Genomic DNA, 57,671 nt, shown 5'->3' on the forward strand with positions numbered 1-57,671 from the left:
GTCGAACACCACCGCGCCGTGGCGCAGCGCGACGATGCGGTCGGCGAATTCGCAGGCCAGCTCGATCTGGTGCAGGCTGCACAGCACCGTGGTGCCGCGCTCGCGCGCCTGCTGCCGCAGCAGCGACAGCACGTCGTGGCTGGTCTGCGGGTCGAGGCTCGCGACCGGCTCGTCGGCCAGCACCAGCGGCGGGTCCAGCATGAAGGCGCGCGCGATGCCCACGCGCTGTTGCTGGCCGCCCGACAGTTCGCTCACGCGGCGCAGAAGATGCTGCTCCTGCAGGCCGACCGATTCGACCAGCGCGCAGGCCTTGGCACGTTGCGCCTCGGAGAAAAGGCCGAGCAGCGCGCGCCAGGTCGGCAGTGCGGGCAGCGCGCCCGACAGCACGTTCTCGGCGACGGTCGAACGCAGCACGAGGTTGAATTGCTGGTGGATCATGCCGATGCGCGGCCGGATGCGGGCCAGCGAAGCGGCGGCGATGGCAACGCCCTCGACCCGCACCGCGCCCTGCGTGGGCTTGACCAGCCCGTTGGCCATGCGCAGCAACGTGGACTTGCCCGCGCCCGAGGCGCCCAGCACCACGCAGAACTGCCCCGCAGGCACCTGCAGCGAGACGCCATCGACGGCGCGCGTGCCGTCGGCGTAGCGCATCGCGACCGAATCGAAACTCAGCATGGCGTGCGGGCTCAGCGCTGCGCGGCCTTGGCCAGGATGCGGCCCTTGAGCTCGTCGGTCAGCAGGCCGAGCTTCTCGGCTGCCACGTTGAACTCGTCTTCCGAGAACTTGGTGTCGTAGCCATCGATCTTGCTGCCGCCATAGCCGCGGATCATGTCGGGGGTGATGCCGGGCGCCTTGTTCACCGTCTGGAAGGCCTCTTTCAGCTTCGCCTTCAGCGGCTCGGGCAGCTTCGAGTTGAGCGCCAGCGGCGGGTACGGAATGGGCATGCTGCGGGCGATGACCTTCACCGTCTTCGGATCGACCACGCCCTGCTTCACGGCCTTCTCGTACGAGTCGAACGAGAGCGAGGCCACGTCGACCTGGTCCTGCACCAGCGCGGCCAGGCTGCTGGCATGGCTGCCGGTCATGCGGATGGCCCCGAGGTCCTTCGCCGGGTCCATGCCCGCGTCCAGCAGCATCGCGACCTGGAACGTGAAGCTCGAGGCCGAGTTGACGTCGCCGAAGGCCACGCGCTTGCCCTTCAGGTCCTGGACCGAGGCGATCGGCGCGGCGGCCTTGGCGAACATGCCTGCGTAGTACACCGAGGCGCCCTTCTCCACGCCCACGGCCAGCAGCTGTGCGCAGCCGCGCTTGTGGGCCTGCACGTACGACACGGGGCCGAAGAAGGCGATGTCGGCAAGCTGGTTGCACATGCCCTCGACCACCGCGCCGTACGACTGCCCGACCTTCAGGTCGAAGTTCAGGCCGGTGGTGCGCGTGATGGCGTTGAACACCGGCGCATAGTCGGCCTTGGTGCCCGACTCCGTGCCGCCATCGGCGGGGATCAGCAGCACGCGAAGCGGACGCTCGCGCGAGCCGTCGGCCACCGTTTGTGCGTGCGACGGGAGCGACAAGAGCGCTGCGGACAGCGAGAGTGCGGCGGCAGCGGCGAAGGCCAGGCGCTTTTTCATGATTGGTTTCCTCGGGTTCGGATCTGTGGGCAAAAGCGGGCTTTCCCGCTTGGATGCCGTTGAGCTTAAAAACCGAAGATGACAGGCAAATGAAAATAGCTCATTTTAAATTGGCATATTGACTGAGCAATGTTCAATACAATCCGGCGCCATGGCCGCGCCACCCGGCGGCATCACCGGAGATCCATGAGCATCCAACCCCCGACGACAGCGCATCGCAGCAGCGAAAACGACAACGACCACGGCAGCAACGCCCCGCCGGACGGCTGGCTCGCGCAGGCCCGCCACCTGCTGGTCGACCTCGACGGCACGCTGGTGCGGCAGAACGAAGCGATCGCGGGCGCGGCCGAGCTGCTCGCACATTTCCACGACCGCTACGCCATCGTCTCGAACAATTCCACCCACACGGCCCAGGGCCTTGCCGAGCGGCTGCGCCGGCTGGGGCTGCGCGTGCCGGCCGCGCGCATCGTGCTGGCCGGCGAACTTGCGGTGCGGCAGATGGTGCAGCAGCACCCCGGCGCGCGCGTGCTGCTGGTCGCGAGCCCGGCGCTCCAGCGCTTCGCACAGGCCGAGGGCTGCACGCTGGTGCGCACCGACGCCGACTTCGTACTGCTCGCGCTCGACATGCACTTCAGCCATGCAAGGCTCGCCACCGTCGCCAACGAACTGCTGCGCGGCGCGAGGCTGGTCGCGACCAATGCCGATGCCACGCACCCCGGTCCGCAGGGGCGCGTGGTGCCCGAGACCGGCGCGCTGCTCGCGGCCGTGGTCGCGGCCAGCGGCGTGCAGCCCTGGCGCGTGATCGGCAAGCCCGCGCCGCTGCTGTTCGAGGAAGGCCTGCGCCGCCTCGGTGCGGAGCCGCAGCGCACCGTGGTCGTCGGTGACAACCCGCTGACCGATGCCGCGGGCGCCGAACGGCTCGGCATGCGCTGCCTGCTGGTGGGCCATGCGCCCGGGGCGGTGGCGGCCAATGTGGCGGGTTTGCTGGCGTCCGAAGCCGGCGCGCCTCAGTACCGCTTGAGCGAGAGCACGTCGAAGGTCTGGCGCAGCGTGCGCACCGAGGTGTCGTAGTCCGAGAGCGCAAGGCAGGCGATCAGCACGTCGATGATCGCCAGCTGCGCAAGCCGGCTGGTCATGGCCTCGGTGCGAAAGCTGGTCTCGCGCGCCATGGTGAAGAGCAGTACGTCGGCAAAGGCCTGGATCGGCGACTTGCCGAAGTTGGTTATGCACACGGTGCCGGCGCCCGCCTCCTTCGCGAGCCGCGTGGCCGTGACCGTCTCGTGCGTGCTGCCCGAATGCGAGATGGTCAGCACCGCCACCTTGGGTCCGGTGAGCGAGGCGCTGATGGCCTGCACGTGCGAATCGACCACCACCTTCGCGTTGAGCCCGATGCGCAGCATGCGGTAGTGCGCATCCTCCGCGATGGTGGCCGAACTGCCGATGCCGTAGATCTCGATGCGCTCAGCCTCGCGCATCAGCCTGACGGCGCGCTCCATCGCCCGGGCGTCGAGCGTGGCCTCCGTGTCGTGCAGCGTCTGCACGTTGCTCTGGAAGATCTTGCGGATCACCGCATCGGCCTTGTCCTGCGGGTCGAGGTCTTCGTGGATGAACTGCACCGGCCGCACGATCTCCTGCGCGAGCGCGATCTTGATCTGCTGGAAGCCCGTGGCGCCGAGGTTCTTGCACAGGCCCACGATGCTGCCTTCGCTCGAGCCGGTGCGCTCGGCCACCTCGCTCACCGACATGTGGACGACCTCGCGGGGGTTCTTCACGATGAAGTCGGCGATGCGCTGGCCCACCGGGCCGAGCGAGGACCACAGCGTCTCGATGCGCGCGAGCACCGCCGAGACGGGCACATCGGACACCGCGGGCGGCGGCGGCGCGGGCGCCTTGGTGCCGGAGGATCGGGGCGTGCTGTGGCTGCTGCTGTTGCGCTTCATGGGGCGCGAGCTTAACTGGGCCTCGTGGCGCGGGTGCGTCCTACGCGCTGCCTTCGCGCAGCCAGCGCCACAGCGTGGAGCGGCTCACGCCGAGTTCGCGTGCGGCATTGCGCCGATGGCCGCCGTGCGCGGCCATCACCTCGGCAAGCCGTGCCCGTGGCGAGACGTCCGCGGCCCCGGCTGCTGCCGCGGGCAGCGGGTCGGCCGCGAAGATCTCGGGGCATTCTTGCGGCAGCTCGTCCCAGCGCACCACCTCGAGGCGCTCGAACTGCGAGAGGAAGACCGCGAGGCGCTCGCAGAGGTTCTCCAGCTCGCGCACGTTGCCGGGCCAGGGGTGGGCTTCGAGCCGCGCCCGCAGCGGCGCGAGCGCGCGCCGCGCATCGAAGGCCACGCCTAGGCGCCGCAGGCAGCCGCCGAGCAGCGCTTCGGCCAGCAGCGACACGTCTTCGGGGCGTTCGCGCAGCGCCGGCAGCGCGAGCCGCAGCGTGTTTATGCGGTAGTACAGGTCTTGCCGGAAGCTGCGGTCGCGGATCATCTGGTCCAGCGGCTGGTGGGTGGCGGCGATCACGCGCACGTCGACCGGAATCGGCGCGGTGGCGCCCAGGCGCGTGATCTCGCGCTCCTGCAGCACGCGCAGCAGCCGCGTCTGCAGGTGCAGCGGCATATCGCCGATCTCGTCGAGGAACAGCGTGCCCGTGTGCGCGGTCTCGAACAGCCCGCGCTTGCCGCCGCGGCGCGAGCCCGTGAAGGCGCCCTCCTCGTAGCCGAACAGCTCGCTCTCGAGCAACGCCTCGGGAAAGGCCGCGCAGTTGATCGCGACGAACGGCCGCCCCGCCCGCGCGCTGCCGTTGTGGATCGCCTGCGCGAACAGCTCCTTGCCGGCGCCGCTCTCGCCCGCGATCAGCACCGTGAGGTCGTTGCCCGCGAAGCGCTGCGCGGTCCGCACCGCGCGCAGGAACGCAGGGCTCTGCCCGATCAGGCTGTCGAAGCGGTGGCGCGCCGCGCTCTGGCGCCGGCCGTGCTGCATGCGCAGGCTGGTGTCGGCCTGCTGGATCGCGCGCGCGTCGTACGCCGTGAGCGCCGCACCGACGATCTCGCCATGTTCGCGGATCGGCGTGCGGTTGACGACCCAGTCGCGCTGCGCGAAGCGCTGCACCAGCGCGCGCTCCTCGAGGCCGGTTTCGAGCGTGGCCTGCAACGAGAGCTCGGGCTGCGCAGCGTCGAGCGAGCGGCCCAGGAGCCGCGCCGAACCGCGCCCGAGCAGCTGCTGCATCGGCGGGTTGGCCGCGATGATGCGGTTGTCGCGATCCACCGCGAGCACGGCTTCCTGCAGGTTGTGCAGCACGCCGTTCAGCTGCTCGTAGCGCCCGGCCTCGAGCCGCGCCACGCGCGCGAGCTCGAGCGCATCCTCAAAGCCGTTGCGGATGCTCGCGAGCGAATAGGCCAGCAGGCCGTGCAGCCCGGCCTGCTCGGCAAGCTCGACCACGAGGCTCGAACCCACGATCACGTCGAAGCCGGCGCGCCGCAACATCTCGAAGCGCTGGCGCGCATCGTCGGGGGTCTGGTAGGCGTACTGGCTGACCTCGATGTTCAGCAGGTCCTTCACCTCGTCGAGTTCGGGGATGGTCTGGCCGTACATCACCACGCCGACGCGGCTCGAGATGCGCCGCGCCTTGATGAGCGCCTGCATCAGGTCGAAGCCGCCGAGCTGAATCGTCGCGACCGGCGCCTCGAGCCCCGCGCGCAGGATGCTCGCATTCGAGCCGGCGCTCACGAAGGCATCGACGAGCCCGCGCTCGATGCGGTCGCGCGCGGTGGCGAGCGCATCGCCGAAGGTGCCGTCGACCACCTCGATGTCGGCCCGGCCGACGAACTCCGCCACCACGGGCAGCGCGAACTCGCGGATCTGCCGGTAGCTCATGAAGCACAGCCGCGGAAGGCCGCGGCGGGCGGTGGAAACGGAGGTCGTTGCATGTTCCATGGTCAGTCGCATTGCAACACACGACCGTCTCTTTCGTGTCTCGCGAAACTCAGGGAAATTACCCAATTCGCGAGCGCTTTTCGTTTTGAATCAATGACTTACGCACCCCCCGACCGTGCTGGCACGTTGCGTGCGACATCTGCTGCTTTCAGGAGACACACGACTTGGCACTCGAACACATCACCGTGCTCGACCTGACGCACATGCTCTCGGGTCCGTACGGCACCATGCTGCTGGCCGACCTGGGTGCGCGCACCATCAAGGTTGAGCCGCCGGGCAGCGGCGAAGGCACGCGCCGGCTGCTGGAGCACGACCCCGACTACGCGCGCGGCGGCATGGGCGCCTACTACCTCACGCTCAACCGCAACAAGCAGAGCGTCTGCATCGACCTCAAGAGCGCCGACGGCAAGGCGGTGTTCCTCGACCTGGTGCGCACCGCCGATGTGGTGTTCGACAACTTCAGCGTCGGCGTCACCGAACGGCTCGGCATCGACCATGCCGCGCTCGCGCGCATCAATCCGCGCATCGTGACCTGCTCGGTCACCGGTTTCGGCCAGACCGGCCCCGAGACGCAGCGCCCCGCGTTCGACCAGGTGGTGCAGGCGATGGGCGGCGGCATGTCGATCACCGGCACGCCCGAAAGCGGACCGACGCGCAGCGGCATCCCGATCGGCGACCTTGGCGGCGGCATGTTCGGCGCCATGGGCGTGCTCGCGGCGCTCGCCGAGCGCGAGCGCACCGGGCGCGGCCAGCATGTCGACATCTCGATGCTCGACGCGCAGATCTCGCTGCTCAACTACATGGCGACCATGCACCTGATGTCGGGCCACGTCCCGGCAGGCATCGGCAACGGCCACTTCGTGCATGTGCCCTACAACAGCTACCCGACCGCCGACGGCCACATCATCGTCGCGTGCATCGGCGATGCGTTCTTCGAGCGCTTCGTCGAGTTCATCGACCTGCCCGCGCTGCGCGACCCGGCCTACCGCCAGCAGCCAGTGCGCTTCGCGGCCAAGGCCGAGATCGACGCGCTGATCGCCGGCGAACTGAAGAAGCAGCCCACCGCCCACTGGCTCGAGCGCCTGCAGGCGGCGCGCATTCCGTGCGGGCCGGTCAACAACTTTGCGCAGGCGCTCGGCGATGCGCAGGTGGTGGCGCGCGACATGGTGGTCGAGGTCCTTCTGGCCAACGGCGAGCGCGTGCGCATGCCGGGCAACCCGATCAAGCTCTCGGCGGCCGCGCCGATGGCCTACGGCAGTCCGCCGCGGCTCGGCGAGCACACGCAGCAGGTGCTCGGCGCGCTGGCGGGCTACCCGGCCGAGAAGCTCGAAGCGCTGCGCCGCGCCGGCACGATCGCCTGACGGCACCGGAGACACACGATGGAACAGATCCACATCACCGACGTCGCGCCGCGCGACGGGCTGCAGAACCAGCCGGTGCACCTGGCCGCGGCCGACAAGCTCGAACTGGTGCGCCGGCTTGCCGCGGCCGGCGTGCAGAGCGTCGAGGCCACGAGCTTCGTCTCGCCCAAGGCCGTGCCGCAGATGGCCGACGCGGGCACGCTACTGCCGATGCTGCGCGACGCGCTGCCGACACTGCGCACCTCCGTGCTGGTGCCCAACCTCAAGGGCCTCGAGCGTGCGCATGCGGCCGGCGCGACCGAGATCGCGGTCGTGCTCTCGGCCACCGAGACGATGAACCGCAAGAACATCAACATGGGCCTGGGCCAGGCGACCGAGATCAGCGAGCAGACGCTCGCCGCCGCGCAGGCGCTCGGCCTGCGCACGCGCGCCTACGTGGCGGTGGCCTTCGATTGCCCGTTCGAGGGCGAGACGCCGCTCGCCGAACTGCTGCGCCTGGCTGCGCGCATGCACGCGGCCGGTGCCGGCGAGATCGTGATCGCCGACACCATCGGCTCGGCCTCGCCGGGCATGGTGAAGGCGCGCTTCGCCGCGCTGGCCGACACGCTGCCGATCGACCGCCTCGCGGTGCACCTGCACGACACGCGCGGCATGGCCGTGGCCAATGCCTGGGCCGCGCTCGAGGCCGGCGTGCGACGCTTCGATGCGAGCGTGGGCGGCATCGGCGGCTGCCCGTTCGCGCCCGGCGCGGCTGGCAACGTGGCGACCGAGGACCTGGTGCTGATGGCCGAACGCAGCGGCTTCGCCACCGGCATTGCGCCCGACGGCCTGCTCGATGCGATCGATTTCGCCGAGGCCCGTTTGCAGCGCCCGCTCGGTGGCCGTTCGATCGCCTGGCTGCGCCGGCAGCGCGACAAGGCGAATGCCTGAAGAAGACACCACGGAGACACACGACGACATGACAAGCCAACGATCCAAGTCCTTCTGCACCACCCGGCGCGCCGCGCTGACCGCGCTCGCCGCCATGGCCGCGGCCCCCGGCGCCTGGGCCCAGGCGCCCGCGTTTCCCACCAAGGCCGTCACGCTCGTGGTGCCCTACTCGGCCGGCGGCGGCACCGACATCGTCGGCCGGGTCATGGCGCAGCGCCTCTCGGCGCTCTGGGGCCAGTCGGTGATGGTCGACAACCGCACCGGCGCCAACGGCGTGATCGGCTCGGCCACCGTCGCACGGGCGCCCGCCGACGGCCACACGCTGCTGCTGGTGGTCGGCTCGCATGCCGTGAACCCGGTGCTGATGAAGAACCTGCCCTACGACACCGATCGCGCGTTCACGCCGATCACCAACATCGCGAGTTCGCCCTCGGTGCTTGTGGTGCGTGCCAACGGGCCCTACAAGACGCTGCGCGACGTGCTCGACGCCGCACGCAAAGAGCCGCTCGGCGTGGGCTACTCCGAAGGCCAGACCCGGCTCACCGGCGAGCTGATCCGCCAGGCCGGCAAGCTGCAGACCACGGGCGTGCCGTACAAGGGCGGCGCGCCGATCATGGTCGACATCATCGGCGGCCACCTGCCAATGGGCGTGACGAGCGTGCTCACCGCCTTGCCGCACGTGCGCTCGGGCGCGCTGCGCGTGGTGGCGGTGGCCGACAACAAGCGCATGGCGCTCTTTCCCGACGCGATGACCTTCAAGGAAGCCGGCCTCGAGGGCGTCGAATCGCTGAGCTGGTACGGCCTCTTCGGTCCGGCCGGGCTGCCCGATCCGGTCGTGGCGCAGATCAACCGCGACCTGAAGAAGGTCGCGGCCGATCCGGCCGTGATGAAGCAGATGGAAGACCAGGGCGCGCACATGACGCTGACGCCGCCCGCCGAGTTCCGCAGCTTCCTTGCCGCCGAGACGCGCAAATGGACCGCGGTCGCGCAGCGCGGCGGCATCACGGCGGAGTGACCGGCAGCATGGCCAACCCCCTCCTCCGAGAGAAGCTCGATCGCGGCGAGTTCGTCGTCGCCCCGGGGCTGCAGGACATGATCGCCGCGACCATGGCGACCAAGGTCGGCTTCGACGTGGTCTACGGCTCGGGCTTCTGGCTCACGGCCTCGCACCTCGGGCTGCCCGACGCCGGCATCGCCACCTACACGCAGATGCTCGACCGCATGGCCACGCTGGTGCGCAGCAGCGGCGGCGCGGCGGTCATCGCCGACGCCGACACCGGCTACGGCGGCCTGCTCAACGTGCACCACACGGTGCGCGGCTACGAAGCCGCCGGCGTCACCGCAATCCAGCTCGAGGACCAGGTGTTTCCAAAGAAGTGCGGTCACACGCCCAACAAGCGCTGCGTGCCGGTGCAGGAGATGGTCGACAAGATCCGCGTGGCGGTCGAAGCGCGTGAGGACAAGAAGAACTTCCTCATCGTCGCGCGCACCGACGCGCGGGCCGAACTCGGCGTGGACGAAGCGCTGCGCCGGCTCGAGGCCTATGCGCGCGCGGGCGCCGACATCCTGTTCTTCGAGGCGCCGCAGTCGGAAGACGAGATGCGCCGCGCCTGCGAGGCCTTCGACACGCCGATGCTCGCCAACATGGCCGATGGCGGCAAGACGCCCGTGCTGCCCGCCGAAACGCTGCGCCAGATCGGGTTCGCGCTCGCGATCTACCCTTCGATGACCAGCCTGGCGGCCGCCGCCGCGATGGCGCGCGCGCTGCAGCACCTGAAGGCCCACGGCACGAGCCAGGCGCCGGACACCGCGCTGTTCGACTTCGACGAGTTCTGCCGCCGCATCGGCTTCGAGGACGTGTGGGAATTCGACAGGCGGTGGGCGCGCTGAGCCGGCCGATCGCGCGAAGACAAAGAAGCAAGCGGACAGACCAACAAACAAGGAGACAGACAGATGACCATCCCGCAGAACCACACGGGCTCCACCCGCCGCCGATCGCTGGCACGGCTTTGCGCCGTTGCGCTCACCGCCGCGGTCGCGGCCACGGGCGCCGCCGCGCAACAGGACTATCCGAGCAAGCCGATCCGGCTCGTCGTGCCCTTCACGCCCGGCGGCGTGACCGACACCGGTGCGCGCGTGGTGGCCGAGAAGCTCGGTGCGCGCCTGGGCCAGACCGTGGTGGTCGACAACCGCCCCGGCGCGTCGGGCAACATCGGCACCCAGATGGTCGCCGAGGCCGCGCCCGACGGCTACACGCTGCTGCTCGGCTTCGACGGCACGCTGGTCATCAATCCGCATGTGTTCTCGAAGATCCCCTTCGACACCGTGCGCGACTTCGCGCCGGTCAGCAAGATCGGCGACGCCGTGCTGATCATCGTCGTGCACCCGTCGGTGCCGCCCAAGACCTTCGGCGAGCTCGTGGCCTATTCGAAGACCCATCCGGGCGGCGTCTCGTACGGCAGCGCCGGCACCGGCAGCACGCCGCACCTCGCGGGCGAACTGTTGAAGCTGCGCACCGGCGCGAACTTCGTGCACGTGCCCTACAAGGGCGGCGGCCAGTCGCTGACCGACGTGGTGGGCGGCACGCTGCCGATGCTCTACACGGCTGTGGCCGGCGCCTACCCGTTCGTGCAGCGCGGGCAGGTCCGCGCGATCGCGGTGTCGAGCAAGGAACGCCTCGCCTCCCTGCCCGATGTGCCCACGGTGGCCGAGTCGGGCGTGCCGGGCTTCGAATCGAGTTCGTGGATCGGCGTGCTCGCGCCGAAGAAGACGCCCCAGGCCATCGTCGACCGGCTGCAGCGCGAACTTCATGCGGTGGTCCATTCGCCCGAGGTGAAGGAGCGGCTCGCGTCGCTCGGCATCACCGCCTCGGGCAACACGCCCGCTGTGTTCACGCAAGAGATCCAGGCCGACCTCAAGAAGTACGCCGAGATCGTGAAGAACGCCCAGGTCAAGGTCGACTGAACGACAAACGCCCTCCGGCCGGAGGGCTGGAGGGCGTTGTTCGCGGGCGACCGCGCGAGTGGCTTACAGGCCGGCCTGGCGCGTCAACGACACGCTGGGCTTCTTGTACGCTTGCGGCACTTCGTCGCGGAAGAACGCGCGGCGGTCGAGGCTCGCGAGCGGGTCGTGCGCTTTGGCGACGGCTTCGGCCTGGACCACCGAACGGTCGGCGGTCGAGTTGAAGCGCTGCGCACCGGCGCTGGCGGCTTCACCGTATTCGTTGCCGGCACGCGCCGCGGCCACGGCCTGCGATGCGACTTCGGCACGCGACAGGGTGGAGTTCACGGTGTGCACGCCGTCATAGGTTTCTGCATGTGCACCGGCAGCAGCCAGGAGCGAGAGGGCAGCAGCGGCGAGGACTTTCGAGGCATTCATTCAATCTCCTTCAATGGGTTGGTCGATGGAATGAAGTTTGAACCTGAAGGCCTCCAAAAAACCTCGGCGAAAAGAATCGCGGCGTTCACGGGATCGAAACAATCGCGCGCTGCGGCCGCTGCTGCTTCAGCAGCAGCTCAGTGCGAAATCATCCAGGGCCGCTTGGCCGGCGCCGACTTGGCGCCGTTCGGTGCGACCACCGTCGCGCTGCGCCGGGAGGCCCCGGAACAGCAGCCGCAGCCCGCCGGGTGCTTGAAGCGCGCGTAGTCGCGCGAGCTGCCCGGCTCGTGCCGCGCGCGCTCGTTGGTGGCCATTGCATGGCGCGCGTCGGCCCCCATCAGCGCCAGCCGCGGCGCGGCGGAGAGCACGCGCGGCGAGGCGTCGCCGCAGGCGGGACAGCAGGCCGGGTCGTCGCGCAGCGCCGAGGGGCGCAGCGCCTCGAAGCCACCGCACTGCGCGCAGGCGTAGTCGTAGGTCGGCATGGTCGCGTCGTCCTCAGCGCAGGTCGTGCGAGAGCGGCATCTGGATGCTGCCGTCGATCGCCTTCATTGGCCCGGCGGCGCTCGGGTTGATGTCGAAGTCGAAGATGCCCGTGGGCAGCCAGAGCGTGGCGCACGAGTTGGGCACGTCGACCACGCCGCTGATGTGGCCCTGCACCGGCGCGGTGCCGAGGATCGAGTAGGCCTGTGCGCCCGAGTAGCCGAACTTCTTCAGGTACTCGATGGCGTTGAGGCAGGCCTGCCGGTAGGCCACGTTCACGTCGAGGTAGTGCTGCTTGCCGCTCTCGTCGACCGAGATGCCCTCGAAGATCAGGTAGTCGTTGTACTGCGGCGTGATCGGGCTCGGCTTGAAGATCGGGTTCTTGATGCCGTACTTCGCCATGCCGCCCTTGATGAGCGTGACCTTCATGTGCACCCAGCCCGCCATCTCGATCGCGCCGCAGAAAGTTATCTCGCCGTCGCCCTGGCTGAAGTGAAGGTCGCCCACGCTGAGGCCTGCACCGTCAACGTAGACGGGAAAGAACACCTTCGCGCCCCGCGAGAGGTCCTTGATGTCGCAGTTGCCGCCATGCTCGCGCGGCGGCACGGTGCGCGCGCCTTCGGCCGCGGCCTTGGCGCGCGCTTCACCGGTCATCTTCCCCATGTGCGCGGTGCCCGCGAACGGCGGGTTCGCAAGGCCGGGCACGCGGTCCGGATCGGTGGCGATGAGCGCGTTCTCGCGCTCGTTCCACATGTCGAGCATGGGCTTGTCGGGCAGGCAGCCGATGAGGCCGGGGTGGATCAGGCCCGCGAAGTTCACGCCCGGGATGTGGCGCGAACTCGTGAACATGCCCTTGAAATCCCAGATCGATTTCTGCGCTTCGGGAAAGTGATCGGTCAGGAAGCCGCCGCCGTTCTTCTTCGAGAAGAAGCCGTTGAAGCCCCAGAGGCTGTCGGGCTTGGCGCCGATGTCGAGCAGGTCGACCACCAGCAGGTCGCCGGGCTCGGCGCCCTTCACGCCCACCGGGCCCGAGAGGTAGTGCACCGTGCTCAGGTCGATGTCGCGCACGTCGTCGGCGCTGTCGTTGTTCTTGATGAAGCCGCCGGTCCAGTCGAAGGTCTCCAGGATGAAGTCATCGCCCGGATTCACCCAGCATGCCATCGGGATGTCGGGATGCCAGCGGTTGTGGATCATCTCGTTTTCGGTGGGCGGCTTGGTCAGGTCGACCTTGATCAGCGTGTCCGTCATGTGCAGTGGCTCCTGGTTGGTGGTGGTTAAACGGAGAGATAGGCCTTGATGCGGTCGACGTCGGTCTTGTCGCGCGCGGTCTCGTGCACGAGGCGGCCGCCCTCGATGACGAACAGGCGGTCGGCCACGTCCATGGCAAAGCTCAGCACCTGCTCGGAGACGACGATCGTGATGCCGCGCAGCTTGCGGATCTCGTTGAGCGCCTTCGCGATGTCCTTGATGATCGAAGGCTGGATGCCTTCGGTGGGCTCGTCGAGCAGCAGCACCTTGGGATCGGTGACCAGCGCGCGCGCAATGGCAAGCTGCTGCTGCTGGCCGCCGGAAAGGTTGCCACCCTTGCGGCGCTTCATGTCCCACAGCACGGGGAACAGCGCGTAGATTTCATCGGGGATGCGCCGGGTCTTCGAGTTCTCCAGACCGGTCTGGATGTTCTCTTCGACCGTCAGCGTCGGGAAGATCATCCGCCCCTGCGGCACGTAGGCGATGCCCTTGGCCACGCGCCTGAAGCTCTCGTCGCGCGACACGTCCTGCCCCGCCACTTCGATGCGCCCGCTCTTCAGCGGCAGGATGCCCATGAGGCTCTTGAACAACGTGGTCTTGCCCATTCCGTTGCGGCCCATGATGGCGATGGTTTCGTTCGCATGGCCTTCGAACGAGAGGCCGTGCAGCGCCTCGCTCTGCCCGTAGGCGACGTGCAGGTCTTCGACCTTCAGCATGATGGTGCTCATGGTTCAGTGCCCCAGGTAGACGTCGATGACTTTCGGGTCGGCCTGCACCTTCTCCATCGGCCCTTCGGCGAGGATCTTTCCCTGGTGCATGACGGTGACCTTGTGCGCGATCTGCTTCACGAAGGCCATGTCGTGCTCGATGACGATCACGGCGCGGTTCTGGCAGATGCGCTTGAGCAGGTCGGCCGTGAGCTCGCGCTCCCGCGCGCTCATGCCGGCGATCGGCTCGTCGAGCATCAGCAGTTCGGGCTCCTGCATCAGCAGCATGCCGATCTCGAGCCACTGCTTCTGACCATGGCTCAAGAGGCCCGCCTCGGTGCGCAGCTTGTCGGCCAGACCGATGTCTTCGGCCACCGCCTGCACCTTCGACTTCACCTCGTCGTCGCACTTGAAAGCCAGTGCGCCGAACACCGAGCGGCCTTTCGGAAACGACACCTCCAGGTTCTGGAACACGCTGAGGTTCTCGTAGATCGAAGGCGTCTGGAACTTGCGCCCGATGCCCAGCCGCACTCGCTTGTGCTCCGCCATCCTGGTGAGCTCGGTGTTCTTGAACTTGATGCTGCCCGCGCTCGCGCGCGTCTTGCCACAGATCAGGTCGAGCAGCGTCGTCTTGCCGGCGCCGTTCGGGCCGATGATCACGCGCAGCTCGTTGCGATCTATGTAGAGCGTCAGGTCGTCGATGGCCTTGAAGCCGTCGAAGGACACGCTCAGGTCTTCCACCGCGAGGGCGAAGTCGGTATTGCTCATGGTGCGGTGCTCCGGGGTTCAGGCGCGCTGGCTGCCGACGCCGTCGGGCAGCTGCGGGTCGGGCGTGGCGGTCGGCGTGGTGGCGGCAGGCACGGCGGCAGGCGGCTTCACCGCAGCATCGCGCAGCGCCTGGCGGCGCTCCTTCCACCACGGCCGGATCTTCTCGTCCCACAGCCCCGCAAGCCCCATCGGGAACGCCATGGTCACGCCGATGAAGAGCCCCGCCATCAGGAAGAGCCAAAGGTCCGGGAAACTTTCGGAGAACAGCGTCTTGCCGGCATTCACCAGCAGCGCGCCGTATACCGCGCCCACCAGGCTCATGCGGCCGCCCACGGCGCAGAAGATCACCATCTCGATCGAGGGCACGATGCCCACGAAACTCGGCGACATGAAGCCTACCTGCAGCGCGAACAGCGCGCCGCCGATGCCCGACAACCCCGCCGCCAGGCAGAAGGTGAAGACCTTGAAGTTCGACACGTCGTAGCCCGAGAAACGCACGCGGTCTTCCTTGTCGCGCATCGCGAGCAGCAGCGTGCCAAGCTTGCTGGTCTGGATCCAGCGGCACAGCACGATGCTCGCCACCAGCAGCCCGACGCAGACGTAGTAGAGGATGTATTTCGCGCTGTCGGTGCGCGTGTCCCACCCCAGCAGCGTCTTCAGGTCCGTCATGCCGTTCACGCCGCCGGTGTAGCCCTGCTGGCCGATGATGAGCACGGTGAGGATCAGCGCCACCGCCTGCGTGATGATCGCGAAGTACACGCCGCCCACGCGCCGCTTGAACATCGCGAAGCTCACGAGCCAGGCCAGCGCCATCGGCGCCAGCACCACCAGCGCCAGGCTCAGCGGCAGACTCTTGAATGGCAGCCACAGCAAAGGCAGCTCGGTGATCTGGTTCCAGTCCATGAAGTCGGGAATGCCCGGCGTCGACTGGATCTTGGTCGTGACGGGGTCGGAGGCTTCGAGCTTGAGGAACATCGCCATCGCATAGCCGCCGATGCCGAAGAACACGCCCTGCCCCAGGCTCAGCACGCCGCCGTAGCCCCACACCATCACCAGGCCAACCGCGACGAAGGCGTAGGTCAGGTACTTGCCCACGAGGTTGAGCCGGAAGATGTCGAGCGTGAGCGGCAGCACCACCGCGAGCAGCAGCACCAGCAGCAGGAGGCTGCCGAGCTGGTAGCGCCGGACCGAGGCCTTGAGGATATTCATCGAGAGGTTCTCCGGGAAGAAGCGGGGATCAGCGACGGACCTTGACGGCGAAGAGCCCTTGCGGCCGCATCATCAGGATGAGCACGATCAGCGACAGCGTCAGCACCTTGGCCATCGAGCCGGTCATGAAGAACTCCGAGATCGACTGCGTCTGCGCAATGCCGAAGGCCGAGACGACCGTGCCCAGCAAGCTGGCGGCACCGCCGAAGGTGACGACCAGGAAGGCATCGACGATGTAGAGCGACCCCGAGGTCGGCCCGGTCGAGCCGATGGTGGTGAAGGCCGCGCCGGCCACGCCGGCCACGCCGCAGCCGATCGCGAAGGTCAGGCGGTCGGTCCGGCGGGTGTCGATGCCGGTGGCGTTGGCCATCGTGCGGTTGGCCACCGTCGCGCGCACGCGCAGGCCCCAGCGGCTCCGGTGCAGCGCGAGCAGCACGCCGCCCGTGACCAGCCCGGTGAGCGCCAGCACGAACAGGCCGTTGATCGGAATGTCGAGCCCCTCGTGCGGCGTCCACGAACCCATCAGCCAGTCGGGCAGCGTCGGGCTCACCTCCTTCGGCCCGATGAAGGTGCGGAAGATCTGCTGCAGCCCCAGGCTCACGCCCCAGGTGGCCAGCAGCGTGTCGAGCGGCCGCTTGTACAGGTGCCGGATCAGCGCCCACTCCACCAGCCATCCGGCGATGAAGGCGAACACGAAGGCCAGCCCGATCGCGATCGGGAAGTAGTACGGCATGAAGGCCGGCGAGAGCCGCTCGGTCAGCTGCGCGGCCAAAAAGACCGAATAGGCGCCGATGGTCATGAACTCGCCATGCGCCATGTTGATGACGCCCATCTGGCCGAAGATGATCGCGAGCCCGAGACCCATGAGCAGCAGCACCGCGAAGAGGCTCAGCCCCGCGAAGCCCTGCATCAGGCCGATGTTCCACATGTCCGACAGCGTCATGGCACGGTGTTCCGGTGTTGAGGTATTGGCTCCTTCCCCCTCTGGGGGAAGGTTGGGATGGGGGCAGACAGAGCGTGACCAGTGGTGGCGCCGCTTGCCCCCACCCCTGCCCTCCCCCCAAGGGGAAGGGAGAAAGGCAAAGACTTACTGGTAGCCCTTCGGGAACGGATCGGGCCTGATCAGCTCGGCCGACTCGGCAACCACCTTGAACGAGCCGTCCGGCAGCCCTTGCCCGATGCGCGCCTTGCTCCACAGGTGGTGGTTCGCGTCGAGCTTCACGTAGCCCTCGGGCGCGGATTTCAGCTCGATGCCCGGCGAACCCGCGACCACCTTGTCGACGTCGAAGCTGCCGGCCTTCTCGACCGCCGCCTTCCACAGCCACGGGCCGAGGTAGCCCGCCTGGGTGACGTCGCCGATCACCGCGTCCTTTCCATACTTGGCCTTGAAGGCCGCGACGAACTTCTTGTTGTTCTCGTTGTCGAGCGACTGAAAGTACTTCATCGACGAATAGAAGCCCGCGAAGTTCTCGCCACCCACGCCGGTCATTTCGTCCTCGGTCACGGCCAGCGTCAACAGGAACTGCTTGTCGCCCGTGATGCCCGCGGCCTTGAGCTGCTTGTAGAACGCGACGTTCGAGCCGCCCACCACCGCCGCGAAGATGCAGTCGGGCTTGGCGACCTTGATCTTGTTGATCAGCGAGTTGAAGTTGGTGTGACCCAGCGGGTAGTACTCCTCGCCCTTGACGGAGCCCTTCTGGAAGTTCTCGATGTGCTTGCGCGCGATCTTCATCGAGGTGCGCGGCCAGATGTAGTCGGAGCCGACCAGGAAGAAGGTCTTGGCCTTCTTCTCCTTGGCGCCCCAGTCCAGGCCCCAGATGATCTGCTGCGTGGCTTCCTGGCCCGTGTAGATCACGTTCTTGCTCTGCTCCAGGCCCTCGTAGAAGGTCGGGTAGTACAAGAGGCCGTTCTCCTTCTCGAACACCGGCAGCACCGCCTTGCGCGAGGCGCTGGTCCAGCAGCCGAACACGGCCGCGACCTTGTCGTTGACCAGCAGCTTCTTCGACTTCTCGGCGAAGGTGGGCCAGTCGGAGGCACCGTCTTCCTTGATGACCTTGATCTTGCGGCCCAGGATGCCGCCCATCGCGTTGATCTGGTCGATCGCAAGCTGCTCGGCCTGGATCGATCCGGTTTCGGAGATCGCCATCGTGCCGGTGGACGAATGCAGCTGGCCCACCGTCACTTCCGTGTCGGTCACCGCGAGCTTGGTGGTGTTGACCTTGGCCGTGGGGAACTGCCCCTGGCCGAAGCTCAGGCCGCTCAGGCCCATCACGGGCAGCGCGGCGGCGCCCTGCAACAAGCGACGGCGGCGCAGTGCCATGGCATCGAGAGAGGAAGGGTCGGAATCACGCGACATCAGGAACTCCAGGCAGGTTGAAAGAAGGGAGAGCCGCGCACCATCGAAGTGCATCGGACGGTGCCGCTAGCACCATGGCTGGTACTTTAGAAATCACTTGCCTCTGCGCGAATACGTCATTCAACGTAGCGGCGGTGCCCCGCCCCACCCGCAGACTCCCGAGCCAGACAACGCAGGAGACCGCAGGGAGCGCTTCTTGCTGTACCTGCCGCATGCCACCGTTGCCGCCGCCGCGAGAACCCGCCATGACATCCGTCTCCGGACAGAAGATCTTCCGCATCCGCCGCGACTACAACGCCTGGGTCGCGAACGAAACGCTGGAGGACTACGCGCTGCGCTACACGCCGCGCAGCTTCCGCAAGTGGTCGGAGTTCCGCGTCGCCAATGCGGCCTTCGGCGCCACCTCGTTCCTGGCGCTGGAGGCCATCGGCGGCGCCATCGCGTTGAGCTACGGTTTTTCGAACGCACTGTGGGCGATCCTGGTGGTGGGGCTCATCACCTTTCTCACGGGTCTGCCCATCTCCTACTACGCCGCACGCCATGGCGTCGACATGGACCTGCTCACACGCGGCGCGGGCTTCGGCTACCTGGGCTCCACGCTCACCTCGCTGATCTACGCGAGCTTCACCTTCATCTTCTTCGCGCTCGAGGCCGCCATCCTCTCGCTGGCGCTGCAGATGTACCTCGACTGGCCGCTGTGGCTGCTGTACCTCGTTTCCTCGATCGTGATCATTCCGCTGGTGGCGCGCGGCATCACGCTCATCTCGGGACTGCAGCTGTGGACGCAGCCGATCTGGATCGTTCTGTTCGTCTGCCCCTTCATCGCGGTGTTGGTGAAGAAGCCCGAGCTGTATGCCGACTTCACCGGGCTCGTAGGCCGCACCTCCGACAGCAGCGACTTCGATCCGCTGATGTTCGGCGCGGCGGCCACGGTGGCTTTCTCGCTCGTGGTGCAGATCGGCGAGCAGGTCGACTACCTGCGCTTTCTGCCCGAGAAGACCGCCGCCAACCGCGGGCGCTGGTGGGCCGCGGTGCTGATCGCCGGGCCGGGCTGGATCGTGCCGGGCATGCTGAAGATGATGGGCGGCGCGTTCCTGGCGTTCCTCGCGCTGCAGCACGAGATTGCGGCCAAGCATGCGATCGAGCCGACGCAGATGTACCTCACGGGCTTTTCGTACGTGCTGCGCGACCCGGCCTGGGTGCTGGGCATCACGGTGCTGTTCGTCGTCGTCTCGCAGATGAAGATCAACCTCACCAATGCCTATGCGGGCTCGCTGGCGTGGTCGAACTTCTTCGCGCGCCTCACGCACAGCCATCCGGGGCGCGTGGTGTGGCTGGTGTTCAACGTGGCCATCGCGATCCTGCTGATGGCGCTGGGCGTGTTCGCCGCGCTGGAGCACGTGCTGGGCTTCTACAGCAACATCGCCATCGCCTGGGTCGGCGCACTGGTGGCCGACCTGGTCATCAACAAGCCGCTGGGCTGGAGCCCGAAGACCATCGAGTTCAAGCGCGCGCACCTGTACGACATCAACCCAGTCGGCCTCGTCGCGATGCTGGTGGCTGCGGCGCTGGCGATGCTGGCCTACTCGGGCGCGCTCGGCCAGTGGGCGCGGGCCTTCTCGCCGTTCATCGCACTCGCCACGGCGATGGCCGTGTCGCCGCTGCTGGCCTGGAAGACACGCGGGCGCTACTACCTGGCGCGTACCGACATCGATCGCTGGACGCCGGGCCAGAGCGTGAAGTGCTCGGTGTGCGACAACAGCTTCGAGTCGGAAGACATGGCCCATTGCCCGGCCTACAGCGCGCCGATCTGCTCGCTGTGCTGCACCTTGGAGTCGCGCTGCCACGATCGCTGCAAGACCGACTCGCGCGCGGCCGAGCAGATGAGCGGCTGGCTGCAGGCGCTGCTGCCGCCGGCGCTGTCGGCGCGGCTCAACTTTCGCGTCGCGCACTACCTGCTGGTCGCCACCTCGCTGGTTGCGCTGCTCGCCACGGTGGTGGGCGTGGTCTACGCACAGGAGGCCATCGCCGGCACCGTCGATCCGGCGATGGCGACGGCCTTTCTCAAGGTCTTCGCGCTGCTCTCGGTGATCGCCGCCGTGGCCGCGTGGTGGGTGGTGCTGGGCAGCGAGAGCCGGCAGATGGCGCAAGAGGAATCGAACCGCCACAACAACCTGCTCGCGCTCGAAATCGAAGCGCACCGCCGCACCGATGCGGCGCTGCAGACCGCCAAGGAAGCCGCCGAGGCCGCCAACCAGGCCAAGACGCGCTACGTGGCGGGCATGACGCACGAGCTGCGCACGCCGCTCAACAGCATCCTGGGTTACTCGCAGATCCTGCTCAAGGGCGGCGAGGCGGCCTTGCCGCCGCGCGAGGCGGTGCAGACCATCCACCGCAGCGGCGAGCACATGCTGGGCCTCATCGACGGCCTGCTCGATCTGGCACGCATCGAGGCAGGGCGGCTGCAACTGGAGCCCTCGGCGCTCGCGCTGCCGGCCTTTCTCGACCAGGTGGTGCAGATGGTGCGGCCGCAGGCCGAGGCCAAGGGCCTCGCGTTCGTCTACACGCATTCCGGGCGGCTGCCGCCGTGGGTGCATGCCGACGTGAAGTGGTTGAGGCAGATTCTCATCAACCTGCTGACCAACGCCGTTCGCTTCACCGACAGCGGCACCGTCACGCTGCATGTCGATGCGCGGCGCGAGGTGCTGCGCTTCGACGTGGTCGACACCGGCATCGGCGTGGCGCCGCAAGACCACCAGCGCATCTTCCTGCCCTTCGAGCGCGGCGCCGCGGGGCGCCGGCGGGGCGAGCCGGGTACCGGGCTGGGCCTGACGATCACCGGGCTGCTCACTTCGCTCATGGGCGGCGAGCTCAAGCTGGCGGCCACCTCGTCGGCGGGCAGCACCTTCAGCGTGCGCGTGTACCTGCGTGAGGTTTCTGACCCCGGCCCGCAGGCCGGCTCGCGCCTGCCGGTGTCGGGCTACCTGGGCGAGCGCCGCACGCTGCTGGTGGTGGACGACCAGCCGGTGCAGCGCCAGATGCTCGCCGGCATGCTCGCGCCGCTGGGCTTCACGGTGCGCGAGGCGGCCAGCGGCACCGAGTGCCTCGACAGCCTGCGCGAAGAGCTGCCCTCGGCCATCCTGCTCGACCTGACGATGGACGACATGGACGGCTGGCAGACCGCGCGCTCGGTGCGAGCCTCGGGCTTCACCGAGCTGCCGATCATCATCGTCTCGGCGAACATGTTCGAGAACCAGGCCGACCGGCTGCGCGCCGCGGGCTGCCAGGCTTTCGTGGGCAAGCCGGTGATCGAGTCGGAACTCATCGCCACGCTGGAGCGGCACCTCGGCCTCGAATGGCTGGCGACGGGCGATGCCATGCCGCCGTCGGCCGACCCCGACACGGCGCCGGCACGCCCGCCCCTGCTCGTGTTCGGCGAAGACGACCGCGCCGATTTGATGCGCCTGGTGCAGATGGGCCATGTGCGCGGCCTGCACACCGCGCTCGATCGGCTGGCCGCGGCCTCGCCCGATGCGGCCGCCACCTGCACCTGGCTGCGCGGCATGGTCACGCGCTTTGAACTCGACACGCTCCGCAACGCACTGGCAGAAGATGCAGACACCCTCGCCTCCTCCTGACACCTTGTCCGAACGCCCCGTCGTGCTGGTGGTCGACGACGCCCCCAGCAGCCTGGGCATGCTGTGCGACACGTTCGAGGCCAGCGGCTACACCGTGCTGGTGGCCGCCGACGGCGAGTCCGCCCTGCAGCGGCTCGAGCTGGTGGTTCCCGACGCGATCTTGCTCGACGGCCTCATGCCCGGCCTCTCGGGTTTCGAGACCTGCCGGCGCATCAAGGCCAATGCGGCGCTCGCGCACATTCCGGTGCTGTTCATGACGGGGCTGTCGGAAACCGCGCACGTCGTCGAAGGCTTCGAGTGCGGCGGCGTCGACTACGTGGTGAAGCCGATCCGCGCGCAGGAAGTGCTGGCGCGCCTGCACACACACACGCGCAACGCCCGCATCACGCGCATGGCGCGCGACGCGGTCGACGTGGCGGGCATGGGCGTGGTGTTCGTCGACACGCGCGGGCGCATCGCCTGGCGCTCGCCGCAGGCCGCGCTGTGGCTGCATGCGCTCGAAGACCCGGTGGCGCCGGGCCGCCTGCCTGCGTCGGTCGAGCCCGCGTTGGCGCCGGGAGCCTCGATCGCCATCGGTACCGCCACGGCCATGCGCCTGTCGGTGCGCAACCTGGGCGCGGCGGCGCTCGGCGAGACCATGCTGCTGTTCGCCATCCAGCGCGAAGGCCCGGCCACGCGCCTGGCCGAAGCAGCCCTCACGCCACGCGAGACCGAGGTGCTGTCGTGGCTCGCCAAGGGCAAGACCAACCGCGACATCGGCGAGATCCTCGGCACCAGCCCGAGAACGGTCAACAAGCACCTCGAGCACATCTTCGAGAAGCTCGGGGTGGAAACCCGCGCGGCCGCCGCGGCGCTTGCAAGCGGACACCTCGCCTGACCGATTGGCAACAACCTCGGTGAATACCCCGAGGCCGGTGAGGGGTGATTGACAGCCTCGCTTCCTAAGATGGGCCGAGCACAACACCTTGGAGACATACGCCATGACGTTTCGCACCCGCCCCGACCCGGCCCCCGTCACCGGGATCAATCGCCTCACCCGCCGCGCCGCCCTGTTTGCCGCGGCCGCCGTGCTGGCCGGCTGCGGCAGCTTCGGCAGCGCGCCGCCGACGGCCGGCGCCGACCTGCACGTGATGACCTCGGGCGGCTTCACGGCGGCCTACAACGAACTGCGCCCGGGCTTCGAACGTGCAAGCGGCCGCACGGTGAAGACGGCCTACGGCGCCTCCATGGGCAATGCCAGCGATTCGATCCCGAGCCGGCTCGCGCGCAACGAGCCCGCCGACGTGGTGATCCTCGCGCGGCCCGCGCTCGACGCGCTGGTGGCGGCGGGCAAGGTGGTGCCCGGCAGCCAGGTCGACCTGGTGCGCTCGTCGATCGGCTTCGCGGTGCGCAAGGGTGCGCCCAAGCCCGACATCGGCTCGGTCGAGGCGCTCAAGCGCACGCTGCTGGCCGCGCCGTCGATCGCCTATTCGGCAAGCGCGAGCGGCACCTACTACGAGACCGAGCTGCTCAAGAAGCTCGGCATCGAGGCCGAGGTCAAGCCCAAGAGCAAGCGCATCCTCAGCGAGCGCGTGGGCACGGTGGTGGCGCGCGGCGATGCGGTGCTCGGGCTGCAGCAGGTGAGCGAGCTGCTGCCGATCGCCGGCATCGACTACATCGGGCCGCTGCCCGCGGAAGTGCAACGCGTCACGGTGTTCTCGGCCGGCATCGCCACGGCCGCGGCGCAACCCGAGGCCGCGCGCCAGCTGATCCGCTACCTGCAGGCGCCCGCGGCGGCGCCCGTCATCGCGAAGACCGGGCTCGAGCCGATCGCCGCGCAGCGATAAGCCCTAACCCGCCTCGATCAGCGCCTTCACGCGGCGTGCGAGCACGTCCATCTCGAAGGGCTTGGTCATCACGTGCATGCCGCGTTCGAGGTGGCCGTGGCTCAGCACCGCGTTCTCGGCATAGCCGGTGATGAACAGCACCTTGAGGCCGGGCCGTGCGCTGCGTGCCGCGTCGGCCACCTGCCGCCCGTTCATGCCGCCGGGCAGGCCCACGTCGGTCACGAGCAGGTCGATGCGCTGGCGCGGCGTCTGCAGGATGCGCAGCGCGCCCGCGCCGTCGCCGGCCTCGAGCGTGGCGTAGCCCAGGCCGCGCATCACCTCGACGATGATCATCCGCAGCGCGGGCTCGTCGTCGACCACGAGCACGGTGTCGCCCTGGTCGGCACGCGGCGCGAGCGTGGCCTCGGCCGGTTCGCTGGCGGCTTCTTCCTGCGCATCGTGGCGCGGCAGGTAGAGGCTCACCGAGGTGCCCTTGCCGACCTCGGAATAGATGCGCACCTGGCCGCCCGACTGCTTCGCGAAGCCATAGATCATCGACAGCCCGAGCCCGGTGCCCATGCCGATCGGCTTGGTCGTGAAGAAAGGGTCGAAGGCCCGCGCCACCACTTCGGGCGCCATGCCCACGCCGTTGTCGCTGACGGTGAGCGACACGTACTGCCCCATCGGCATGTCGCGCTCCTGCGCCGTGCGCAGGTCGACCCAGCGGTTGGCCGTCTCGATCACGAGCTTGCCGCCCTCGGGCATGGCGTCGCGCGCGTTGATGCACAGGTTGAGCAGCGCGTTCTCGAGCTGGCTCGGGTCGGCATGCACGTTCCACAGGCCCACGGCCGCCACCACTTCGAGCGCGATCTGCGGGCCGAGCGTGCGGCGCAGCAGCTCCTCCATGTCGGACACCAGCCGGTTGGCGTTGAGCGGCTTCGGCTCCAGCGTCTGGCGCCGCGAAAACGCGAGCAGCCGGTGCGTGAGCGCGGCCGCGCGCTTGACGGCGCCCTGCGCCACCCCGATGTAGCGCTCCATCTCGGCGCGCTGGCCGTCGAGCCCGCGCCGGCGCATCAGTTCGAGGCTGCCGCTGATGGCTGCGAGCAGGTTGTTGAAGTCGTGCGCGAGCCCGCCCGTGAGCTGGCCCACGGCCTCGAGCTTCTGGCTCTGGCGCAGCTGCTCGCGCGCGGTCTCGAGCTCGGCTGCACGTTCCTCGACCTGCCGCTCGAGCGACTCGGCAAAGGCTTTCAGCTCCATCTGCGCCTCGCGCCGCGCGATGGCCGAACGCACGCGGTCGCCGGTCTCGCGCATGAAGTCGAGCTCGTCGGGCGTCCATTCGCGCACCTGGCCGTGGTTGAGGTACAGCAGCCCGACCAGCCCGCCGCGCTCGGTGAGCGGCATATTGACCACGGCGCGCGCGGTGATCGCGTCGAGTGCGTCGGCGTTGTCGCACGTGCGCGGGTCGGTGCGCGCGTCGGCGAAGGCCACCGTCACGCCGCGCAGCAGGTCCTCGATGTAGGAGCCGTAGTCGCGAAAGCGCAGCAGTCCCGCGAGACTGGCCACGCCGGGGGCGGTCCAGTCGCGGTCGATCTGGATCGTCTCGGCCGCCTTGTCGACCAGGCCGTAGCCGGCACGGTCCACGCCCAGGCGCTGGCCCAGCATGGCCGATGCGAGGTAGGCGATCTCGCCCGGGTCGTCGATGTCGCGGATGCGGTCGCCGAGCTCCATGAGCGCGAGCCTTCGCGACTCGGCCTCGCGGAAGGCCTGGTTCGCCACCTGCAGCCGGAACTCGGCCAGGCGCTTGGCACGGCGGTCGGCCGCTTCCTTCAGTGCGCGGTCGAGCACCAGCGGCAGGCGCGCGAGCCGCCCCTTGCTTACGTAGTCGACCGCGCCGCGGCGCAGCAGTTCGACCGCGTTGTCCTCGCCGATCACGCCCGAGACGAAGATCACCGGCGTCTCGGGCGCCAGGCGGCGCGCGATGTCCAGCGCCTCCTCGCCCGAGAAGCCCGGCAGTTCGTAGTCGGACAGGATGAGCGCGTAGCGGCCCTCGGACAGCGCCGCGGCCAGCCCCTGCTCGTCGCGCACGACATGCGTGCGCGCGGCGGGCAGCGCCTGGGCGAGCGCCTCGGTCAGCAGCTCGACGTCGAAGCGCGAATCCTCGACGATGAGCACGTCGATCGGCCCGCCCTCGCCGCTTGCGACCTCGCGCTCATTCATGTCGGCGCGCGGCCTTCAGCGAGCCGGGCGGCGGCTCGTTGAGCACGGCCCAGAAGATGCCGAGTTCGGCGATCGCCGAGACGAACTGATCGAAGGCCACGGGCTTGACCACATAGGCATTCACGCCGAGTTCGTAGCTGCGCAGCACGTCGGTCTCCTCTTGCGAGGAGGTGAGCATCACCACCGGGATGCTGCGCAGCGCCGCGTCGGCGCGCACCGCCTGCAGCACTTCGAGCCCGGTCACCTTGGGCAGCTTGAGGTCGAGCAGGATCACCGCCGGGTTGCCCTCGCTGCGCTCGGCGTGGTCGCCTTCGCGGCGCAGGTAGTCGAGCGCCTGCGCGCCGTCGCGCAGCACCACCACGTCGTTCGCGAGCTGGCTGCGATCGAGCGCGATGAGGGTGAGTTCCAGGTCTCGCTTGTCGTCCTCGACGAGCAGGATCGGCTTAAGCATGTCCTTCTCCGTTGTCAGGCGGCGTGCCGGCCGCGTTGTCGTTGCCTGGCTCCGCATCGGACAGGACGAAGCCGAAGGTCGCGCCTTCGTTCAACGTTCCCTTGGCCCAGACCCTGCCCCCGTGGCGTTCGACGATTCGCTTCACATTGGCCAGGCCGATGCCCGTGCCCTCGAAATCCTCGGCCTGGTGCAGCCGCTGGAACACGCCGAACAGCTTGTCGACGTATTTCATCTGGAAGCCCACGCCGTTGTCCTCGACCTCGAGGCCGCTGCCCAGATCGCCGCGGATCGCGCGCACCGCGATGCGCTGCGGATCGCGCGTGCGCGAGTACTTGACGGCATTGGCGAGCAAGTTGCGCACCGCCACCTGCAGCAGCAGCGGGTCGGCATGCAGCACGGGCAGCGCGGGGTCGACATTCCATTCGATGCGCCGTGCCGGCTCCAGGCGCGCCAGCTCGCGCACCAGCCCCTCGACCAGCGAGCCGGTGTCGACCGTTCGCCGCTTGAGCGCCGCGCGGCCCATGCGCGAGAAGTCGAGCAGCGCATCGACCATCTGCCCCGCGAACGCGGCCGCGTCCTTGACGTGCCCGAGATAGCGGTGGGCGCGCTCGCTGAGCTGCTTGCCCTCGGTCTGCGCAACCAGGTCGACATAGCCCGCGATGTGCCGCATGGGCGCACGCAGGTCGTGCGACACGGTGTATGAGAAGGCCTCGAGTTCCTTGTTGACGCGCCCCAGCTCGGTGGCCACGGCGGCCAGCTCCTCGGCCCGGCGCAGCACCACGCCGATCAGCGCCTGCCGCAGCTCGACCGCGGCGCCCACCTCGGCCGGCGACCAGGGCGCCGAGCGGCCGCGCACCTCCTCGATCCAGCTCGAGAAGCTCAGCCGGGGGTGGATGCGGCCGCTGCCGGCGCGCTGCTGCGGCTTCTTCGGATCGCCGGCCCACTGGACCGTCTGCACCAGCTCGGGCCGGAACCACAGGATCAGGTGCCGATGCACCTGCGAGATCGAGATCGCGAGCACGCCCGCCGCGAACTCGCGGAACTCGGCTGCCGGCGCAAAGTGCGCCGACAGCGCGCTGTTGTCGTAGACCTCCACGCCGAGCCCCGCGACCCAATCGGCCAGCGCCAGCACCTGCGCGCGCGCCGGCACGTCGCCCACGCTCCAGACCTCGTCGTCCAGCACCACGGCCGCGCCAGTGGCACGCGCCAGGCGAAGCATGAGCGACGACTCGGCGACCAGCCGCTGCAGCGTGGCATCGCTGTCGGCCAGGTGCGAGACGATCTGCAGCGTGGTCTGGCGCAGTTCGAGCCGCTCCGCCACTGCGATGTTGCTTTCCTTCGACTGGATCTGCAGCGATAGCAGCTGGCCCAGGTGTTCGCATGCCAGCCGCGTCCCGGTGTCGAGAAAGCGCGGCTGGTGGTCGTGGCACGAGATCAGGCCCCAGAGCCGGCCGTCGATCACGATCGACACCGACATGGACGCCAGCGTGCCCATGTTGCGCATGTACTCGAGGTGGATCGGCGACACGCTGCGCAGCTGCGCCTGCGACATGTCGAGGTCGGCCGCGGTGAGCGTGGGGTCGGCGGCGCGCAGCGGCACCGGTGTGTAGTTCGCATCCGCGATCAGCCGGAAGCGGTTGACGAGATAGAGCGCGCGCGCCTGCTGCGGAATGTCGGTGGCCGGAAAGCGGTGGCCGGCATAGCTGTCGTAGCCCGGCTCGGCCTCCTCGGCCAGCACCTCGCCGTGGCCCTCGGCATCGAAGCGGTAGATCAGGCAGCGTCCGAAGCTGGTCAGCCGCTTCATCTCGGCCGCGGCCAGCTGCGTGAGCTGCTCCAGCGTCGCGGCCTCTTGCAGCTTCGGCAGGAACACGCGGCCGAGCGTGTAGATCGGCGCATCGTTGCCGGCCGCGGGGCGCGCGGCTTCGAACTCGACGAAGACATGGCGCTCGCTGCAGTGCACTGCCACGTCGAAACGCCCGCCCGCCAGCGTCAGCGCGCCGAGCGACACCGGCATGGCGCCCGGCTCCAGCGCGGGCAATGCGAGGGCGCGCACGGTGTCGCAGGCTGCCTCGGCCTGGCCTTCGGGCCAGTTGTCGCTCCAGGCGAGCAGGCGCAAGTCGCCGGGCGCCAGCACCAGCATGCGGCCGTGCGGCTGGACCGAACCGGGCACCCGGATCGGCTCGAGCTCGCAGGACGAGAGATCGACCTCGGGAGGCCGCAAGGCATGGGAAGGAACGGATGCGGATGCGAGAGGCTGGGGCACGATGGGTGTCAATGGGCGCGAGCCGCGCCGCACGAGGTCTGAGGGGAAATGGGAGCCGCTGGGATCATGCCTTGGCGTTCTCGTCGGGCTCGTCGGCCGTTTCCTACAGGCCGAAGCGCGGCATGAGGCTTCGGAAGCCGGCCACGGCGCCACGGCGCGCGGCATCGGCCGCGGACTGATCGACCAACGCGGCACCGAGCTGGGCCACGAAGTCCTTCCATTGCGCCGCCAGGCCGCAGGCTGCATCGACCGGCTGGAAGTAGCGCATCGGATGCGGCGCGAACCGCGGTGCGAGCCGCTTGTGCATGGCCGCGCCGCCGAGCTGCGAGCCTTCGAGCACATAGGCCAGGCCCCAGGCGAAGGCGGGTTCGCGTGCGGCCTCCTGCGCCAGCGCGGCGCGGTCATCGGGCCCGCCGTGCGTAACATACGTGCCGCCGATGTCGTCGAGATCGAGCGCCAGGACCGCGAGCCGCTGGTCGGTGCGCGCGGCCACGCGGTCGAGGCCTGCGATGCCGGGCGCTGCGAGCGCCTCGCGCACCGCCTGCAGCCAGGGACGCAGCGCGCGCAGATGCGCCGCATAGTCGGCGAGCGTGGCCTCCTCGCGTGCGATCGGCAGCTGGCTGTCGAGCGTCTCGTGCAGTTCGTGGGTGGCGTCGCGCAGCGGGCGCAGCACGTCGGCAAGGGCGGGCGGGTTGGTCGTCATGAGGCGAAGGCAACGGAGGTGGTGCCGAGCCTACGCGAATCAATGTTGAGCAGAGTGGGCACGCTTCCTCTGCATTAGTAGGAAATCTGGCCAACACGCGGAGAGCCTACAAACCCAGTGCGTCCTGCAACTGGCGCGCGCTCCAGCGTTTCGGCTGCTGCGGCCAGGCTTCGAGCAGCGCGACCATGCGCGCATTGCGCGGCGCGCTCAGGCCCTGCGCCAGTGCGAGCCGCACCACCTCGCCGCTGAGCGCATCGATCTCGGTGCGGCGGCCCAGCGCGAGGTCGTCGGCCATGCTCGAGCGCGCCTTGGCGTCGATGCGCAGCATGCGGGCCGCAACGATGCGGAACACCCAGTCGGGCAGGCGCAGCAACATCGGCAGCCGCTCGGCCGGCACGGCCGCCACCTGCGCGGGCGCGATGCCCGCGGCGCCGAGCACGCCGAGCGCCTCGTCGATCAGCGACGCGAAGCAGCGGCGGTAGCCGCGCAGCATCAGCTCCTCGCGCAGCGGCAGTCCCGAGAGTGCATTGACCGGGTTGTTGAGGTTGAGCATGAGCTTGCCCCACTGCACCGGCAGCAGGTCGGCCACCAGATCGAGCGGCACGCCGGCGCGCTCGAACACCGGCAGCCAGGGCCGCAGCGTCGCGTCGTCCTCGGCCGCCAGCCGGCCTGGCGTGCCGCGGTGGAACGCGCCGGGGCCGATCTCGGCCACGTTGTAGGGCACCATGCCGGCGCGCACGTTGAGCGAGGGGCCGACCAGCGATGCCTCGGCGCAGTTCGAGATGCCGTTCTGCAGCGAGACCACGGTGGTTCCCGCGGGCAGCGAGAACGCGAGCTCCCCGGCGGCCGCGGCCGTGGCGCCGCTTTTCACGCACAGCAGCACCAGCGCCGGCCGTGCGCCCACGGGCACCTGCCCGCATAACCGCAGCGATGCGGCCGGCAGCCGCCGCGGCGCGCCGCCATCGACATCGGTCAGCGTGAGGCCATGCGCGGCAAGCTGGTCGAGCACGCGCGGACGGCCGACGAAGGTGACCGGCACCCCCGCCGCCGCAAGGCTGCCGCCGATGAAGCAGCCGATCGTGCCGGCGCCCATCACGAGCACTTCACCTGGGACGGGGCCGCCTTGCATGAAGTGCTTGTTGCTGCTGCTGCTGCGGCCTCAGGTGCGTTCGGCGACCCAGGCCTGCACCGATTGCAGCGCGGCTGCAAGCCCCGCTGCATTCGTGCCGCCGGCCATGGCCATGTCGGCCTTGCCGCCGCCCTTGCCGCCGACCTGCTGGGCCACGAAGTTGACCAGCTCGCCGGCCTTGACCTTGCCGGTGCTGTCGGCCGTGACGCCGGCCGCGATCTGCACCTTGTCGCCGTCGACGGCGGCCAGCACGATCGCGGCGGTCTTGAGCTTGTCCTTGAGCTTGTCCATGGTGTCGCGCAGCGTCTTGGCGTCGGCGCCGTCGAGCTTGGCGGCCAGCACCTTGATGCCGTTGACGTCGACCGCCTGCGCCACGAGCTCGTCGCCCTTCGACGAAGCGAGCTTGCCCTTGAGCGCGCCCACTTCGCGTTCGAGCGCCCTCACCTGCTCGAGCACCTGCGCGAGCCGGCCCTGCAGCTCGGCCGGCGGCGACTTGAGCGTGGCGGCCACGCTCTGCACCGTGGCCTCGAGCGACTGCGTGTAGGCGAGCGCGTTGGCGCCGGTGATCGCCTCGATGCGGCGCACGCCGGCGGCCACGCCGCCTTCGCTCACGATCTTGAACAGGCCGATGTCGCCCGTGCGGCCCACGTGCGTGCCGCCGCAGAGCTCGCGGCTCGAGCCGATGTCGAGCACGCGCACGGTCTCGCCGTACTTCTCGCCGAACAGCATCATCGCGCCGGTCTTCTGCGCCGCTTCCATGTCCATCACGCGCGCCTGGGTCTCGGTGTTGGCCAGGATCTCGGCGTTGACGCGCTGCTCGATCTCGAGGATCTGCGCGTGCGTGACGGCCGCGTTGTGCGCGAAGTCGAACCGGGTCTTGTCGGCATCGACCAGCGAGCCCTTCTGCTGCACGTGCGTGCCCAGCACCTCGCGCAGCGCCTTGTGCATCAGGTGCGTGACCGAGTGGTTGCGCATGGTGGCGGCGCGGCGCGCGGTGTCGACCGCGGCCCGCACCGCGTCGCCGACCTTGAGCGTGCCCTGCGTCTGCGTGCCGTGGTGGCCGAACACGTCGGCCTTGATCTTCTGCGTGTCGTCCACGCCGAACTGCACGCCCTCGGCCACGAGCACGCCCTGGTCGCCGACCTGGCCGCCGCTTTCCGAATAGAACGGCGTGGTGTCGAGCACCACGATGCCGGCCTGGCCCTCTTTCAGTTCCTGCACCGGGGCGCCTTCGAAGTACAGCGCCACGACCTTGGCGTTTTCTTCCAGGCTTTGGTAGCCCGTGAAGACGTTGCCGGCGCCGCCGTATTCGACGTTGCGGTCCATCTTGAACTTGCCTGCGGCGCGGCCTGCGGCCTTCTGCTTTTCCATGGCCGCGTTGAAGCCGGCCTCGTCCACGCTCACGCCGCGCTCGCGGCACACGTCGGCCGACAGGTCGAGCGGAAAGCCGTAGGTGTCGTGCAGCTTGAAGGCCACCTCGCCCGGCAGCGTCTTCGCATCGCCAGCGAGCGCCGCGTCGAGGATCTCCATGCCGTTGGCAAGCGTCTCGAAGAAGCGCTCTTCCTCGGCCTTGAGCGTGTCGGTGATGCGCTTCTCGTCGGCCACGAGCTTGGGGTACGCGTCGCCCATGAGCCTGGCCAGGTCGGCCACCAGCTTGTGGAAGAACGGCTTCTTCTGCCCGAGCTTGTAGCCGTGGCGGATCGCGCGCCGGATGATGCGGCGCTGCACGTAGCCGCGGCCCTCGTTCGACGGGATCACGCCGTCGGCCACCAGGAACGATGTGGCGCGGATGTGGTCGGCAATCACCCTGAGCGAGTTGTTGGCGAGGTCTTGCTCGCCGGTCTCGCGTGCGGCCGCCTTGATGAGCGCATCGAAGATGTCGATCTCGTAGTTGCTGTGCACGTGCTGCAGGATCGCGGCCAGGCGCTCAAGGCCCATGCCGGTGTCGACGCAGGGCGCGGGCAGCTTCTTCACGGAGCCGTCGGGCTGCATGTCGAACTGCATGAACACGTTGTTCCAGATCTCGATGTAGCGGTCGCCGTCTTCATCCGGGCTGCCGGGCGGGCCGCCGGGAATCTCGGGGCCGTGGTCGTAGAAGATCTCGGAGCACGGGCCGCACGGGCCGGTGTCGGCCATCATCCAGAAGTTGTCGGACATGTAGCGTCCGCCCTTGTTGTCGCCGATGCGCACCACGCGCTCGGGCGGCAGGCCGATTTCCTTGGTCCAGATGTCGTAGGCCTCGTCGTCCTCGATGTAGACCGTGGCCCAGAGCTTTTCGGCCGGCAGCTTGTAGACCTGCGTCAGCAGCTCGAACGCCCACTTGAGCGAATCGCGCTTGAAGTAGTCGCCGAAGCTCCAGTTGCCCAGCATCTCGAAGAAGGTGTGGTGGCGCGCGGTGTAGCCCACGTTCTCGAGGTCGTTGTGCTTGCCGCCGGCGCGCAGGCAGGCCTGGACCGAGGCCGCGCGCACGTAGGGGCGCTTGTCTTCGCCGAGGAACACGTCCTTGAACTGAACCATGCCCGAGTTCGTGAACATGAGCGTCGGGTCGTTGCCCGGCACCAGCGAGCTCGAAGGCACCACCGTGTGGCCCTTGGAGGCGAAGAAATCGAGAAAGGTCTTGCGGATGTCCGCGACCGTGATTGTGGGCTGGCTCATCTTTGGGTTCGTCGTCTTCCGTCGGGGCGGCGCGGCGATGGCGACCCCGTGTCGAACCCACTGCGGCGAACCGGCCCGGCTGCTTGATTTGCTGGACCGGCGATTATAGGTTTGGCCACTGTCCCCGGCAGGCGCGCGCAGAGCAGCCTCGCGGACGACAGGTCGAAGCGTTTCGCCCTGGGCCGGATGGTCACAGAATGGTTGCAGTGACTTGTTCCGCAAGGCAGCCGCCAACGGAGGTGCTCATGCCGATCCTTTCCTTTGCGATTCTCGAAGCCCCTTCCACGCTGGGGCTGGCGACGAACGGCGTGGAACGCCTGCCCGACCGGCTCCTGGGGCACGACCTTGCAAGGCGCATCGGTGCGCGCCGCGCCGGGCGGCTGGCGGTGCCACCGAAGCACCCTGTGCCCGACCAAGAGACCGGCATCCTCAATGCCCCAGCCATCGCGGCATGGTCGCCCGTGCTCGCCGACGCGGTGAAAGCGGTGCTCGACGCGGGCGAATTCCCGGTCGTGCTGGGCGGCGATTGCACGATCCTGCTGGGCTCGATGCTCGCGTTTCGGCGGCGCGGCCGATATGGGCTTTTCTTCATCGACGGCAACGCCGACTTCTTCCAGCCCGAGGCGGAACCGAATGGCGAAGGCGCCTCGATGGACCTTGCGCTCGTCACCGGCCACGGCCCGCCGCAACTGACCGGCCTCGAAGGCCGCGGTCCTCTGGTCCGTCCCGAAGACGCCGTGGCCTTCGCGTACCGCGATCACGAGGACCAGGCAGCGTACGGAAGCCAGCCACTCCCCGAGGCGCTCAAGGCGATAGACCTTCCCGCCGTGCGTGCGATGGGCATCGAGGCTGCTGCACGCGAAGCGGTCGCGCACCTGACGCGAGAGGAACTGGACGGCTTCTTCATCCATCTCGACGCCGATTGCCTCGAAGACGCGATCATGCCGGCCGTCGATTTCCGCGTGCCGGGCGGGTTGTCCTGGAAGGAGCTGGAGACCGCGCTTCGGGTTGCCCTGGCGAGCGGCAAGGCCGCCGGCATCGAGATCACCATCTACAACCCGCGCCTCGATGCGGACGGCAGCGCCGGCCGCGGCCTCGCCGACGTGCTGGCCGCTGCGCTTGGCACGGCAGCGCCCTGAACACAGCGGCGGAACCAAACGCGCCCGGCTTCGTCCTATCCATTCCCGGCTGACATCGAGTCGATCAAGGAGCGTGCATGGCGGGTCATGAGGCGGCACACTGGCAGGTCGAGGACCTGGACTTCTCCCGCTGCGCGATCTTGCGAACCGGATCGCGGGCGACGAGGTCAGCCACTACAAGCATTTCGACCGCTTCTTCCGCCGCTACCGCGCGCAGGAAGGGCTCGGCCGGCTCCGCGTGCTGCGCACCATCGGCCGCCGCACCCTCGAGCTCAAGAGCGAGGACGCCGACTGTGCCGTGCGCCATGCGGCGCGCGCGCGGGCGCCCGAGCGTGCGGGCGACGCCGCCTACATCGAGCGGCTCAGCCGGCGCATGAACCGCAGCATCCGCACCCACCTGAGCGCGGGCGCGACGCTCAAGATGCTGATGCGCCCGCTCGAACTTCCAGCCCGCGTGCAGACAGTGGTCCAGTACCCGATCAGGCAGCTCATGACGCATGTGTTCCTTCGCTGACGCGCACCCGCCATGCCGTTCTCTGCTGCGCTTTCTCCCCTGGAATACCCACCGGACACCGGTCAATTTACGTATACTTTTGGACTATATATTGGGAACTGCCATGCCTGACTTCATCCCGCGCAACGCCAGCCTGGAATGGGCGTCGATGTTCGCCGCCGAATGGACGCGCCTGGCTGGCGGGCGCGCCGACCACGAGTTCCTGATCGACCAGGGCCTGACGCTCGTGCGCGTGGTGGGCGACCGCTCGCCGGCCGAGGTGGCCCGCCTGCACTTCGAGAACACGCCCGAACCCGAGCAGCTCGCACGCAACTTCGAGGCCGACTTCACCGCGCTGGCGGCCGAGCTCGGCATCATCCACGCCGGCGAGCCGCTCGACCAGGCGCACATCGACTTCGCGCACGGCGTGGCCGAGTTGTGCGCGACGATGGGCGACGCCTATGGGGAGACGGCGCATGGGCCGGCGGGACGGCATTGGCGGGCTGTGCATGGGCCGGTTTGAGGGCCGACGGCTCAGCAACGCTCAGCGCTTGGTGTGCACGGCGCACGCATCAGATCGAACCAGCCCAGGGGCGTGATCCGCCGCACGACGGCGAGCCTCGGAGGCATGCCGCCAGCGGCGGGCGAATGCTCGAGGGAACCATCGATGAGGCCTGCAGAAAGCAACTCGGCGACGCAAGCGATATCTGCGGGGTCCTGGATCCGCAGCGGAAATTCGGCGCGCTGGATTTTTTGCAGGTAGTCGGACGGCATCGCCAGACGATACGCAATCTGCTCGCTGCGCCGGGGCCGCTTTGTTAACAGTCTTGGCCGTACCGCGCAATTTTTCACGAGTTCTCGAACAGAAGCAGCCTTGGCCGCGGGGTCCGAATGCGGCGAGGGCGGTCGGTATGTCCGAGGAGACACGTTAGAATCCGCGCCTGCTGCGGGTGTAGTTCAATGGTAGAACGGCAGCTTCCCAAGCTTCATACGAGGGTTCGATTCCCTTCACCCGCTCCATTCAGTCCGCCCGCTGGCGACTGAACCGGATCAGCGCCCGCGCGCCATTCGATCCTCCACCGCCCGCATCCACTCGCGCCTGACGTCGCCCCATTCGCGACGGTCTTGTTACTCCCCCTTTGCGCCTCGCTCCAACTAGATTGCGCATTACCGCCCGGCGATCAACGCGCCGGACATCGACGCAATGAACGAGCTGAAAAGGAAACAAGCCATGCCCTCCCCCTACACCGGCGGCTGCGCCTGCGGCGCGATCCGCTACGAGATCACCGGCGAGCCGATCTTTCAGAACGACTGCCAGTGCCTCGACTGCCAGCACATGAGCGGCAGCGGCCACAACTCGTACCTCTCGTTCGACCGCGCAAGCGCCAGCCTCAGCGGCGAAGCGACGCTGTGGGATGCGGTGGCCGACAGCGGCAACGTGAAGACGCGCGCGTTCTGCCCGACCTGCGGCTCGCCCGTGTATGTGACCTTCGCGGCCATGCCGGGCAACATCGCCGTGCATGCGGCGAGCCTCGACGATCCCTCGCGCTATCGGCCGCAGGTGGTCACCTACGCGGTGCGCGGGCACGCATGGGATTTTCTCGATCCGGCGCTGCCGAAGATCGAACGCATGCCGCAGCCGACTGCCTGAGCCGCCCCGCTACGGCGCTGGCGGGCTTCAACCCGCCAGGTCGAAGCAACAGCCCGCGTAGTACGGCTTGTCGCCACCCTCGACGAAAGGCACCTCGATGGGCTTGCCCTCGTTGCGCCAGGCGTCGCGGCGCTTGTAGCCCGCCTGGCGCAGTTCGGCCCAGAGTTCCTCGTCGTGCTGGATGCGGTACGGGCACACCGCGAAGCCGATGCTGTTGAGCGTGTAGATCGTGCGCTCGGGATGGACCGCGGTGGTGTTCATCACGATGCGCTTCGGCTTGCTCTCGAGCGCGCCGAGGATCTCGCCGATGCCGATCGGCAGGTACTGCAGGCTGCCCGACACGTACAGCACGTCGCAGCCGCTCGCCTCGCGGTAGTCGGTGGTGAAGTCCAGTTGCGCGGTGGCCTCGCGCCGCACTGCGAGCTCGCGGCCGGTCTGCACCACGCCTGGCACGTCGCACACGGTCCAGTGCAGGCCGCCGGGGTACGGCAGCACGCGCTTGAAGGCGTAGTACTTGATGCCGACGTGGCCGCCCAGATCAAACACGCGCCGCATGCCCGCATCGACCGAACGCGAGAGCCAGAACAGGCCGGGATAGTCCCAGAAGTAGATCTGGTGGCTGTACACCTCCCAGGCGGCCTCGGCGTTGTCGTAGCCCACCGGCTTCGACTCGGGCGCACCGGCCTCGGCATCGGCAAAGCTATCGAACGAGCCCATGAAGAGGTTCTCGTCCTGGTTGTCCAGGAACTTGCGCCGGTAGGCGCTGGGGGTCATCGGCTGCAGGTTGGCGAGCATCTTGTTTTCTCCTTCGGCGGTCTGTTTATTCGTTCATTGGCTCATTGCGGTTCACCCGGGCGATGGCGCCTGCGCCTCACCGCGCCGCGTGGCCACGCACATCAGCGACAGCGCACTGGTCGCCGCTGAAGGCTGGCGTCCCGACAGCACATTGCCGATGCGGTACTTCAATTGCGCCGGGCCAACCACGCCACTCAGCGCCTCGGCGCCGACCTGGTGGTTGTGTGCATAGACGCGCACGTCGAAATCGAGCGGCTCGAGCGTGGAGCGGAAGAACTCGTGCGTGACGCCGTCGCCGGGCTGGTGATGCACCTCGGTGCGCAGCCCCCACGACTGCTGGCTGCCGGTCTTGTGAAAGCCGTGCCGCGTGGCGCGGTAAACCCACAGCCGCGCATCCCACATCAGCTTCGCCAGACCCTTGTAATCCCATGCGCTGAGCTGCGGATCGTGATCGGTCACGAGCACGCCATTCGGCTTGACGAGCCGCGCGGCTTCGCGCAGCACGGCGGCCATGTCGTCGCAGTGGTGCAGCGACGCATTGATGGCCACGATATCGGCCACTTGCGAGCGAAATGGCGTGTGCGCGGCATCGGCGAGCACCGCGGTATAGCCCAATTTGGACGCCAATTCCAATGAGCCGGGCGCCACGTCGACACCGACCAGCAGGCGTGGTTTTCCACCCAGCGTCGCAAAAATATTGCCCGGCCCACAGCCGAGATCGATCACGACCTTGTCGGTCCAGTCGCCCGCCGCTGCGAGCCATCGGCTCCTGAAATGTGCGTCGCGGTGGCAGAAATCCAGGTACTCCTGGGCCCATTCCAGGTTCCCAAAATACGTGGCATTGGCATGTATCGCCTCGCTCTGTCGGGTTGACCCCCATTCGAAGTACGTTCCGAAGTGCTTCAGTCTCACATCAGGCAATAGGATTTCGCCAAACATTTTGATTCCTTCGAAAGAGGGACGGCAATGGCAACAATTTCGCAAGAATTACATGCCTTCGAAGTTTTAGCGGGTGATTTTTGATCCGGTTACAAGCCCGTCAAATTAAAAACAGCGGCGTCCTACCCAGAACCCCCTAGACCCAAAGTTCTCGTCCTTGCCGGTGTCGCGCCAGAGCCACTGCGCACAGGAGCCAGGCCGTGCAGCCCGCCGGAGCACGCCACGGCTCACCCCGACGCGCGCGCGTTGTACGCCAGTTCCGCGTGGCCGAGGCAGGCTCTTTGTCATGGGTACCAGCGCAATCGGCGGGACGCTTGTCTCCCCTCAAAAGGGGGCGCAGCGCCCATGCAGGAACAGCCTGTGATTTCTACATTGGACCCAGGCGATCCGTTGGGACCCCCTTTTTTTTCAGGTACCGCAGTGCGTGAGGTTGGCGATGGCTACCCCGTTCAGGCGATATCCGGTAGTACTCCTTTGTAACGTTCGATTCGACACTGTAACTTGGCGAACATGCGCACCCACCCCGCGGGGCAAAACCCATAGGATCGCCAACCCAAATATGACCAAACGTACTACCCGCCCTTCCCGCTCATCAATAGCGCTTTCCTGACCGCGTTATTGGTACCCATTTTCCGATCCAGGCCTTCTTCATGAAACTCCAGAATGCTTCCCGGGCTCAAATCGAAATCCACCCGCTTTCATTGGGTGACCTCTTCGTTTCCCCCCTCAATAGGAAGCTTTCAGAGGACCGCGTCGAAAGCGCATTGGCGCTCGCGGGAGATGGCGCACATCCGGGATTGCAACAGCGTGTAGCCGCCGGACACACGCTCGATACGCCCCTTGCCGCGGCCTGGCTGCTGCTGCAGGCACGCTGGCTCGGCGCAGAGCGGCCGGTGCTGCACGAAATGCTCCCGGGCGCGGAAGCGGCCGCAGGCCTCGCCACCGCCGAGGCGGCGTTCGATCCAGCCCAGCCCGCGGGCAGCTGGCTCGCTGCAATCGATCGGCAGCGGCGCGAGCCGGGCGTGGCAAGCGCGCCAGCCTCGCCGCCCACCGCGCTCTGGGTTCGTGGCCGCCCCGACCAATCCTGTGCCCAGGTACCGCTCTCGCTCTGGCTCGACGCCGAGGCCGAGCCGCCATGCCTTCGCCTCGATGCGGCCGCAGGCCTGCTCGACGCGGCATCGGCCACGCAATTGCTCGCCGCCATCGCACACACCGCCGACAAATTGCTCGCGCGTCCCGACGCGCCCCTTGGCGACATCGATACCCTGCCTCCCGCCGACCGCGAGCAGCAGTTGCGCACCTGGAACACCGCCCCCGCGCCGCTCGATCCGCGCCTCACCGTGGCGACCCGTTTCGCGCGCCAGGCCGCGGCCACGCCAGACGCGGTGGCGCTGGCGCAGGGCGACGAGCGCATGAGCTATGCCGAACTCGCCCGGCGCTCGGACCGGCTCGCACATCGCCTGCAGCACCTGGGCGTGCAGGCGGGCGACAGCGTCGGGCTGCTGCTCGACCGCTCGATCGCGGCGGTGGTGGCGCAGCTCGGCATCCTCAAGGCCGGCGCGGCCTACGTGCCGGTCTCGCCGGACTTCCCGCTCGAACGCATCGCGCACATGCTCGACGAGGCCGGCGCGCGGCTGGTGCTGATCGGAGCGCCGGACTGGCGCCACCTGGTGCCCGCCACCAACGCCGTGCTGACCTTCGACGGCAGCGAGGGCACCGACGCCGCCGAAGGCCTCGCCCCGTGGAAGACGCCCGCGATCGACGGCGAATCGATCGCCTACGTCATGTACACCTCGGGCTCCACCGGCACGCCCAAGGGCACCGAGATCGGCCACCGCGCTATCCTGCGCCTGGTCGTCGGTGCGGACTATGCCGAGCTGGCGCCGGGCCGCGCGGTTCTGCATGCCGCGCCGCTCGCCTTCGATGCGGCCACCTTCGAGATCTGGGGCCCGCTGCTCAACGGCGGCTGCTGCGTGGTGCACGGCGAGCGCGTGCCCACGGGTGCCGGCCTCGCGCAGACCATCGCGGCACACGGCATCCACACCGCCTGGCTGACGGCGGCGCTCTTCAACGCGGTGATCGACGAAGACCCGGCGCATCTCGCGGGCCTCTCGCACCTGCTCACGGGCGGCGAAGCGCTGTCGGTGCCGCATGTGCGGCGCGCGCTCGCGGCGCTCCCGGGCCTGGTGCTCAGCAACGGCTACGGGCCCACCGAATGCACCACCTTCGCGGCCACGCACCGCATTCCGGCGGCGCTGCCGAGCGACCTTCGCTCGGTGCCGCTCGGCCGCCCGATCACCGACACGGTGCTGCGCGTGCTGAGCCCGTCGATGGCGCTGCTACCGGCCGGCTTCGTGGGCGAGCTCTGCATCGGCGGCCACGGCCTGGCGCGCGGCTACCTCGGGCAGCCCGCGCTGACGCAGGAGCGCTTCGTGCCCGACCCATTCGGCGCGCCCGGCGAGCGCCTCTACCGCACCGGCGACCTCGCGCGCTGGCTGCCCGACGGCACGCTCGAATTCATCGGCCGGCGCGACGGGCAGGTCAAGATCCACGGCCACCGCATCGAGCTCGGTGAGGTCGAGACGGCGATCCTCTCGCATCCCGCCATCCAGAGCTGCGCGGTCGTCGCGCGGCCCGATGCCCAAGGTCAGCTGCGCCTCGTGGCCTACCTGGTCGCGCGCTCGCAGCGGCTGTCGTGGGAGGCACTGCGAGCCCACCTCGCTGCACGCCTGCCGGCGGCGCTGCTGCCCTCGGCCCAGGTCTGGCTCGCGCAGCTGCCGGTCACGCCCAACGGCAAGCTGGACCGCAAGGCGCTGCCCGAACCCGCGGTCGAGCGGCCCGAACTCGCGCAGCCCTTCGAAGAAGCGCGCAGCGCCGCCGAGCAGCGCGTGTGCGATGCCTTCGCGCATGCCCTGCACATCGACAAGGTCGGCCGCAACGACAACTTCTTCGACCTCGGCGGCGACTCGGTGCGGGTGCTGCAGGTGTTGGCCGAGCTGCAGCGCGAAGGCGGGCTCAGGCTGTCGACCAACCTTTTCTTCCGCCATCCCACGCCGGGCGCGATCGCGGCCGAGCTCGAGGCTCCAGCGGCCGAGGCGCAGGCCCTGGTACCCGCCACGCCAGCCCCGGCCGCAGCCCCCGCCGGGATGACCGACGCCATCGCACTCATCGGCACCGCCGGCCGCTTTCCCGGTGCGGCGGACGTCGAGCAGTTCTGGGACAACCTCGTCGCGGGCCGCGACACCATCAGCTTCTTCGACGACGAGACGCTCGATGCGGGCGTGAGCGAGGCGCTGCGGCGCGACCCGGCCTATGTGCGGGCGCGCGGCGTGATCGAGGGCATCGAGAACTTCGACGCCGCCTTCTTCGGCATCGGCCCGAAGGAAGCCGCGCTGATGGACCCGCAGCAGCGCGTGTTCCTCGAGATCTGCTGGGAATGCCTCGAGCGCGCAGGCTATGTGCCCGACGACGCGCCCGGCCCGGTGGGTGTGTACGCGGGCATGTACAACGCCAGCTACTTCCAGCGCCACGTCGCCACCCGGCCCGACCTGGTCGAGGCGGTCGGCGAGTTCCAGGTGATGCTGGCCAACGAGAAGGACTACATCACCACGCGGGTCGCCAACCGGCTCAACCTCACCGGCCCGGCGGTCAGCATCCACACCGCGTGCTCCACCTCGCTGGTGGCGGTGGCGCAGGCCTTCCAGGCGCTGCGCACCGGCCAGTGCTACATGGCGCTCGCGGGCGGCGCGTCGGTCACCTGCCCGCCGCGCAGCGGCTACCTCTACAACGAGGGCTCGATGCTCTCGCCCGACGGCCACACGCGCAGCTTCGACGCGAAGGCGCAGGGCACCGTCTTCAGCGACGGCGCCGCGGTGGTGCTGCTCAAGCGCCTGGCCGATGCGCAAGCCGACGGCGACACGGTCTATGCGGTGCTGCGCAGCGCCTGCGTCAACAACGACGGCGGCGCCAAGGCCAGCTTCACCGCGCCCAGCGTCGACGGGCAGGCGGCGGTGATCCGCGCCGCGCTCGCGGCGGCCGAGGTCGACGCGCGCAGCATCTCGTACGTCGAGGCGCACGGCACCGCCACGCCGATGGGCGACCCGGTCGAGGTCGAGGCGCTCACCTGCGCCTATGCCGAGCACACCGATGCGCTCGGCTACTGCACGCTCGGCTCGCTCAAGAGCAACGTCGGCCACATGGTCACGGCCGCGGGCGCCGCCGGCCTGATCAAGACCGCGCTCGCGCTGCACCACGAGCTGATACCGCCGACCGCGCACTACAGCGAACCCAACCCGGCCATCGACTTCGCGCGCACGCCGTTCCACGTCACGCCGAGCCTGCAGCGCTGGCCGCGCACGGCGGGCCAGCCGCGGCGCGCCGGCGTCAGCGCCTTCGGCGTGGGCGGCACCAATGCGCACGTCGTCGTCGAGGAAGCACCCCCGCGCCCCGCCTCGGGCGCCGCGCGCGGTGCCCAGGTTCTGCCGCTCTCGGCGCGCTCGGAAGCCGCGCTCGCCGTGGCCACCGAGCAGCTCGCGGCGCACCTCGAGGCCACGCCCGGCTTGCCGCTGGCCGACGTGGCCTACACGCTCGGCGTCGGCCGCAAGGCCCATGCCTTTCGCCGTGCAGTCGTCGCGCACGACACGACCGAGGCCATCGCCGCGCTGCGCGCCGACGGCAGCCCCTGGCGGGCCAGCGGCCGGGTTGACGCGCGCGCGCCGCAGCCGGTGCTGCTGTTCCCGGGCCAGGGCGCGCAGTACGTCGGCATGGGCCGCGTGCTGCATGCGAACGACCCGGTGTTCGCCGCCGCCTTCGACACCTGCCTGAAGGCCTTCGCCGGCGTGCTCGACGTCGACCTGCGCGAGCGCATCTTCTGCGGCGATGCCGATGCGCTGCGGCCGACGTCGGTCACGCAGCCCGCCCTCTTCGCCATCGAGTACGCGCTGGCGCGCCGCCTGCTCTCGCTGGGCGCACGGCCGCATGCGTTGATCGGCCACAGCGTGGGCGAGTTCGTCGCCGCCGTGATCGCCGGCGTGATGCGGCTCGAAGATGCGGCACGGCTCGTGGCCCGCCGCGGCGCGCTGATGCAGGCGCAGCCCCCGGGCGCGATGCTCTCGGTGCGCCTGGGCGCCGCCGAACTCACGCGCCGGCTCGGCCCCGTGCTTTCGCTCGCGGCGGTCAACGGACCGACGGCCTGCGTCGCGGCCGGGCCTTCCGAGGCCATCGAGACGCTGCGCCTCTCGCTGCAGGAAGAAGACATCGGGAGCCGCCTGCTGCAAACCTCTCACGCCTTCCATTCATCGATGATGGACGCCGCCGTGGCCCCGTTCGAGGCGCTGGTGCGCGACGTGGCGCTGCAACCGCCCACGCTCCCGATCTACTCGACGCTCACGGGCCGCCGCCTCGAAGACGCCGAGGCCACCAGCCCCGCCTACTGGGCACGCCACCTGCGCGGCACCGTGCAGTTCTCGCCCGCGGTGCAGAGCGCCATGGCCGATGCGGCGCGGCCGCTCTTCATCGAGGTCGGCCCGCGCAACACGCTCGCCACGCTGGCGCGCCAGCACGGCGCCCGCGAGGCGATGTCGCTGCTGCACGGCGAGCCGGCCGACGAGTGCCGCACGCTGCGGCTCGCGCTGGCGCGGCTGTGGACCTGCGGCACCGAGCTCGAAGTGTCGCGGCTCGCCGTGCGCGCCGGCGCACAGCGCGTGCGCCTTCCCACCTATCCCTTCGAACGCAAGCGTTTCTGGGTCGACATCGCAACCACCGCAGCGAATGCGGTGGCCGCGCCGGCCGCTGCACCGCCTGCGCTTGCCTCCCCCCTCTTTTCCTCCGCCCCACCCACCTTGTTCCAGGAGCCGAACGTGACCGCTGCTGCGTCCCCGCCACCCATCACCCCTGCCTCAGCGCCCTCGGAGGCGCTCGCCGCATCCATCGATGCGCGCCTGCGCGCGCTGTTCGAAGACATCTCGGGCGTCGACATGGCCCAGGCCGAAGGCCAGGCTGCCTTTGGTGAACTCGGCCTCGACTCGCTGACGCTGACCCAGGTCGCGACGCAGATCAAGAAGCACTTCAAGGTCGGCGTGAGTTTTCGCCAGCTCATGGAGAACTACCGCAGCTTCGACACGCTCGCCGCGTTCCTGCGCCAGAGCCTGCCGGTCGAGGCCGTGCCCGTGGTGGCTGCCCCCGCCCCGGCCGCGGCCTCTGCGCTCGCCGCGCCCCTGCCGCCGGCCACGCCGCCAGCCCAGGCGATCGACCTGGCGGCCGGCTCGCCGATCGCGCAACTGGTCGCGCAGCAGATGGAACTGATGCGCCAGCAGCTCGCGCTGCTGTCGGGCGCAGGTGCGGTGTCGGCCGTGGCCGCCGCGGCCATGCCGGTCGAAGCCGCGCAAGCGCACGCGCCAGCCGCCGCCGACGAAGCCCCGTCCGCGCCCCCGAAGGAAGCGCAGCGCTACGACGTCGCCAAGGCCTTCGGCGCCATCGCGCGCATCCACACGCAGCGCACCGCCGAGCCGAGCGGCCGCCAGAAGGCGCGGCTCGCGGCCTTCGTGCGGCGCTACGTGGCGCGCACGCAGAAGAGCAAGGCGTTCACCGAGACCCACCGCCCCCACATGGCCGATCCGCGCGTGGTCAACGGCTTCCGCCCGATGACCAAGGAGATCACCTACCAGATCGTGGTCGAGCGCTCCAAGGGCTCGAAGCTCTGGGACATCGACGGCAACGAATACGTCGACGTGCTCAACGGCTTCGGCATGAACATGTTCGGCTGGCAGCCCGACTTCGTGCTCGAGGCGGTGCGCCGCCAGCTCGACGCCGGCTACGAGATCGGGCCGCAGCATCCGCTTGCGGCCGAGGTCACGGCGCTCGTCTGCGAACTCACGGGCAATGACCGCGCCGCGCTCTGCAACACCGGCTCCGAGGCGGTGATGGCGGCGCTGCGCATCGCGCGCACCGTCACCGGGCGCAGCAGCGTGGTCGTGTTCACCGGCTCGTACCACGGCACCTTCGACGAAGTGCTGGTGCGCGCCGGCAAGGGCCACAAGGGTCTGTCGGCCGCACCCGGCGTGATGAGCGGCATGTTCGGCGACGTCCGCGTGCTCGACTACGGCTCCGACGAGGCGCTGGCCTTCATCCGCGAGAACGCCGACGACCTTGCCGCGGTGCTGGTCGAGCCGGTGCAGAGCCGCCGGCCCGACTTCCAGCCACGCGAGTTCCTGCAGCAGGTGCGCGCCATCACCGCGCAGCACGGCGCCTGCCTGATCTTCGACGAGGTCATCACCGGCTTTCGCGTTGGCCTGGGTGGCGCGCAGGAACTGTTCGGCGTGCGCGCCGACCTTGCGACCTACGGCAAGGTCATCGGCGGCGGCATGCCGGTGGGCGTGATCGCGGGCAAGCGCAGCTTCATGGACGCGCTCGACGGCGGGGCCTGGGCGTACGGCGACGACTCGATCCCCGGCGTGGGCGTGACCTACTTCGCCGGCACCTTCGTGCGGCACCCGCTCGCACTCGCCGCCTCCAAGGCCGCGCTGCTGCACCTGAAGGAATGCGGCCCCGCGCTGCAATCCGCGCTGACCACCAACACCGCCGCCATGGCCGACGAGCTCACCGCCTGGTGCGCCGAGGTGGGCGCGCCCATCGCGCTGCGGCATTTCGCGTCGCTCTGGCGCGTGAGCTGGCTCGAGGAGCATCCGCTGCAGGACCTGCTCTTCGCCATGATGCGCAGCCGCGGCGTGCACATCCTCGACAACTTCCCGTGCTTCCTCACCAGCGCGCACAGCGCCGAGGACATCGCGCTGATCCAGCGCGCCTTCAAGGAATCGGTGGCCGAGATGCAGGAGTCCGGCTTCCTGCCGCGCCGCGCCAGCGTCGTGACGGGCTTCGACTACCGCAAGGCGCAAGACGAAGACGGTTCCGTCCTGGCCCGCGACGTCGATGGTCAGCCCTTCTGGTATGTGCCCGACGCCGCCGGCGCCGGCAGCAACTCCCTCCTCCATGGAAAGGCCGCAGCATGAATGCCGTTCTCCGTCCCACCGCCGCCAGCAGCTTCGTCGAATGCGTGATTCCCACGACGGAATCGCAGCGCGAAGTCTGGCTCGGTGCCACCATGAGCACCGAAGCCTCGCTCGCCTACAACGAATCGGTGCTGCTGCGCCTTCGCGGCGCGCTCGACGGCGACGCCATGGCCTGCGCGATCGAACGCCTGGTCGAGCGCCATCAATCGCTGCGCGCCACCATCTCGCCCGACGGCAGCTGCATGCTCGTGGGCCAGCGCGGCGAGACCTGGCTCGTCCGGCACGACCTGAGCGGCCTGCCGCCCGAGGCCCGCACCGAAGCGCTGCAGGCCGCACACGAGGAAGCCGTCTGCACGCCCTTCCTGCTCGAGCAAGGTCCGCTGTTCCGCGCCGCGCTGTACCGGCTCGGCGAGACCGAGCATGAGCTCGTCATGTCGGCGCACCACGTCGTCTGCGACGGCTGGTCGTGGATGGTCATCGCCGAGCAGCTCGGCCAGCTCTATGCCGAGCAGACTGGCAACGGCCCGCCGCTCAAGGCCGCGCCGAGCTATTCCGATTTCGCCGCCCGTGAAGCCGCCGAGGCCGCGCACCCCGACATGCAGCCGCACGTGGACTACTGGCTCGAGCGCTTCTCTGGCAGCACGCTGCCGGTGCTCGAACTGCCGGTCGACCGCCCGCGTCCCGCCGTGCGCACCTTTGCGTCGCGGCGCGCCGAACGCCTGCTCGACCGCAAGCTGGTCGCGGGCGTGCGCTCGATGAGCGCGAAGGCCGGTGCGAGCCTGTTCGCCGGCCTGCTCGGCGGCTTCGCGGCGACGCTGTACCGCCTCACCGCGCAAGACGACCTCGTGATCGGCATCCCGGCCTCGGGCCAGGTGGCACGCGATATGCCGGGGCTGGTGGGCCACTGCGTCAACCTGCTGCCGCTCAGGCTCAGCGCCCACGGGCAGTTGCGCTTCGATGCGCTCGTGGGCGACTGCAGCACCACCGTGCTCGACGCCTTCGACCACCAGGCGCTCACCTATGGCGCGCTGCTCGGCAAGCTGTCGCTGCAGCGCGATGCCAGCCGCTTGCCGCTGGTGAGCGTGGCCTTCAACGTCGACCCCGACGTGGCGGGCGGCACCCAGGCCTTCCAGGATCTCGAGGTCGTGCAGGACACCATCGCGCGCCGCTACGAGAACTTCGAGCTGTTCCTCAACCTGCGCCCGATCGACGGCGGGCTGATGGTCGAGGCTCAGTACAACGCCGACCTGTTCGACGATGCCAGCATCGCGCGCTGGCTCGACATGTACGAGTGCCTGCTGCGCTCGGCCGTGTGCAACCCCGCCGAAACCATCGGCCGGCTCGATGTGCTGTCGCCCGAAGCGACCCAGGCGCTGCTCGCGCTGCAGCCCTTGCCCGTCGAACTGGCACTTCCACCGCATGCGCTCGCGGGCTTTCTCGCGCGCGTGCCGCAGCAGCCCCACAGCCCGGCCGTGCGCGACGGTGCGCGCGTCTGCAGCTATGCCGAACTCGATGCGCAGTCGAACCGGCTCGCCCGCGCGCTGCGTGCGCGCGGCGTCGGCCGCGGCCGGCGCGTGGGCCTGTGCGTCGAGCGCAGCCTCGAGATGATGATCGCTCTGGTGGCCGTGCTCAAGGCCGGTGCTGCCTACGTGCCGCTCGATCCCGCCTTTCCGCAGGCGCGGCTCGACCACTATGCGCAGGACGCAGGCCTCTGCTTGCTGCTGACCACGTCTGACCTGCCCATGGCACCGCGCGGTTCGGGCGCCCCGGTGTTCGAGTTCGACCGCGACGACGCCTGGCAGCAGGAATCCGGCGCGCCGCTCGAACCCAGCGACCAGGACGCCGGCCCCGACGATGGCGTCTACGTGATCTACACCTCGGGTTCCACCGGCCTGCCCAAGGGCGTGAGCGCCCGGCACTTGTCGGTCGCCGTGCTGCTGCAGTGGATGCATCGCCGCTCGGCCTTGTCGAGCGCCGACCGCATCGCGGCGGTGACCACGCTGTCGTTCGACATGGCGGTGCCCGACCTGCTGCTGCCGCTCGCGGCTGGCGCCGAGATCGTGATGGTGCAGCGCGAGCTCGCGATGGACGGCGTGCGCCTGTCCAGGTTGCTGCAGGACGAAGGCATCACCTTCCTGCAGGCGACGCCCGGCATGTGGCAGCTGCTGGTCGATGCGCAGTGGCCCGGCGCGCCCGGCTTCCGCGGCTGGATGGGCGGCGAGGCCCTGCGGCCGAGTTTTGCGCTCGCGCTCTGCGAGCGGATCGACGAGCTCTGGAACGGCTACGGCCCGACCGAGACCACGGTCTACTCCACCGCCTGGCGCGTGGATCCCGAGGTGGTCGCGGCGCGCGGCGTCTCGATCGGCCTTCCGGTGGACAACACCGAAATCTGGATCCTCGACGAAGCGATGCAGCCCTGCCCGATCGGCGTGCCGGGCGAGATCTGCATCGCGGGCGACGGCCTGGCTCATGGCTACATCGAGCGCCCCGAACTCACGGCCGAACGCTTCGTGAACGTGCGCATCCTCGGCCATGCCAAGACGGTGTACCGCAGCGGCGACCGCGGCCGCTGGCGCAACGACGGGCTGATCGAACACCTCGGCCGGCTCGACTTCCAGCTCAAGGTGCGCGGCTACCGCATCGAGCCGGGCGAGATCGAGGCGCGCTGCGTCGAGGTGCCGGGCGTCTCGCGCGCGGTGGTGGTGGCGCGCGAGGACAGCCCCGGCGATGTGCGGCTGGTGGCCTACCTGGCGCTCACGCCGGGCGTCGACTTCGGCCTCGACGCGCTGATGCTGAACCTGCGTGAAAACCTGCCGGCCTTCATGCTGCCGCAGCACGTGGTGGCGCTCAAGTCGCTGCCCACGCTGCCCAACGGCAAGGTCGACCGCGTGGCGCTGCCGGCGCCGCAGGCGGCTGCGCGCGAAGAGGTGCGGCGCGGCGCCGGCCCGCGCAACGACTGCGAGCGCAAGGTGCTCGAGACGATGGAGAAGGTGCTGAGCCTGCCCGGCCTCGACATGCAGGACGACTTCTTCACCATGGGCGGCCATTCGCTGCTGGCGTCGCGCCTGACGACGCTGCTGGGCCGCGAGTTCCAGGTCACGCTGCCGCTGCGCGCGCTGTTCGAGGCGCCCACGGCCGAACGGCTGGCCGTGGTGATCGCCGGGCTGCAGCGCGCCGGTGCCGGCACCCAGGCGCCACTGCCCTGCCGGCCCGAGCGCGCCACGGCGCCGCTGACGGCGGCGCAGGAGCGCATCCTCTTCATGGAAGACCTGCACCCGGGCCGCTCGCTCTACAACGCGCCCTCGGCACAGCGCCTGACCGGCAACTTCGATGCCGCGCGCTTCGACGCCGCCTTCAAGGAGATCATCCGCCGCCAGCCCGCGCTGCGCACGCGCATGGGCACCGATCCGGACACCGGCCGGCCGGTGCAGCTGATCGCCGAATCGGTCGACTTCACGCTGCCCGTGATCGACCTGCGCAAGCTGCCGGCCGACCAGCGCGAGGCCGAACTCGCCGAGCTCATGCAGGAGATCGCCGACGAGCCGATCGACATCCACCGCGCGCCGATGATGCATGCGGCGGTGTTCCAGCTCGACGAGCACGAGCACGTGTTCCTGTTCGTGCCGCACCACCTGGTCTGGGACGGCTGGTCCTTCGACCTGCTGCAGCGCGAGTTGTCGGCGATCTACGACGCGGCCGAACGCGGGCGCACGCACACCCTGCCCGCGCTCGCCACCACGCACGGCGACTATGCCGAGTGGCTCGCCGGCTGGATGAAGGAGCCGGCCTTCCAGCCGCAGCTCGACTTCTGGCTCGATCGCTTCGCCAAGGCACCGATGCCGCGCCTGCCGCGCACCGACATGCCGCGCCGCGCGGGCAAGAGCGGCCAGGGCGGTGCACAGTGGATCCGCGTCGACCTCGCGGTCACGCAGCAGCTGCGCAAGATAGCGCGCGACATGGACGTGACGCTCAGCATGCTGACGTTCGGCATCTACGCGCTCACCATGAGCCGCGTCATCGGCTCGGAGACCGTCGTCATCGCCAACCCGGTGCGCGGCCGCCAGCAGCCCGAGACCGAGGATGTGATGGGCTTCTTCAACAACGTGCTGCCGGTGTCGCTCACGGTCGATGCAGCGGCTTCATTGCCCGAGTTCATGCGCTACGTGAAGGGCGAGCTGCTGGCGCTGATGAACTACCAGCAGGTGCCCTTCGAGCGCCTCATGGCCGAGCCCGTGCTCGCCAGCCGCATCCGCTCGGTCGGCCCCTACCAGGCAATGTTCTCGTTCCAGGATGCACGCGACCGCGCACGCCGGCTCGGCAGCCTGCAGACCCGGCAGCTGCACCTTATGCAGCGCGGTGCCACCGACGACATCGGCGTGTGGCTCATGGACAAGCCGCACGGGCTCGAGGGCGCGCTGATCTACAACGCAGACATCTACCTGCGCGAGACCGGTGCGCAGCTGCGCGACCGCTACCTCGAGGTGCTGCACCGCGTGGTCGAACAGCCCGCGGCGACGCTCGCCACGTTGGCGGCCGAAGAAGGCTCGCCCAGCGCGCTGTACCTGCGCCGGCTCGCGGCTGCCGAACCGACGAAGACGCTGGTGTCCGAGGGCGCCGCGCCCGGTACCAAGGTCGAGGAGATCCTGCTGAACCCCGAGCACGCCAAGCTCGCGCAGATCTGGGCCTCGGTGATCGGCATCGACGTGAACGACATCCGGCCCACCGACAACTTCTTCGATCTCGGCGGCGACTCGCTGCTGGTGCTGCGCGCCATCGAGCAGGCCGAGCGCACGCTCGGCTACCACGTGGCCTCGCGCCGCTACCTGTTCGAGAACCTGGGCCAGATCGCGGCCACGGCGCATGCGGGACTCGACGAAGCCGACAGCGCCGAGACGCTGCGCGTGCCGCTCGCACAACTCAAGAGCGCCGCGCGCAGCGAAGGCTTGCTGAGCCGCGCATTCGGCGGCTGGCTGCGCAGGGAGTGAACCATGGGCTACGCTGACTTTTCCCTTTCCGCGGTCGAGGCGCCGGTCTGCCGGTACCTCGAACTCGACGACCGCGCCAGCGGCGACGCCGAGCTGGTGCTGTGCGACGAGGAGCGCGCCCGCGCCGCGCAGTTCCGCTTTCCGGCCGATCGCCGGCGTTTCGTGACCGCCCACGCGGCGCTGAGGCGCGCGTTGGCCGAGCAGACCGGCCAGCGCCCCGAGGCGCTGTGCTTCACGCGCAGCGCCTTCGGCAAGCCGTCGCTCGCGGACGGGCCGCGCGTGCATTTCTCGCTGAGCCACAGCCATGCTTTGGGCCTGATAACCATCGGCCGGCGCGGACCGCTGGGCGCCGATGTCGAGGTGCTGCGCCCGGTGCCCGACGCGCTCGAAATGGCCGAGCGCCACTTCACGCCGTCCGAGCATGCCGCCCTCGCGGCGCTGCCCCAGGCCGAGCGCGAGCATGCGTTCCTGGTCTGCTGGACGCGCAAGGAGGCCTGCCTCAAGGCCATCGGCCTCGGGCTGATCGTGCCGCCCGATCGCTTCGAGGTCGGCATCGAAGCCGACTGCCGCAGCGTCGAGGTGCCGGTGGCCGGCCGCATCCTGTGGCTGGTGCTGCAGCCTGCGCCGCTGCGCATCGACAGCGTCGGCTCGATCGCGGAATGGCGGCAGACCCGCGTGCGTGCAAGCCAGCCGGCCGCTTCTGCGGTGGACGCCTTCATGCGGCACCGGGCCGCGCCCGGTGCCCGGCGCCACGGGGAGCTGACCCAATGAGCGCCTTGCCGTTCATGTTCGGCCCGGCCTCGCGCCAGTTGTTCGGCGTGTACCACCCGGCCGCCGAGGTGCGCGAGACGCGTGAAGCGCACCTCACGCTGCGCAGCGCGGCACTGCTGTGCCCGCCCTTCGGCCAGGAAGGCCTGCGCACCCACCGCTTCTTCAAGGTGCTGGCCGAGCGGCTGGCGCGCACCGGCACGGCCACGCTGCGCTTCGACTTCCACGGTGCAGGCGATTCGCCAGGCGACGAGGCTGACGGCGACCTCGACGGCTGGCGCCGCGACCTGTGCACCGCGCACGAGGAACTGCGGCAGCGCAACCCGCATGCGCGCATCGTCTGGATCGGGGCGCGGCTCGGTGCCACGCTCGCGGTGCTGGCCGCGCGCAGCGGCCGCAGCGACCCCTCTCGGCTGGTGCTCTGGGAGCCGGTGATCGACGGCCAGCGCTATGCGCGCCACCTGCGCGAGCAGCACGTGGCCGCGATCGACGCCACCTTCTGCATTCCCGACCTGGCCTGGCGCCGCGGCCTCTCGCGCGAGCCCGACGCCATGCCCGAGGAGGCGCTCGGCACCGTGTTCTCGCCCGCCCTGCGCGCGCAGCTCGAGACGCTGGCGCCGGCCTCGCTGCCGCTCACGGCGCTGCACGAGACGCTGGTGCTCACCGGTCCCGACGACGAACCCACCGCGCGCTGGGCGGCCGAGCAGCAGTCGCGCCACATGCCGGTTCGGCTCGCCTACCTGCAGCACCGCCTCGACTGGACGTCCGACCCGTACCCCAACAGCGCGATGGTTCCGGCCGATGCGCTCAACCGTCTTCAGGGAGCCCTTCATGAATGACACCATGTCGCAGACACCGATCCGCTTCGGCACCGACGACGCGCTCGTGGGGATGCTGACCACGCCGCGGCAACAGGGATCCGCCAACGTGGCCTGCCTGATGTTCAACATGGGCGCCAACCACCGGGTCGGCCCGCGCCGCATCAACGTCAAGCTCGCCCACCTGCTGGCGGCGCGCGGCGTGAGCAGCCTGCGCTTCGATCTCGGCGGCATCGGCGACAGCGACGCCTCGGGCACCTCGCACGACGTGCAGGGCCGCGCGCTCGGCGACCTGCGCGCCGCCATGGACCTGGTCGAAAGCCGGCTCGGCATCCGGCAGTTCGCGATCGTGGCCATGTGCTCGGGCGTCGAGCATGCGGTGGCCGCGGGCGTGACAGATTCGCGCGTGGTGGCGCTCACGCTGTTCGACGGCTTCGCGTTTCCCGAACGCCGTGCCCGCTGGGAGCGCACGCTGCGCCGCGCGCTCGCCGCGCCGGTGCATCCCTCATTCCCCGGCAAGGCCAAGCGCTGGCTGCTGCGCCGCGTGCTGCGCAGCCATGCTGCCACGCCGCTGCCGGGCTTCTTCACCGAGAAGCAGCCGATGGCGGAGAGCGCCGCCTGGTTCGGCGCCAACATGCGCCGCCTGGTCGAGCGGCACGTGGCGGTGCAGCTGCTCTATTCGGGCTCGCTGCACGTCAGCGACCACGACCGTGACCAGCTCGGCGCGTTTGCGCGCGAGCCGTTCGCCCAGTCGCTGCAGTACGAATTCATGCGCGAGGTCGACCACACCTTCGCCACGGCCAGGGGACAGCAGCTGTTCCTGAAGTCGGTCGGCGACTGGGTCTGCGCCTGCGCCTGCGCGGGTACCGCCGGGGCCGAGCGCCGGCCGCCGCCGCAAGCTGTCTCACCGGCCGCCGGGCCTGCGCTGCACGGCGCCTACGTCCCGCAGTGACCCCCACACCAGGAGCAAGGACATCCCCATGGCACACCTCGAACTCGCCCGTTCCCCGCACGGCGCATGCGCCGCCTCCGCCCCCTTCGGGGAAACCGCGCCGGCGCGCATCCGGCGCCGGCTCGCACCGCTCGCCGTGCTCCTGCTGCCGCTGGCCCTGGCGGGCTGCGGCGCGCCGGGCTTCGGCTCGCCCGACAGCGGCAGCTGGACCACGACGCGCAGCGACGGCAGCGGCCAGCTGGTGGCGCCGAAGATCGTCACCATCACGCCCGACGTGGTGCGCGCCCAGGCCGCGCTGAACCCGCAGGCCGTGCCGGCCGACGTACAGCAGCTGTTCGGCAAGGCGCCGGGCTACACCATCGCCCCAGGCGACGTGATCGGCATCGTGGTGTACCGCCACCCCGAGCTGATGCCCAACGCTGGTGCGGTGATCTCGCAGCAGTCGGACCCGACCGGCGTGAGCGTGGCGCCGGGCTTCATCGTCGACGGCGAGGGGGAGATCAGCTTTCCCTACATCGGCCGCACCAGGATCGCGGGCATGACCGAGCGCACCGCGGCCGAGTTCATCACGAAGCGCATCGCGCCGTACGTGAAGGATCCGCTGGTCAGCGTGCGCATCCAGTCGTTCCGCGGCCGGCGCGTCTACGTCGAGGGCGAGGTCCGCCAGCCGGGCCTGCAGATCTTCACCGACATTCCGATGACGCTGGCCGAGGCGATCAACCGCGCCGGCAGCACCACGCCGACCGGCGACCGCTCGCGCGTCACGCTCAAGCGCGGCGACCGCACCATGGTGATCGACCTGCCGATGCTGCAACGCTACGGCTACGACGCGAGCCGCATCCCGCTGCAGAACGGCGACATCGTGAACGTCGGCACACGCGAGGACAGCCGCGTCTACGTCATGGGCGAGATCCGCAACCCCTCGGCGCTCTTGATGCGCAACGGGCGCCTGAGCCTCAACGAGGCGCTCGGCGATGCCGGCGGCCCCGAGGCGCTGACCGCCTCGCCGGGCCAGATCTACGTGGTGCGCAACTCGAACTCCGACGTGCCAGAGGTCTATCACCTCGACGCCAAGAACCCGATCGCGCTGGCGCTGGCCGACCGTTTCGAGCTGCGCGCGCGCGACGTGGTCTACATCGACCCCGTGCCGCTGGTGCGCTGGAACCGGGTGATCAGCCTGATCCTTCCTGCTGCGCAGGTCGTGAACCTCGGCGGCACCGCCAGCCGGCGCTGAAGCGCCACCCTCCGCCCCTTCCCCCGTCAAGGCAACACAAAAAGGTGACCTCCATGAATGCGCACTGGCAACCCCTGGTTCCCGTTCCCCCCGATGCGGCGATGACGGCGGCCGCGGCAGCCGCTGCCGAGCAGCCACCCTCGCGGCTCCGGGAGCATGTCGACCTCCTGATCGACAACCGCTGGAAGATCGCGAAGATCACGCTGGTCGCGCTGCTGCTCGGCGCGGCCTACACCATGTTCGGTCCGCGCGTTTACGAATCGAACGTGCTGATCCAGGTCGAGGACCCCGAGCGTTCCGGCGGCACGCTGGTCGGCGATTCTGCGAGCAGCGCGCTCAATGCCAAGACGCCGACCGCGGGCGAAGCCGAGATCCTCAAGTCGCGGCTGGTGCTGGGCCAGGCGATCGAAAACACCAAGCTCTACATCGAGGCCGAGCCGCTCTACGTGCCGGTGGTCGGCCAGTGGCTCGCGCGGCGCGCCAGGTCGCTGTCGGAGCCGGGCTTCCTGGGCATGTCGGGCTATGTCAGCGGCAACGAGCGCATCGTGGTCGCGCAGATGGACGTGCCGGCCGATCTCGAAGGCAGCCGCTTTGCGCTGACCGCGGACGCCGACGGCGCCTACACGCTGCGCCACCCCAAGCTGGCCGAGCCGCTCGCCGGCAAGGTCGGCACACCGCTCGACGCCGAGACCCCGCTCGGACGGGTGCGCCTTCTCGTGGGCTCCATCTCGGCACAGCCCGGGGCCGAGTTCAAGCTGGTGCGCGAGTCGGCGCAGCTCACGCTGCTCGAGTTGCAGAAGGACCTGCGCGTGGTCGAGCGGGGCAAGCAGTCCTCGATCATGGACGTGAGCTGGCAGAGCGGCAACCCGGCACAGCTCACCAACCTCCTCAACGAGGTGGCGCGGCTCTACGTACGCGTCAACATCGACCAGAAGACCGCCCAGGCGCAGCGCGCACTCAACTTCCTCGGCACCGAGCTGCCCAAGCTGAAGCAGCAGCTCGAGGAATCCGAAGAGGCGTACAACCGCTACCGCAACCAGAACGGCACGGTCAGCCTCGACGACGAGGCGCGCAATGCGCTGGCGCAGAACGCCGACCTGCAGACCCGACTGCTCGAAGCCACGCAGAAGCGGCATGAGCTGACCGAGCGCTTCACCTTCCGAGATCCGACCGTGGTGACCCTCGACGCGCAGATCAACACGCTGCGTCGTGCGCTCGGCGGGGTGGAGCAGCGCATCCGCCGCATGCCGCAGTTGCAGCAGGATTCGCTGCGCATGCAGCGCGACATCAAGGTCAACACCGACCTCTACGTGTCGCTCCTGAACAGCGCACTGCAGATGCGGCTCGCCAAGGAAGGCCGCATCGGCAACGTGCGCGTGCTCGACCAGGCACTGCTGCCCGAGAAGCAGATCCGGCCCAAGGCCGCGATCACCATGGCGCTCGCGCTGCTCGCGGGCCTTTTCGCCGGCGCCGCGGCCACCTTCCTGCGCAGATCGTGGCGCACGACCATCGCGAGCCCGGCCGAGATCGAGGCGCACACCGGCCTCGACGTCTACAGCACCGTGCCGCTGAGCACGCGGCAGCGCCAGATCGACAGCGACATTCGCCACGGCAAGGCCGGCGTTCACCTGCTCGCGCTGCAGCACCCCGACGACCCCGCGCTCGAGGGGCTGCGGCGGCTGCGGACCGCGCTCAAGTTCGCGGTGCCGCGCGCACCCAACAACCGCATCATGATCTCGAGCCCCACGCCGGGCGCGGGCAAGACCTTCGTGTCGGCCAACCTCGCGGCGCTGCTAGCGTCGACCGGCCGACGCGTGCTGCTGATCGACGCCGACCTGCGGCGCAGCAGCCTCGCACCACGCTTCGGGCTCAAGCGCAAGGGCGGCCTGTCGGAGCTGATCCAGGGCAGCCTCGATCTCGACCATGCGGTCCACAAGGGCGTCCTGCCGCACCTGGACGTGATGACCACCGGCGCGCTGCCCGCCGACCCGACGGGCCTGCTCACGAGCGATGCCTTCTCGCGCGTGCTCGAGAAGGCGTCGGCGAACTACGACGTGGTGATCGTCGACACGCCGCCTGCGCTGCTCGCGTCGGAGTCGGCCGAGATGGCCACCTGCATGGGCACGCTCCTGCTGGTGGCGCGCGCCGGCGACAACGAGATCGGCGACCTGACCGAAACTGCCAAGCAGCTGCGCCACGCCGGCGCACACTTCCAGGGCGTGGTGCTGAACGCGCTCGACACGCGCCGGCGCTACTACGGCAGCCTGGCCTACCGCTACGGCGCCTACCGGCAGCGCACACACACCTATCCGGGCGTCGCCCCCGAGCTGCCGCCTCCCGCCACCTCGGGAGGTGCCGCGTGAACACCCTGCGCTCGACCGCGCGGGCGCGTCCCGCGGGCAGCTCGCGGCTGCTCCTGGCCACCAAGCGCGGCATGGACATCGTGCTGGCCAGCACCTTCTTCCTCGTGCTCGGGTGGGCCTATGCGCTGATCTGGCTCGGCGTGCTGCTGACCTCGGGCCGGCCCGGGATCTACAAGCAGCCGCGCTACGGCCGCGACGGCCGGATCTTCAGCTTCTACAAGTTCCGCTCGATGGCGCCGGATGCCGACGCGGTGCTGGCGCGGCACCTGCGCGAGAACCAAGAGGCGCGCCGGCAATGGGACAAGTACCAGAAGCTCGATCCCGATCCGCGCATCACGCGCTTCGGCGCCTTCCTGCGCAAGTACAGCCTCGACGAGCTGCCGCAGTTCTGGAACGTGCTCAAGGGCGACATGAGCATGGTCGGCCCCAGGCCCTGCATGTTCGCGCAGAAGGTGCTCTACGGCAGCTACTGGAGCAGCTACTGCGCGGTGCGGCCCGGCATCACGGGGCTCTGGCAGGTCAGCGGGCGCAACGAGGTCAGCTACCGGCGCCGCGCGGCCATGGACGCCGACTACGTCGCGACGCTGTCGGTGCGCCAGGACATCGCGATCCTGCTGAAGACCTTCGCGGTGGTGGCCGGCGCGCAGGGGTCGCGCTGACGCGCCATCCCGCCCTTTCTTG

Annotated in this window: 42 protein-coding genes and 1 tRNA gene (1 of these 43 cut by a window edge); 22 read left to right on the forward strand and 21 right to left on the reverse strand. The window is 69.3% G+C overall.

All coding sequences use genetic code 11. The features are described 5' to 3' along the window. Positions 1-675, reverse strand: partial view of a phosphonate ABC transporter ATP-binding protein gene (phnC, locus tag AC3A6J_RS18860; RefSeq protein WP_487861507.1) — the 5' portion only. 126 nt of this gene lie to the left of the window's left edge; 675 of the gene's 801 nt are visible here — the first part of the coding sequence; the start codon lies at positions 673-675; its stop codon lies off the left edge, out of view. Between the two features lie 11 nt (positions 676-686). Further along, the gene (locus AC3A6J_RS18865; RefSeq protein ID WP_487861508.1) at positions 687-1,628 is read right to left on the reverse strand and encodes a phosphate/phosphite/phosphonate ABC transporter substrate-binding protein; all 942 of its coding nucleotides are present in this window, start codon (positions 1,626-1,628) and stop codon (positions 687-689) included. Positions 1,629-1,814: 186 nt separating this feature from the next. Here AC3A6J_RS18865 and AC3A6J_RS18870 point away from each other — a divergent pair, with 186 nt between their 5' ends. Continuing rightward, on the forward strand, positions 1,815-2,699 hold the full coding sequence (locus tag AC3A6J_RS18870; RefSeq protein ID WP_487861509.1) for an HAD-IIA family hydrolase: 885 nt from the start codon (positions 1,815-1,817) through the stop codon (positions 2,697-2,699). Here the strand turns inward: AC3A6J_RS18870 and AC3A6J_RS18875 are convergent. Continuing rightward, positions 2,636-3,568 carry a MurR/RpiR family transcriptional regulator gene (locus AC3A6J_RS18875; RefSeq protein ID WP_487861510.1) on the reverse strand — a complete coding sequence of 311 codons (933 nt, stop codon included), beginning with the start codon at positions 3,566-3,568 and terminating at the stop codon, positions 2,636-2,638. The two genes, AC3A6J_RS18870 and AC3A6J_RS18875, sit on opposite strands and share 64 nt — an antisense overlap. 40 nt (positions 3,569-3,608) lie before the next feature. Further along, on the reverse strand, positions 3,609-5,549 hold the full coding sequence (gene prpR / locus AC3A6J_RS18880) for a propionate catabolism operon regulatory protein PrpR (RefSeq protein WP_487861511.1): 1,941 nt from the start codon (positions 5,547-5,549) through the stop codon (positions 3,609-3,611). Positions 5,550-5,713: 164 nt separating this feature from the next. On the opposite strand from prpR, the gene AC3A6J_RS18885 reads away from it, so the two are divergent. The 5 genes from AC3A6J_RS18885 (at position 5,714) to AC3A6J_RS18905 (ending at position 10,804) form a co-directional block, all read left to right on the forward strand. Continuing rightward, positions 5,714-6,910 (forward strand): CaiB/BaiF CoA transferase family protein, encoded by a 1,197-nt coding sequence (locus tag AC3A6J_RS18885; protein ID WP_487861512.1) that lies wholly within the window; start codon positions 5,714-5,716, stop codon positions 6,908-6,910. An 18-nt stretch (positions 6,911-6,928) separates the two neighbouring features. After that, positions 6,929-7,840, forward strand: coding sequence for a hydroxymethylglutaryl-CoA lyase (locus AC3A6J_RS18890; protein ID WP_487861513.1), 912 nt, complete (start codon positions 6,929-6,931; stop codon positions 7,838-7,840). A 28-nt stretch (positions 7,841-7,868) separates the two neighbouring features. Next, positions 7,869-8,855, forward strand: coding sequence for a tripartite tricarboxylate transporter substrate binding protein (locus AC3A6J_RS18895; protein ID WP_487861514.1), 987 nt, complete (start codon positions 7,869-7,871; stop codon positions 8,853-8,855). 8 nt (positions 8,856-8,863) lie between these two features. After that, positions 8,864-9,730 (forward strand): isocitrate lyase/PEP mutase family protein, encoded by an 867-nt coding sequence (locus AC3A6J_RS18900; protein ID WP_487861515.1) that lies wholly within the window; start codon positions 8,864-8,866, stop codon positions 9,728-9,730. A gap of 63 nt (positions 9,731-9,793) precedes the next feature. Continuing rightward, positions 9,794-10,804 carry a Bug family tripartite tricarboxylate transporter substrate binding protein gene (locus tag AC3A6J_RS18905; RefSeq protein WP_487861516.1) on the forward strand — a complete coding sequence of 337 codons (1,011 nt, stop codon included), beginning with the start codon at positions 9,794-9,796 and terminating at the stop codon, positions 10,802-10,804. A 63-nt stretch (positions 10,805-10,867) separates the two neighbouring features. Here the strand turns inward: AC3A6J_RS18905 and AC3A6J_RS18910 are convergent, their stop codons facing one another. The 8 genes from AC3A6J_RS18910 to urtA all read right to left on the reverse strand — a co-directional run bounded on the left by AC3A6J_RS18910 (position 10,868) and on the right by urtA (position 17,986). Beyond that, complete coding sequence (locus AC3A6J_RS18910) at positions 10,868-11,218, reverse strand: alpha/beta hydrolase (RefSeq protein WP_487861517.1); 351 nt, start codon at positions 11,216-11,218, stop codon at positions 10,868-10,870. Between the two features lie 137 nt (positions 11,219-11,355). Further along, positions 11,356-11,700, reverse strand: coding sequence for a zinc ribbon domain-containing protein (locus AC3A6J_RS18915; RefSeq protein WP_487861518.1), 345 nt, complete (start codon positions 11,698-11,700; stop codon positions 11,356-11,358). Positions 11,701-11,713: 13 nt separating this feature from the next. Then, positions 11,714-12,946, reverse strand: coding sequence for a formamidase (gene fmdA / locus AC3A6J_RS18920; protein WP_487861519.1), 1,233 nt, complete (start codon positions 12,944-12,946; stop codon positions 11,714-11,716). Between the two features lie 26 nt (positions 12,947-12,972). Then, on the reverse strand, positions 12,973-13,662 hold the full coding sequence (gene urtE / locus AC3A6J_RS18925) for an urea ABC transporter ATP-binding subunit UrtE (protein ID WP_487861657.1): 690 nt from the start codon (positions 13,660-13,662) through the stop codon (positions 12,973-12,975). A 15-nt stretch (positions 13,663-13,677) separates the two neighbouring features. After that, entirely contained in the window at positions 13,678-14,421 is a 744-nt protein-coding gene (gene urtD / locus AC3A6J_RS18930; RefSeq protein WP_487861520.1) for an urea ABC transporter ATP-binding protein UrtD, read from the reverse strand. 18 nt (positions 14,422-14,439) lie between these two features. Further along, positions 14,440-15,630, reverse strand: coding sequence for an urea ABC transporter permease subunit UrtC (gene urtC, locus AC3A6J_RS18935; RefSeq protein ID WP_487861521.1), 1,191 nt, complete (start codon positions 15,628-15,630; stop codon positions 14,440-14,442). Between the two features lie 28 nt (positions 15,631-15,658). After that, entirely contained in the window at positions 15,659-16,573 is a 915-nt protein-coding gene (urtB, locus tag AC3A6J_RS18940) for an urea ABC transporter permease subunit UrtB (protein WP_487861522.1), read from the reverse strand. Between the two features lie 144 nt (positions 16,574-16,717). Then, positions 16,718-17,986, reverse strand: a complete 1,269-nt coding sequence (gene urtA / locus AC3A6J_RS18945) for an urea ABC transporter substrate-binding protein (RefSeq protein ID WP_487861523.1) — start codon at positions 17,984-17,986, stop codon at positions 16,718-16,720. 245 nt (positions 17,987-18,231) lie between these two features. On the opposite strand from urtA, the gene AC3A6J_RS18950 reads away from it, so the two are divergent. The 3 genes from AC3A6J_RS18950 (at position 18,232) to AC3A6J_RS18960 (ending at position 23,450) form a co-directional block, all read left to right on the forward strand. Next, the gene (locus tag AC3A6J_RS18950; RefSeq protein ID WP_487861524.1) at positions 18,232-21,624 is read left to right on the forward strand and encodes a hybrid sensor histidine kinase/response regulator; all 3,393 of its coding nucleotides are present in this window, start codon (positions 18,232-18,234) and stop codon (positions 21,622-21,624) included. Then, entirely contained in the window at positions 21,599-22,501 is a 903-nt protein-coding gene (locus tag AC3A6J_RS18955) for a response regulator (RefSeq protein WP_487861525.1), read from the forward strand. The genes AC3A6J_RS18950 and AC3A6J_RS18955 overlap by 26 nt, the downstream gene beginning before the upstream one ends. Before the next feature lie 103 nt (positions 22,502-22,604). After that, entirely contained in the window at positions 22,605-23,450 is an 846-nt protein-coding gene (locus AC3A6J_RS18960) for a substrate-binding domain-containing protein (RefSeq protein WP_487861526.1), read from the forward strand. 3 nt (positions 23,451-23,453) lie between these two features. Here AC3A6J_RS18960 and AC3A6J_RS18965 read toward each other — a convergent pair whose 3' ends face one another. From AC3A6J_RS18965 to alaS, 6 genes are all read right to left on the reverse strand, one after another. Then, positions 23,454-25,646, reverse strand: a complete 2,193-nt coding sequence (locus AC3A6J_RS18965; protein ID WP_487861527.1) for a response regulator — start codon at positions 25,644-25,646, stop codon at positions 23,454-23,456. Next, the gene (locus AC3A6J_RS18970) at positions 25,639-26,097 is read right to left on the reverse strand and encodes a response regulator (RefSeq protein ID WP_487861528.1); all 459 of its coding nucleotides are present in this window, start codon (positions 26,095-26,097) and stop codon (positions 25,639-25,641) included. Before AC3A6J_RS18970 ends, AC3A6J_RS18965 begins: the two co-directional genes overlap by 8 nt. Further along, positions 26,090-28,360, reverse strand: coding sequence for an ATP-binding protein (locus AC3A6J_RS18975; protein WP_487861529.1), 2,271 nt, complete (start codon positions 28,358-28,360; stop codon positions 26,090-26,092). Before AC3A6J_RS18975 ends, AC3A6J_RS18970 begins: the two co-directional genes overlap by 8 nt. Positions 28,361-28,463: 103 nt before the next feature. After that, positions 28,464-29,063 (reverse strand): biliverdin-producing heme oxygenase, encoded by a 600-nt coding sequence (locus tag AC3A6J_RS18980; protein ID WP_487861530.1) that lies wholly within the window; start codon positions 29,061-29,063, stop codon positions 28,464-28,466. Between the two features lie 106 nt (positions 29,064-29,169). Then, positions 29,170-30,192: a 2-dehydropantoate 2-reductase gene (locus tag AC3A6J_RS18985; protein WP_487861531.1), complete on the reverse strand. Its 1,023-nt coding sequence runs from the start codon at positions 30,190-30,192 to the stop codon at positions 29,170-29,172. A 30-nt stretch (positions 30,193-30,222) separates the two neighbouring features. Beyond that, positions 30,223-32,847, reverse strand: a complete 2,625-nt coding sequence (gene alaS / locus AC3A6J_RS18990) for an alanine--tRNA ligase (RefSeq protein ID WP_487861532.1) — start codon at positions 32,845-32,847, stop codon at positions 30,223-30,225. A gap of 245 nt (positions 32,848-33,092) precedes the next feature. On the opposite strand from alaS, the gene AC3A6J_RS18995 reads away from it, so the two are divergent. From AC3A6J_RS18995 to AC3A6J_RS19005, 3 genes are all read left to right on the forward strand, one after another. After that, positions 33,093-33,986 (forward strand): arginase family protein, encoded by an 894-nt coding sequence (locus AC3A6J_RS18995; RefSeq protein ID WP_487861658.1) that lies wholly within the window; start codon positions 33,093-33,095, stop codon positions 33,984-33,986. Positions 33,987-34,224: 238 nt separating this feature from the next. Then, positions 34,225-34,500, forward strand: a complete 276-nt coding sequence (locus AC3A6J_RS19000) for a hypothetical protein (protein ID WP_487861533.1) — start codon at positions 34,225-34,227, stop codon at positions 34,498-34,500. A gap of 103 nt (positions 34,501-34,603) precedes the next feature. Further along, the gene (locus AC3A6J_RS19005; RefSeq protein ID WP_487861534.1) at positions 34,604-35,002 is read left to right on the forward strand and encodes a hypothetical protein; all 399 of its coding nucleotides are present in this window, start codon (positions 34,604-34,606) and stop codon (positions 35,000-35,002) included. Between the two features lie 11 nt (positions 35,003-35,013). On the opposite strand, the gene AC3A6J_RS19010 is transcribed toward AC3A6J_RS19005, so the two are convergent. Beyond that, a complete protein-coding gene (locus AC3A6J_RS19010; RefSeq protein WP_487861535.1) occupies positions 35,014-35,253 on the reverse strand; it encodes a hypothetical protein in 240 nt (79 codons plus the stop codon). A gap of 172 nt (positions 35,254-35,425) precedes the next feature. Here AC3A6J_RS19010 and AC3A6J_RS19015 point away from each other — a divergent pair. Both AC3A6J_RS19015 and AC3A6J_RS19020 read left to right on the forward strand, forming a co-directional pair. Continuing rightward, positions 35,426-35,499: transfer RNA gene (locus tag AC3A6J_RS19015), tRNA-Gly, on the forward strand. A 211-nt stretch (positions 35,500-35,710) separates the two neighbouring features. Then, positions 35,711-36,130 carry a GFA family protein gene (locus AC3A6J_RS19020; protein ID WP_487861536.1) on the forward strand — a complete coding sequence of 140 codons (420 nt, stop codon included), beginning with the start codon at positions 35,711-35,713 and terminating at the stop codon, positions 36,128-36,130. Positions 36,131-36,157: 27 nt separating this feature from the next. On the opposite strand, the gene AC3A6J_RS19025 is transcribed toward AC3A6J_RS19020, so the two are convergent. Further along, on the reverse strand, positions 36,158-36,925 hold the full coding sequence (locus AC3A6J_RS19025; RefSeq protein ID WP_487861537.1) for a TIGR04325 family methyltransferase: 768 nt from the start codon (positions 36,923-36,925) through the stop codon (positions 36,158-36,160). Positions 36,926-36,976: 51 nt separating this feature from the next. Next, positions 36,977-37,864: a class I SAM-dependent methyltransferase gene (locus AC3A6J_RS19030; protein WP_487861538.1), complete on the reverse strand. Its 888-nt coding sequence runs from the start codon at positions 37,862-37,864 to the stop codon at positions 36,977-36,979. 650 nt (positions 37,865-38,514) lie between these two features. Between AC3A6J_RS19030 and AC3A6J_RS19035 the strand changes: the two genes are divergently transcribed. The 8 genes from AC3A6J_RS19035 to AC3A6J_RS19070 are packed head-to-tail and all read left to right on the forward strand — an operon-like array spanning position 38,515 to position 57,649. Further along, the gene (locus AC3A6J_RS19035) at positions 38,515-45,870 is read left to right on the forward strand and encodes a hybrid non-ribosomal peptide synthetase/type I polyketide synthase (RefSeq protein ID WP_487861539.1); all 7,356 of its coding nucleotides are present in this window, start codon (positions 38,515-38,517) and stop codon (positions 45,868-45,870) included. After that, a complete protein-coding gene (locus tag AC3A6J_RS19040) occupies positions 45,867-50,855 on the forward strand; it encodes an amino acid adenylation domain-containing protein (protein WP_487861540.1) in 4,989 nt (1,662 codons plus the stop codon). Before AC3A6J_RS19035 ends, AC3A6J_RS19040 begins: the two co-directional genes overlap by 4 nt. 3 nt (positions 50,856-50,858) lie before the next feature. Beyond that, the gene (locus AC3A6J_RS19045; RefSeq protein ID WP_487861541.1) at positions 50,859-51,626 is read left to right on the forward strand and encodes a 4'-phosphopantetheinyl transferase family protein; all 768 of its coding nucleotides are present in this window, start codon (positions 50,859-50,861) and stop codon (positions 51,624-51,626) included. Continuing rightward, positions 51,623-52,462 carry a serine aminopeptidase domain-containing protein gene (locus AC3A6J_RS19050; protein ID WP_487861542.1) on the forward strand — a complete coding sequence of 280 codons (840 nt, stop codon included), beginning with the start codon at positions 51,623-51,625 and terminating at the stop codon, positions 52,460-52,462. Before AC3A6J_RS19045 ends, AC3A6J_RS19050 begins: the two co-directional genes overlap by 4 nt. After that, positions 52,455-53,393, forward strand: a complete 939-nt coding sequence (locus AC3A6J_RS19055) for an alpha/beta hydrolase family protein (RefSeq protein WP_487861543.1) — start codon at positions 52,455-52,457, stop codon at positions 53,391-53,393. The genes AC3A6J_RS19050 and AC3A6J_RS19055 overlap by 8 nt, the downstream gene beginning before the upstream one ends. A 28-nt stretch (positions 53,394-53,421) precedes the next feature. Continuing rightward, the gene (locus AC3A6J_RS19060) at positions 53,422-54,627 is read left to right on the forward strand and encodes a polysaccharide biosynthesis/export family protein (RefSeq protein ID WP_487861544.1); all 1,206 of its coding nucleotides are present in this window, start codon (positions 53,422-53,424) and stop codon (positions 54,625-54,627) included. Positions 54,628-54,680: 53 nt separating this feature from the next. Beyond that, entirely contained in the window at positions 54,681-56,990 is a 2,310-nt protein-coding gene (locus AC3A6J_RS19065; RefSeq protein ID WP_487861545.1) for a polysaccharide biosynthesis tyrosine autokinase, read from the forward strand. Continuing rightward, entirely contained in the window at positions 56,987-57,649 is a 663-nt protein-coding gene (locus AC3A6J_RS19070) for a sugar transferase (RefSeq protein ID WP_487861546.1), read from the forward strand. Before AC3A6J_RS19065 ends, AC3A6J_RS19070 begins: the two co-directional genes overlap by 4 nt. The last annotated feature ends 22 nt before the right edge of the window (positions 57,650-57,671 follow it).

Source organism: Variovorax sp. Soil_C_39, from assembly GCF_057656815.1.

Excerpts from the sequence above, each read along its gene's own strand:
- AC3A6J_RS18865 (WP_487861508.1), bottom strand. The coding sequence starts at position 1,628 with ATGAAAAAGCGCCTGGCCTTCGCCGCTGCCGCCGCACTCTCGCTGTCC.
- AC3A6J_RS18870 (WP_487861509.1), top strand. The coding sequence starts at position 1,815 with ATGAGCATCCAACCCCCGACGACAGCGCATCGCAGCAGCGAAAACGAC.
- AC3A6J_RS18875 (WP_487861510.1), bottom strand. The coding sequence starts at position 3,568 with ATGAAGCGCAACAGCAGCAGCCACAGCACGCCCCGATCCTCCGGCACC.
- prpR (WP_487861511.1), bottom strand. The coding sequence starts at position 5,549 with ATGGAACATGCAACGACCTCCGTTTCCACCGCCCGCCGCGGCCTTCCG.
- AC3A6J_RS18890 (WP_487861513.1), top strand. The coding sequence starts at position 6,929 with ATGGAACAGATCCACATCACCGACGTCGCGCCGCGCGACGGGCTGCAG.
- AC3A6J_RS18895 (WP_487861514.1), top strand. The coding sequence starts at position 7,869 with ATGACAAGCCAACGATCCAAGTCCTTCTGCACCACCCGGCGCGCCGCG.
- AC3A6J_RS18900 (WP_487861515.1), top strand. The coding sequence starts at position 8,864 with ATGGCCAACCCCCTCCTCCGAGAGAAGCTCGATCGCGGCGAGTTCGTC.
- AC3A6J_RS18905 (WP_487861516.1), top strand. The coding sequence starts at position 9,794 with ATGACCATCCCGCAGAACCACACGGGCTCCACCCGCCGCCGATCGCTG.
- AC3A6J_RS18910 (WP_487861517.1), bottom strand. The coding sequence starts at position 11,218 with ATGAATGCCTCGAAAGTCCTCGCCGCTGCTGCCCTCTCGCTCCTGGCT.
- AC3A6J_RS18915 (WP_487861518.1), bottom strand. The coding sequence starts at position 11,700 with ATGCCGACCTACGACTACGCCTGCGCGCAGTGCGGTGGCTTCGAGGCG.
- fmdA (WP_487861519.1), bottom strand. The coding sequence starts at position 12,946 with ATGACGGACACGCTGATCAAGGTCGACCTGACCAAGCCGCCCACCGAA.
- urtE (WP_487861657.1), bottom strand. The coding sequence starts at position 13,662 with ATGCTGAAGGTCGAAGACCTGCACGTCGCCTACGGGCAGAGCGAGGCG.
- urtD (WP_487861520.1), bottom strand. The coding sequence starts at position 14,421 with ATGAGCAATACCGACTTCGCCCTCGCGGTGGAAGACCTGAGCGTGTCC.
- urtC (WP_487861521.1), bottom strand. The coding sequence starts at position 15,630 with ATGAATATCCTCAAGGCCTCGGTCCGGCGCTACCAGCTCGGCAGCCTC.
- urtB (WP_487861522.1), bottom strand. The coding sequence starts at position 16,573 with ATGACGCTGTCGGACATGTGGAACATCGGCCTGATGCAGGGCTTCGCG.
- urtA (WP_487861523.1), bottom strand. The coding sequence starts at position 17,986 with ATGTCGCGTGATTCCGACCCTTCCTCTCTCGATGCCATGGCACTGCGC.
- AC3A6J_RS18950 (WP_487861524.1), top strand. The coding sequence starts at position 18,232 with ATGACATCCGTCTCCGGACAGAAGATCTTCCGCATCCGCCGCGACTAC.
- AC3A6J_RS18955 (WP_487861525.1), top strand. The coding sequence starts at position 21,599 with ATGCAGACACCCTCGCCTCCTCCTGACACCTTGTCCGAACGCCCCGTC.
- AC3A6J_RS18960 (WP_487861526.1), top strand. The coding sequence starts at position 22,605 with ATGACGTTTCGCACCCGCCCCGACCCGGCCCCCGTCACCGGGATCAAT.
- AC3A6J_RS18965 (WP_487861527.1), bottom strand. The coding sequence starts at position 25,646 with ATGAATGAGCGCGAGGTCGCAAGCGGCGAGGGCGGGCCGATCGACGTG.
- AC3A6J_RS18970 (WP_487861528.1), bottom strand. The coding sequence starts at position 26,097 with ATGCTTAAGCCGATCCTGCTCGTCGAGGACGACAAGCGAGACCTGGAA.
- AC3A6J_RS18980 (WP_487861530.1), bottom strand. The coding sequence starts at position 29,063 with ATGACGACCAACCCGCCCGCCCTTGCCGACGTGCTGCGCCCGCTGCGC.
- AC3A6J_RS18985 (WP_487861531.1), bottom strand. The coding sequence starts at position 30,192 with ATGCAAGGCGGCCCCGTCCCAGGTGAAGTGCTCGTGATGGGCGCCGGC.
- alaS (WP_487861532.1), bottom strand. The coding sequence starts at position 32,847 with ATGAGCCAGCCCACAATCACGGTCGCGGACATCCGCAAGACCTTTCTC.
- AC3A6J_RS18995 (WP_487861658.1), top strand. The coding sequence starts at position 33,093 with ATGCCGATCCTTTCCTTTGCGATTCTCGAAGCCCCTTCCACGCTGGGG.
- AC3A6J_RS19005 (WP_487861534.1), top strand. The coding sequence starts at position 34,604 with ATGCCTGACTTCATCCCGCGCAACGCCAGCCTGGAATGGGCGTCGATG.
- AC3A6J_RS19010 (WP_487861535.1), bottom strand. The coding sequence starts at position 35,253 with ATGCCGTCCGACTACCTGCAAAAAATCCAGCGCGCCGAATTTCCGCTG.
- AC3A6J_RS19020 (WP_487861536.1), top strand. The coding sequence starts at position 35,711 with ATGCCCTCCCCCTACACCGGCGGCTGCGCCTGCGGCGCGATCCGCTAC.
- AC3A6J_RS19025 (WP_487861537.1), bottom strand. The coding sequence starts at position 36,925 with ATGCTCGCCAACCTGCAGCCGATGACCCCCAGCGCCTACCGGCGCAAG.
- AC3A6J_RS19030 (WP_487861538.1), bottom strand. The coding sequence starts at position 37,864 with ATGTTTGGCGAAATCCTATTGCCTGATGTGAGACTGAAGCACTTCGGA.
- AC3A6J_RS19035 (WP_487861539.1), top strand. The coding sequence starts at position 38,515 with ATGAAACTCCAGAATGCTTCCCGGGCTCAAATCGAAATCCACCCGCTT.
- AC3A6J_RS19040 (WP_487861540.1), top strand. The coding sequence starts at position 45,867 with ATGAATGCCGTTCTCCGTCCCACCGCCGCCAGCAGCTTCGTCGAATGC.
- AC3A6J_RS19045 (WP_487861541.1), top strand. The coding sequence starts at position 50,859 with ATGGGCTACGCTGACTTTTCCCTTTCCGCGGTCGAGGCGCCGGTCTGC.
- AC3A6J_RS19050 (WP_487861542.1), top strand. The coding sequence starts at position 51,623 with ATGAGCGCCTTGCCGTTCATGTTCGGCCCGGCCTCGCGCCAGTTGTTC.
- AC3A6J_RS19055 (WP_487861543.1), top strand. The coding sequence starts at position 52,455 with ATGAATGACACCATGTCGCAGACACCGATCCGCTTCGGCACCGACGAC.
- AC3A6J_RS19060 (WP_487861544.1), top strand. The coding sequence starts at position 53,422 with ATGGCACACCTCGAACTCGCCCGTTCCCCGCACGGCGCATGCGCCGCC.
- AC3A6J_RS19065 (WP_487861545.1), top strand. The coding sequence starts at position 54,681 with ATGAATGCGCACTGGCAACCCCTGGTTCCCGTTCCCCCCGATGCGGCG.